The 57,671-nt window shown below is 72.1% G+C and carries 50 protein-coding genes (2 of these 50 cut by a window edge); 28 read left to right on the forward strand and 22 right to left on the reverse strand.

Annotated features, from left to right (window positions below):
• Together ACFYPM_RS12790 and ACFYPM_RS12795 are read left to right on the forward strand one after the other, a co-directional pair.
• A protein-coding gene (locus ACFYPM_RS12790) for a pirin family protein (protein ID WP_387194956.1) crosses the window boundary here: on the forward strand, positions 1–872 show its 3' portion. It extends 115 nt beyond the left edge of the window; the window shows 872 of its 987 coding nt (coding positions 116–987); the start codon falls outside the window, past its left edge; the stop codon is at positions 870–872.
• A gap of 324 nt (positions 873–1,196) precedes the next feature.
• Positions 1,197–2,786: a phospholipase D family protein gene (locus ACFYPM_RS12795; protein ID WP_387194958.1), complete on the forward strand. Its 1,590-nt coding sequence runs from the start codon at positions 1,197–1,199 to the stop codon at positions 2,784–2,786.
• On the opposite strand, the gene ACFYPM_RS12800 is transcribed toward ACFYPM_RS12795, so the two are convergent.
• Positions 2,735–3,490, reverse strand: a complete 756-nt coding sequence (locus ACFYPM_RS12800) for a hypothetical protein (RefSeq protein WP_387194961.1) — start codon at positions 3,488–3,490, stop codon at positions 2,735–2,737. The genes ACFYPM_RS12795 and ACFYPM_RS12800 overlap by 52 nt on opposite strands.
• A 372-nt stretch (positions 3,491–3,862) precedes the next feature.
• Between ACFYPM_RS12800 and ACFYPM_RS12805 the strand changes: the two genes are divergently transcribed.
• Both ACFYPM_RS12805 and hrpB read left to right on the forward strand, forming a co-directional pair.
• Positions 3,863–4,687 (forward strand): SigB/SigF/SigG family RNA polymerase sigma factor, encoded by an 825-nt coding sequence (locus ACFYPM_RS12805; protein WP_387194964.1) that lies wholly within the window; start codon positions 3,863–3,865, stop codon positions 4,685–4,687.
• Positions 4,688–4,769: 82 nt separating this feature from the next.
• A complete protein-coding gene (hrpB, locus tag ACFYPM_RS12810; protein WP_387195445.1) occupies positions 4,770–7,298 on the forward strand; it encodes an ATP-dependent helicase HrpB in 2,529 nt (842 codons plus the stop codon).
• 9 nt (positions 7,299–7,307) lie between these two features.
• On the opposite strand, the gene ACFYPM_RS12815 is transcribed toward hrpB, so the two are convergent.
• Positions 7,308–8,033: a PP2C family protein-serine/threonine phosphatase gene (locus tag ACFYPM_RS12815; protein WP_387194967.1), complete on the reverse strand. Its 726-nt coding sequence runs from the start codon at positions 8,031–8,033 to the stop codon at positions 7,308–7,310.
• A 261-nt stretch (positions 8,034–8,294) separates the two neighbouring features.
• On the opposite strand from ACFYPM_RS12815, the gene ACFYPM_RS12820 reads away from it, so the two are divergent.
• The 5 genes from ACFYPM_RS12820 to ACFYPM_RS12840 all read left to right on the forward strand — a co-directional run bounded on the left by ACFYPM_RS12820 (position 8,295) and on the right by ACFYPM_RS12840 (position 14,425).
• A complete protein-coding gene (locus ACFYPM_RS12820; protein ID WP_387194970.1) occupies positions 8,295–10,904 on the forward strand; it encodes a glycoside hydrolase family 9 protein in 2,610 nt (869 codons plus the stop codon).
• A 75-nt stretch (positions 10,905–10,979) separates the two neighbouring features.
• Positions 10,980–11,249 (forward strand): hypothetical protein, encoded by a 270-nt coding sequence (locus ACFYPM_RS12825; protein WP_387194973.1) that lies wholly within the window; start codon positions 10,980–10,982, stop codon positions 11,247–11,249.
• 131 nt (positions 11,250–11,380) lie between these two features.
• The gene (locus tag ACFYPM_RS12830; protein WP_387194976.1) at positions 11,381–11,539 is read left to right on the forward strand and encodes a hypothetical protein; all 159 of its coding nucleotides are present in this window, start codon (positions 11,381–11,383) and stop codon (positions 11,537–11,539) included.
• Between the two features lie 90 nt (positions 11,540–11,629).
• Positions 11,630–12,880: a DUF222 domain-containing protein gene (locus tag ACFYPM_RS12835; protein WP_387194979.1), complete on the forward strand. Its 1,251-nt coding sequence runs from the start codon at positions 11,630–11,632 to the stop codon at positions 12,878–12,880.
• A 288-nt stretch (positions 12,881–13,168) separates the two neighbouring features.
• Positions 13,169–14,425, forward strand: a complete 1,257-nt coding sequence (locus ACFYPM_RS12840; RefSeq protein ID WP_387194982.1) for an MFS transporter — start codon at positions 13,169–13,171, stop codon at positions 14,423–14,425.
• On the opposite strand, the gene ACFYPM_RS12845 is transcribed toward ACFYPM_RS12840, so the two are convergent.
• From ACFYPM_RS12845 to ACFYPM_RS12865, 5 genes are read right to left on the reverse strand one after another with little or no spacing between them, the layout of a single operon-like run.
• Positions 14,401–14,658 carry a UBP-type zinc finger domain-containing protein gene (locus ACFYPM_RS12845; protein WP_357245553.1) on the reverse strand — a complete coding sequence of 86 codons (258 nt, stop codon included), beginning with the start codon at positions 14,656–14,658 and terminating at the stop codon, positions 14,401–14,403. The genes ACFYPM_RS12840 and ACFYPM_RS12845 overlap by 25 nt on opposite strands.
• Entirely contained in the window at positions 14,655–16,226 is a 1,572-nt protein-coding gene (locus ACFYPM_RS12850; protein WP_387194986.1) for a Na+/H+ antiporter, read from the reverse strand. Before ACFYPM_RS12850 ends, ACFYPM_RS12845 begins: the two co-directional genes overlap by 4 nt.
• A gap of 38 nt (positions 16,227–16,264) precedes the next feature.
• Positions 16,265–17,230: a TIGR03885 family FMN-dependent LLM class oxidoreductase gene (locus ACFYPM_RS12855; protein ID WP_387194989.1), complete on the reverse strand. Its 966-nt coding sequence runs from the start codon at positions 17,228–17,230 to the stop codon at positions 16,265–16,267.
• 52 nt (positions 17,231–17,282) lie between these two features.
• Positions 17,283–18,698 carry an NADP-dependent succinic semialdehyde dehydrogenase gene (locus tag ACFYPM_RS12860; protein WP_387194992.1) on the reverse strand — a complete coding sequence of 472 codons (1,416 nt, stop codon included), beginning with the start codon at positions 18,696–18,698 and terminating at the stop codon, positions 17,283–17,285.
• A gap of 11 nt (positions 18,699–18,709) precedes the next feature.
• Positions 18,710–18,973, reverse strand: a complete 264-nt coding sequence (locus ACFYPM_RS12865; RefSeq protein ID WP_387194995.1) for a DUF6343 family protein — start codon at positions 18,971–18,973, stop codon at positions 18,710–18,712.
• Positions 18,974–19,096: 123 nt separating this feature from the next.
• Here ACFYPM_RS12865 and ACFYPM_RS12870 point away from each other — a divergent pair, with 123 nt between their 5' ends.
• Positions 19,097–19,687, forward strand: coding sequence for an antibiotic biosynthesis monooxygenase (locus tag ACFYPM_RS12870; RefSeq protein WP_387194998.1), 591 nt, complete (start codon positions 19,097–19,099; stop codon positions 19,685–19,687).
• Between the two features lie 120 nt (positions 19,688–19,807).
• Entirely contained in the window at positions 19,808–20,659 is an 852-nt protein-coding gene (locus tag ACFYPM_RS12875) for a GDSL-type esterase/lipase family protein (protein WP_387195001.1), read from the forward strand.
• A 17-nt stretch (positions 20,660–20,676) separates the two neighbouring features.
• Here ACFYPM_RS12875 and ACFYPM_RS12880 read toward each other — a convergent pair whose 3' ends face one another.
• The 3 genes from ACFYPM_RS12880 to ACFYPM_RS12890 form a co-directional block, all read right to left on the reverse strand.
• Positions 20,677–21,429 carry an EcsC family protein gene (locus tag ACFYPM_RS12880; protein ID WP_387195004.1) on the reverse strand — a complete coding sequence of 251 codons (753 nt, stop codon included), beginning with the start codon at positions 21,427–21,429 and terminating at the stop codon, positions 20,677–20,679.
• A 49-nt stretch (positions 21,430–21,478) separates the two neighbouring features.
• On the reverse strand, positions 21,479–21,625 hold the full coding sequence (locus tag ACFYPM_RS12885) for a hypothetical protein (RefSeq protein WP_387195007.1): 147 nt from the start codon (positions 21,623–21,625) through the stop codon (positions 21,479–21,481).
• Positions 21,626–21,731: 106 nt separating this feature from the next.
• Positions 21,732–22,577, reverse strand: a complete 846-nt coding sequence (locus ACFYPM_RS12890) for a peptidase M23 (RefSeq protein WP_387195010.1) — start codon at positions 22,575–22,577, stop codon at positions 21,732–21,734.
• A 420-nt stretch (positions 22,578–22,997) separates the two neighbouring features.
• Between ACFYPM_RS12890 and ACFYPM_RS12895 the strand changes: the two genes are divergently transcribed.
• From ACFYPM_RS12895 to ACFYPM_RS12910, 4 genes are all read left to right on the forward strand, one after another.
• Entirely contained in the window at positions 22,998–23,918 is a 921-nt protein-coding gene (locus ACFYPM_RS12895; RefSeq protein WP_387195013.1) for a proteasome assembly chaperone family protein, read from the forward strand.
• Positions 23,919–23,955: 37 nt separating this feature from the next.
• A complete protein-coding gene (locus ACFYPM_RS12900; RefSeq protein ID WP_387195016.1) occupies positions 23,956–24,753 on the forward strand; it encodes an exodeoxyribonuclease III in 798 nt (265 codons plus the stop codon).
• A 38-nt stretch (positions 24,754–24,791) separates the two neighbouring features.
• Positions 24,792–25,109 (forward strand): antibiotic biosynthesis monooxygenase family protein, encoded by a 318-nt coding sequence (locus ACFYPM_RS12905; RefSeq protein WP_387195019.1) that lies wholly within the window; start codon positions 24,792–24,794, stop codon positions 25,107–25,109.
• 598 nt (positions 25,110–25,707) lie between these two features.
• Positions 25,708–26,583 carry an alpha/beta fold hydrolase gene (locus ACFYPM_RS12910; RefSeq protein ID WP_387195023.1) on the forward strand — a complete coding sequence of 292 codons (876 nt, stop codon included), beginning with the start codon at positions 25,708–25,710 and terminating at the stop codon, positions 26,581–26,583.
• Between the two features lie 16 nt (positions 26,584–26,599).
• On the opposite strand, the gene ACFYPM_RS12915 is transcribed toward ACFYPM_RS12910, so the two are convergent.
• Positions 26,600–27,331, reverse strand: a complete 732-nt coding sequence (locus ACFYPM_RS12915; RefSeq protein ID WP_387195026.1) for a class F sortase — start codon at positions 27,329–27,331, stop codon at positions 26,600–26,602.
• A 5-nt stretch (positions 27,332–27,336) separates the two neighbouring features.
• Entirely contained in the window at positions 27,337–27,996 is a 660-nt protein-coding gene (locus ACFYPM_RS12920) for a hypothetical protein (protein WP_387195448.1), read from the reverse strand.
• 208 nt (positions 27,997–28,204) lie between these two features.
• On the opposite strand from ACFYPM_RS12920, the gene trmB reads away from it, so the two are divergent.
• On the forward strand, positions 28,205–28,834 hold the full coding sequence (trmB, locus tag ACFYPM_RS12925) for a tRNA (guanosine(46)-N7)-methyltransferase TrmB (protein WP_387195451.1): 630 nt from the start codon (positions 28,205–28,207) through the stop codon (positions 28,832–28,834).
• Between the two features lie 103 nt (positions 28,835–28,937).
• On the forward strand, positions 28,938–31,451 hold the full coding sequence (locus ACFYPM_RS12930; protein WP_387195028.1) for a DEAD/DEAH box helicase: 2,514 nt from the start codon (positions 28,938–28,940) through the stop codon (positions 31,449–31,451).
• Here the strand turns inward: ACFYPM_RS12930 and ACFYPM_RS12935 are convergent.
• Complete coding sequence (locus ACFYPM_RS12935; RefSeq protein ID WP_387195031.1) at positions 31,429–32,568, reverse strand: acyltransferase family protein; 1,140 nt, start codon at positions 32,566–32,568, stop codon at positions 31,429–31,431. The genes ACFYPM_RS12930 and ACFYPM_RS12935 overlap by 23 nt on opposite strands.
• Before the next feature lie 168 nt (positions 32,569–32,736).
• On the opposite strand from ACFYPM_RS12935, the gene ACFYPM_RS12940 reads away from it, so the two are divergent.
• Complete coding sequence (locus ACFYPM_RS12940) at positions 32,737–33,381, forward strand: hypothetical protein (protein WP_387195034.1); 645 nt, start codon at positions 32,737–32,739, stop codon at positions 33,379–33,381.
• A 271-nt stretch (positions 33,382–33,652) separates the two neighbouring features.
• The gene (locus ACFYPM_RS12945) at positions 33,653–34,555 is read left to right on the forward strand and encodes an endonuclease domain-containing protein (protein ID WP_387195037.1); all 903 of its coding nucleotides are present in this window, start codon (positions 33,653–33,655) and stop codon (positions 34,553–34,555) included.
• A gap of 121 nt (positions 34,556–34,676) precedes the next feature.
• Here ACFYPM_RS12945 and ACFYPM_RS12950 read toward each other — a convergent pair whose 3' ends face one another.
• Genes ACFYPM_RS12950 through ACFYPM_RS12970 form a run of 5 tightly spaced genes read right to left on the reverse strand, consistent with a single transcriptional unit; the run spans position 34,677 to position 40,696 of the window.
• Positions 34,677–35,624 carry an ABC transporter substrate-binding protein gene (locus ACFYPM_RS12950; RefSeq protein WP_387195040.1) on the reverse strand — a complete coding sequence of 316 codons (948 nt, stop codon included), beginning with the start codon at positions 35,622–35,624 and terminating at the stop codon, positions 34,677–34,679.
• The gene (locus ACFYPM_RS12955) at positions 35,624–36,487 is read right to left on the reverse strand and encodes an ABC transporter ATP-binding protein (protein ID WP_387195043.1); all 864 of its coding nucleotides are present in this window, start codon (positions 36,485–36,487) and stop codon (positions 35,624–35,626) included. The genes ACFYPM_RS12950 and ACFYPM_RS12955 overlap by 1 nt, the downstream gene beginning before the upstream one ends.
• A gap of 19 nt (positions 36,488–36,506) precedes the next feature.
• On the reverse strand, positions 36,507–37,616 hold the full coding sequence (locus ACFYPM_RS12960; protein ID WP_387195046.1) for a FecCD family ABC transporter permease: 1,110 nt from the start codon (positions 37,614–37,616) through the stop codon (positions 36,507–36,509).
• Positions 37,613–38,653: a FecCD family ABC transporter permease gene (locus tag ACFYPM_RS12965; RefSeq protein WP_387195049.1), complete on the reverse strand. Its 1,041-nt coding sequence runs from the start codon at positions 38,651–38,653 to the stop codon at positions 37,613–37,615. The genes ACFYPM_RS12960 and ACFYPM_RS12965 overlap by 4 nt, the downstream gene beginning before the upstream one ends.
• A 60-nt stretch (positions 38,654–38,713) precedes the next feature.
• Positions 38,714–40,696 carry a multicopper oxidase family protein gene (locus ACFYPM_RS12970; RefSeq protein WP_387195052.1) on the reverse strand — a complete coding sequence of 661 codons (1,983 nt, stop codon included), beginning with the start codon at positions 40,694–40,696 and terminating at the stop codon, positions 38,714–38,716.
• Positions 40,697–40,825: 129 nt separating this feature from the next.
• On the opposite strand from ACFYPM_RS12970, the gene ACFYPM_RS12975 reads away from it, so the two are divergent.
• Positions 40,826–41,185, forward strand: coding sequence for a YciI family protein (locus tag ACFYPM_RS12975; protein ID WP_387195054.1), 360 nt, complete (start codon positions 40,826–40,828; stop codon positions 41,183–41,185).
• Positions 41,186–41,213: 28 nt separating this feature from the next.
• Here the strand turns inward: ACFYPM_RS12975 and ACFYPM_RS12980 are convergent, their stop codons facing one another.
• Positions 41,214–41,606: a cytidine deaminase family protein gene (locus tag ACFYPM_RS12980; RefSeq protein WP_387195057.1), complete on the reverse strand. Its 393-nt coding sequence runs from the start codon at positions 41,604–41,606 to the stop codon at positions 41,214–41,216.
• 121 nt (positions 41,607–41,727) lie between these two features.
• Here ACFYPM_RS12980 and hrpA point away from each other — a divergent pair, with 121 nt between their 5' ends.
• Positions 41,728–45,801 carry an ATP-dependent RNA helicase HrpA gene (gene hrpA, locus ACFYPM_RS12985; protein WP_387195059.1) on the forward strand — a complete coding sequence of 1,358 codons (4,074 nt, stop codon included), beginning with the start codon at positions 41,728–41,730 and terminating at the stop codon, positions 45,799–45,801.
• A 15-nt stretch (positions 45,802–45,816) separates the two neighbouring features.
• Here the strand turns inward: hrpA and rfbB are convergent, their stop codons facing one another.
• Complete coding sequence (rfbB, locus tag ACFYPM_RS12990; protein WP_387195062.1) at positions 45,817–46,857, reverse strand: dTDP-glucose 4,6-dehydratase; 1,041 nt, start codon at positions 46,855–46,857, stop codon at positions 45,817–45,819.
• Positions 46,858–47,013: 156 nt separating this feature from the next.
• Positions 47,014–47,943, reverse strand: a complete 930-nt coding sequence (locus ACFYPM_RS12995) for a LysR family transcriptional regulator (RefSeq protein WP_387195065.1) — start codon at positions 47,941–47,943, stop codon at positions 47,014–47,016.
• Between the two features lie 35 nt (positions 47,944–47,978).
• On the opposite strand from ACFYPM_RS12995, the gene ACFYPM_RS13000 reads away from it, so the two are divergent.
• The 7 genes from ACFYPM_RS13000 to ACFYPM_RS13030 all read left to right on the forward strand — a co-directional run bounded on the left by ACFYPM_RS13000 (position 47,979) and on the right by ACFYPM_RS13030 (position 56,332).
• A complete protein-coding gene (locus ACFYPM_RS13000; protein ID WP_387195068.1) occupies positions 47,979–48,710 on the forward strand; it encodes a succinate dehydrogenase cytochrome b subunit in 732 nt (243 codons plus the stop codon).
• A 1-nt stretch (position 48,711) separates the two neighbouring features.
• Positions 48,712–50,649: a fumarate reductase/succinate dehydrogenase flavoprotein subunit gene (locus ACFYPM_RS13005; protein ID WP_387195070.1), complete on the forward strand. Its 1,938-nt coding sequence runs from the start codon at positions 48,712–48,714 to the stop codon at positions 50,647–50,649.
• Positions 50,646–51,410: a succinate dehydrogenase/fumarate reductase iron-sulfur subunit gene (locus ACFYPM_RS13010; protein WP_387195073.1), complete on the forward strand. Its 765-nt coding sequence runs from the start codon at positions 50,646–50,648 to the stop codon at positions 51,408–51,410. The genes ACFYPM_RS13005 and ACFYPM_RS13010 overlap by 4 nt, the downstream gene beginning before the upstream one ends.
• A gap of 726 nt (positions 51,411–52,136) precedes the next feature.
• Complete coding sequence (locus tag ACFYPM_RS13015; protein ID WP_387195076.1) at positions 52,137–53,321, forward strand: zinc-dependent alcohol dehydrogenase; 1,185 nt, start codon at positions 52,137–52,139, stop codon at positions 53,319–53,321.
• 55 nt (positions 53,322–53,376) lie between these two features.
• The gene (locus ACFYPM_RS13020; RefSeq protein ID WP_387195079.1) at positions 53,377–53,928 is read left to right on the forward strand and encodes an SDR family NAD(P)-dependent oxidoreductase; all 552 of its coding nucleotides are present in this window, start codon (positions 53,377–53,379) and stop codon (positions 53,926–53,928) included.
• Positions 53,929–54,088: 160 nt separating this feature from the next.
• Positions 54,089–55,063: a serine hydrolase gene (locus tag ACFYPM_RS13025; RefSeq protein WP_387195082.1), complete on the forward strand. Its 975-nt coding sequence runs from the start codon at positions 54,089–54,091 to the stop codon at positions 55,061–55,063.
• A 123-nt stretch (positions 55,064–55,186) separates the two neighbouring features.
• A complete protein-coding gene (locus ACFYPM_RS13030; RefSeq protein ID WP_387195085.1) occupies positions 55,187–56,332 on the forward strand; it encodes an MBL fold metallo-hydrolase in 1,146 nt (381 codons plus the stop codon).
• A gap of 39 nt (positions 56,333–56,371) precedes the next feature.
• On the opposite strand, the gene ACFYPM_RS13035 is transcribed toward ACFYPM_RS13030, so the two are convergent.
• Positions 56,372–57,671, reverse strand: the 3' portion of a protein-coding gene (locus tag ACFYPM_RS13035; protein ID WP_387195088.1) for a deoxyguanosinetriphosphate triphosphohydrolase family protein. Its footprint extends 212 nt past the window's final position; 1,300 of the gene's 1,512 nt are visible here — the last part of the coding sequence; the start codon falls outside the window, past its right edge; the stop codon is at positions 56,372–56,374.

Consider the following 57,671-nt stretch of genomic DNA (forward strand, 5'->3'; position numbering starts at 1 on the left):
GTGAGGGCTTCCCGGTCCGTCGCGCCTTCGCCGGGGTGTCGACCACCGACCTGGACCCGTTCATCCACCTCGACCAGATGGGCGAGGTCGACTACGCGCCGGGCGAGCCCAAGGGCACCCCGTGGCACCCGCACCGCGGCTTCGAGACCGTCACGTACATCATCGACGGCATCTTCGACCACCAGGACTCCAACGGCGGTGGTGGCACCATCACCGACGGCGACACCCAGTGGATGACGGCGGGCAGCGGCCTGCTGCACATCGAGGCGCCGCCGGAGCACCTGGTGATGAGCGGTGGGCTGTTCCACGGCACCCAGCTCTGGGTCAACCTGCCCCGCTCGGCCAAGATGAACCCGCCCCGCTACCAGGACATCCGGGGCCGGCAGTCGGCGCTGCTCACCACACCCGACGGCGGCGCGCTGATCCGGGTCATCGCCGGTGAGATCGCCGGGCACCGCGGCCCGGGGTCGACGTTCACGCCGATCACCATCACCCACGTCACGGTGCAGCCGGGTGCGCAGGTCGACCTGCCCTGGCAGCCCGACTTCAACGCCCTGGTGTACGTGCTGGGCGGCCGGGGCACGGTCGGCACCGAGCGGCGGCCGGTCCGCACCGGCCAGCTCGCGGTGCACGGCCCGGGTGACGCGCTGCGGTTCGCCGCCGACACCGCGCAGGACAGCAACACCCCGGCGCTGGACCTCTACATCATGGGCGGCAAGCCGATCCGGGAGCCGGTGGCGCAGTACGGCCCGTTCGTGATGAACACCCGCGACGAACTGCTCCAGGCGTTCGACGACTTCAAGGCCGGTCGACTCGGCGTGATCCCCACCGAGCGGCTGCCGCACACCGGCGGGCAGGGCACCCGGCCCTGACCCCGCCTCGGCACTGAGATCGGCGCCGGCGCCCCCGGTTCACCACGGGCGCGCCGGCGCCGCCTCAGGAGACCGCAAAAATCCCGGCGACACCAAGAATCACCATCACCAACACCGCTACCAGCGCACCCCGTTCGCTCTCCACCGCTGGCTCGCGGTACTCGGTCCCGGGGTTCGTTGTGTCGCGGGGCATGGTGTGGCCTCCTCGGCTGTTGTCGCGTCGTTGCGATGGCGTTGGCCAGGTCACCGGTGTGCCGGGCTGGCGTGCGGACCCGCGTCGGGGGTCCTACCGTGAGGACGTAGTCGACCTCCGGGGGGCTGGACGTGCCGTTACAAGACTGGTTCCTCACCGCGCAGGAACGCGCCAACCCGGTCTCTGGGTTACCCGTCTCGACCAGGGGAAACCTCGCTGAGCCGCTGATTCACGGTGCCGCCTACTTCGACCGGCTGGTCGACGAGGTGCAGGCGCTGGGAGCCGGCGACCACCTGTTCTTCACCGACTGGCGCGGTGACCCGGACCAGCGGCTGCGTCCGGACGGTCCGACCGTCGCCCAGCTCTTCGCCCAGGCCGCCCAACGCGGCGTGGTGGTCAAGGGACTGATCTGGCGCTCGCACCTCGACGTGCTCGCCTACAGCGAGGCGGAAAATCGCGACCTCAGCGAGACGATCTCCGCAGCCGGCGGCGAGGTGCTGCTCGACCAGCGGGTCCGCCGCGGCGGCTCGCACCACCAGAAGCTCGTGGTGCTGCGGCACCTGGACGCACCCGAACGCGACGTCGCGTTCGCCGGCGGAATCGACCTGTGCCACAGCCGACGCGACGACGCCGCTCACCACGGTGATCCGCAGCCGGTCCAGATGTCCCCCCGGTACGGCCCCAACCCGCCCTGGCACGACGTCCAGCTCGCGGTGCGTGGCCCGGTGGTCGGCGCGCTGGACACGCTGTTCCGGGAACGCTGGACCGACCCGATGCCACTGGACTCGGAGAACCCGATGGCCTACCTGCGGGACCGGTTGCGCGGCGCGGACCTGCGGCCGGATCCGCTGCCCGAGCAACCCGCCGACCCGCCCGAATGTGGTCCCCACCAGATCCAGGTGCTGCGCACCTACCCCGCCGTCCGCCCGCGTTACTCGTTCGCCCCCGACGGCGAGCGGACCGTGGCCCGGGGTTACACCAAGGCGGTACGCCGCGCCCGCCGGCTCATCTACCTGGAGGACCAGTATCTGTGGTCGGCCGAGGTGGCGGACCTGTTCGCGCACGCGCTGCGGGACAATCCGGAGCTGCACCTCGTCGCGGTGGTGCCCCGGCACCCGGACGTGGACGGCCGGTTGGCGCTGCCGCCGAACATGGTCGGCCGCGAGCAGGCGCTGTCGCTGTGCGAGCGGGCCGCACCGGACCGGGTGCACGTGTTCGACGTGGAGAACCACGCCGGCGACCCGGTCTACGTGCACGCGAAGGTGTGCGTGGTCGACGATGTCTGGGCCAGCGTCGGCAGCGACAACTTCAACCGCCGGTCCTGGACGCACGACAGCGAGTTGTCCTGCGCGGTGCTCGACGACACCCGCGACCAGCGGGCGCCCACCGACCCGGCGGGCCAGGGCGACGGCGCGCGGACCTTCGCCCGGGACCTGCGGCTACGGCTCTGGCGCGAGCACCTCGACCGGGATCCGGAGGGCGCCGACGACGCCGACCTGCTCGACCCGGCGGACGCCGTCGAGGCTGTCACGGCCGCCGCCGACGCGCTGCAACTGTGGTACGACGACGGCCAGGTGGGCGAGCGACCGCCCGGCCGGCTGCGCCCGCACCGCCCCGAGCGGCTGCCGTGGTACACCCGCGCCTGGGCGCTGCCGGTGTACCGGCTGGTCTACGACCCGGATGGCAGGCCGCTGCGGGCGAGGCTGGCCGGCACCTGGTGAGTCGACCGGAGCGGCTCCGCCGCTGCGGCGACGACCGGATGCACGCTCAACCCACCGGGGTAGGCGAACGAGGAGCGCGGCGAGTAGTAGCCGAAGCCGATGGTCAGTGGGTTGGCCGGGCGGAGCGCGTACATCGGATGCCCCGGCTGGAGGAACTCCACCGACTCGATCTCGAACGGGGCGACCGGTTCGGCGACGAACGGGTAGACCGAGCTGAGGAGCTGGCCGTCGCGGCGGGTGAAGTAGCGATGGTGACCGCTGCTGATCGCGTGGCCGGTCTCCCCCACCCGGCACCGTGCCCGGATCAACGTCGTCCCGCCGATGTCCGTCTCGGAAAGCAGGGCCTCGCCGCGCACCTCGATCCGGGTCCGGCCGGTCAACACCGGAGCACCGCGGGCGGCGGCGTAGTCACGGACCCGCCTGCTGGAGGCCACGTAGGTGGTCCACCAGCCGCCCGGGTTGAGCCCACCGGGGGCGTCGACGCCGAGTAGCGAGACGCCAAGATAGGTCAGCGAGTACGCGCCGAAGCCGGAGGTCTGCGTCTCGTCCTCGACGATGTACTGGTTGAGGAACACCTGGTGGTCGGGGCGCGGGCACAGGCCGGGTGGGACCAGTGCGGCGACGGCGTCCGGGTCGGCCGGAATCCAGCTGAAATAGAGCGTGCGGCTGTTCACGACGAGCTGGGGAGCGGCTGGATCGAGCACGGCGCCTCCGAACCGGGTGTGTACACGCGACGCTACGGCCGGTCCCACCGGCGGGACAACGACGGATAGTCGACACTCCTGTCCAGCTGTCGGATTTCATGTTGACCACACGGCCGATGCGGCGGGTCCATCCGGATAGGCCGGCCGGCTGAGCGGCTGAGCAGCGCCACCAATGGGTAAGGGTGACGACAACCCTCCCGCCACGCGCCCTATTTAAACCCTTTTGTGGCGCGACACGCCTTAAGTGCGTCAACCTTTCGGCTAGATTTCGGGGAGACGATCAGGTTAGAGTGAGTCCCGAACGGCCCATTGAGAGTTAAACCAAAGCGTCACACCTTTTTGTCCGCGGACAAGGTGCAGGGAGGACCACCCATGACCGCGCCAACGATCACCGAGCAGCCGAGCACCACGGCGAAGGCCAGCACCAAGCTTGACCCGCGCGCACTCACCGACAGCGCCGCCGACCTGCTCAACGCCATGGCGGCGCTGCCCGCCAACCACCCGTCGCGCGCCGCACTGCGGGACCGCGCCATCGAGGCCTGGCTGCCGCTGGCCAACCACCTGGCCCACCGCTACAGCGGCCGCGGCGAGCCGACCGACGACCTGGCCCAGACCGCCGCGGTCGGCCTGATCAAGGCCATCGACAAGTTCGACCCGTCCCGCGGTGTCGACTTCGCCGGGTACGCGATCCCCACCATCATCGGCGAGCTCAAGCGGCACTTCCGGGACCGCACCTGGGACATCCGGGTGCCCCGCCGGCTCCAGGAGCTGCGGCTGGCCATCTCCGACGCCAACAGCTCGCTCCTGCAGACCCTCGGCCGCTCGCCGACGGTCGCCGACATCGCCGCCCACCTCAAGCTCACCGAGGAAGAGGTCCTGGAGGGCCTGGAGGGCGCCCGCGCGTACAACGCGGTGTCGCTGTCCACCCCGACCGGTGACGGCGAGCGGGCCACCGAGCTGGGTGACATGCTCGGCGGCGAGGACAACGAGTTCGAGATCGCGGAGCTGCGGGTCGCTCTCGGCCCGGCGCTGGCCACCCTCGACGAGCGCGAGCAGAAGATCCTCACGCTCCGCTTCTACGGCAACCTGACCCAGTCGCAGATCGCCGACCAGATCGGTGTCTCGCAGATGCACGTCTCCCGGCTGTTGACCCGGGCGCTGACCAAGCTGCGCGGTCAGCTCGACGGCACGTACTGAGGTAGCGACGACGGTGGGCCGGGTCTGTCGACCCGGCCCACCGTCGTACCCGGAGGCACCCGCGCCGGTGCGAGACTGGGCCGTGCTCTCCGACGTAACCCTGGACCTGCCGGTACGCCCGGTGCTGCCGGCGCTGGTCGCGGCACTCGACGCGGCCGGGGCCGGCGTCCTGGTCGCTCCGCCGGGCACCGGCAAGACCACTCTCGCGCCGCTGGCCGTGGCCGACCGGGTGACCGGGCGGGTGGTGATCGCGCAACCCCGTCGGGTGGCCGCGCGCGCCGCCGCCCGGCGGATGGCCGAGTTGCTCGGTGAGCGGGTAGGCGACCGCGTCGGTTACGCGGTGCGCGGCGAGCGTCGGGTCAGCTCCGCGACGCGGGTGGAGGTGGTCACCACCGGCCTGCTGGTCCGCCGGCTGCACCACGACCCGGAGCTGTCCGGCACGGGCGCGGTGCTGCTCGACGAGTGCCACGAGCGGCAACTCGACGCCGACCTGGCGCTGGCCTTCACGGTGGAGGCGCGGGCCGCGCTGCGGCCGGATCTGTGGCTGCTGGCGATGTCCGCGACCCCGGACACCGACCGCTTCGCCGCGCTGCTCGGCGGGTCCGCCCCGGCCCCGGTGGTACGGGCCGACTCGGCACTGCACCCGGTTGAGCGGATCTGGGCCCCGCCGGCGCGCCCGATCGTCACCGCCGGTGCCGGGCCGGTGGATCGGGCCCTGCTCGACCACGTGGCCGCGACCGTCCGGCGGGCGCTGCGCGAACGCGCCGGTGACGTGCTGGTCTTCCTGCCCGGCGCCGGCGAGATCGCGGCGGTCAGCGGCCGGCTGGCCGACCTGCGGGACACCGTCGCGCTGTTGCCGCTGCACGGCCGGCAGCGGGGCGCCGAGCAGGACGCGGCCCTGCGTCCCGCCGACCGACGCCGGGTCGTGCTGGCCACCGCGCTGGCCGAGACCAGCCTGACCGTGCCGGGCGTGCGGGTGGTGGTGGACGCCGGCTTGTCCCGAGTGCCCCGCATCGACCTGGCCCGAGGGCTGGGCGCGCTGGTCACCGTGCCGGTCTCCCGAGCCGCCGCCACCCAGCGGGCCGGCCGGGCCGGCCGGGAGGCCCCGGGGTACGTCTACCGCTGCTGGTCCGCGGCGACCCACGAACGGTTGCCCGCCCGCGCCGAGCCGGAAATCGCCACCGCCGACCTGACCGGTTTCGCACTGGAGCTGGCGGCCTGGGGCCGGCCGGACGGCGTCGGGCTCGCGCTGCCCGACGCGCCACCGGCCGCCGCGCTGACGGTGGCCCGAGACACTTTGCTCACCCTGGGCGCGGTCGACGTCGACGGTCGGATCACCGCGCGGGGGCGGGCGATCGCCGCCGCCGGCGCGCACCCACGGCTGGCCCGGGCGCTGCTCGACGGCGCCGGTCGGGTCGGCGCGGACCGGGCGGCGGAGGTGGTCGCCCTGCTCGCCGAGGAGAGCGCGGCCGGCCCCGGCGACGACCTGGTCGCCGGTTGGCGTCGGCTGCGCGCCGGCGTCGACGCGGGGGCGACCGCCCGCTGGCGCGCCGAGGTACGCCGGTTGCGCGCCGCGTTACCCACCGGCTCCCCGGCCGAGGGCCGCGCCGCCCGCGGCTCGGGTGGGCTGAGCGACGATCTCGCCGCCGGGCTCCTCGTCGGTCTGGCGTACCCGGAGCGGTTGGCCCGGGTGCGGCGGCCGGGCGGATCGTCGTACCTGATGACCGGCGGGACCGCCGCGGAGCTGACGGCCGGGTCGGGGCTGGCCGGGTCCGACTGGCTGGCGGTGGCCGTCGCGGACCGTACCCCCGGCGCTCCGTCGGCCCGGATCCGCCGGGCCTCGCCGGTGGACGAGGCGACGGCCCGGGAGGCGGCCGGTCCGCTGCTCCGGACCACTCGCGAGGTGGGCTGGTCCGACGGCGACGTGGTGGCCCGGGAGGTGACCCGACTGGGCGCGATCGAGCTGCTCCAGCGGCGGCTGGACCGGCCGGAGCGGGCGGAGGTGGCGGCGGCCGTGCTGACCGGTCTTCGCCAGGAAGGGCTGGGGTTACTGACCTGGACCCCGGCGGCGCGGGCACTGCGGGAGCGCCTCGGGTTCCTCCGGCACCACCTGGGCGACCCGTGGCCGGAGGTCAGCGACCAGGCGTTGCTCGACGCCGCCGGGACCTGGCTGGGTCCCGAGTTGGCCGGGGCTCGGCGTCGGGCCGACCTGGCCCGGGTGGAAGTGTCGTCGGCGCTGCGCCGGCTACTGCCCTGGGCGCAGGCCGCCCGCCTGGACGAGCTGGCCCCGGAGCGGATCGAGGTGCCGAGTGGGTCCAGGGTGCGGGTGGACTACACCGATCCGGCCGCGCCGGTGCTCGCCGTGAAGCTTCAGGAGACGTTTGGCTGGTCGGCGGCCCCCCGCATCGGTGCCGGGCGGACACCGGTCCTGCTGCACCTGCTCTCCCCCGCCGGCCGGCCGGTGGCGGTCACCGCCGACCTCGAGTCGTTCTGGCGTACCGGCTACCCGCAGGTGCGCGCCGAGCTGCGCGGGCGCTATCCCCGGCACCCGTGGCCAGAGGATCCTCGGACGGCGACCCCCACCCGGCGCGCCGCGCCACGCCGACGCTGAGCGCCGGCGCTACTCCTGCGAGACGTCGGCCACCACGACACTCACGTTGTCCGGTGCGCCGGCGTGCAGTGCCAGATCGATCAGCTTGCCCGTGCAGGCGGTCCGATCGGGATAGTCCCTGAGCACCTCGGTGAGGGTGTCCGGGCGGACGACGTTGGAGAGGCCGTCGCTGCACAGCAGCCAGCGGTCGCCGACCCGGGGCACCATCGTCGAGTACGACGGGTTGACCTCCTCACCCTGGAGCGCCTGGGTGACGACGGCGCGGCGCGGATGGCTGCTGGCCTGGTCCGCGGTGATCACGCCCTGGTCCACCAACATCTGGACGAACGTGTCGTCCCGGGTGACCTGCTTGAGCACGCCCTCGCGGAACAGGTAGGCCCGGGAGTCGCCGACGTGCGCGAGGGCCAGGCAACTGCCGGTCCGGGCGAACAGCAGGGCGGTGAGTGTGGTGCCCATGCCCTGGCGCTCGGGATCCTCGGCGACCGCCTGGCGGATCCGGGAGGTGGCCAGCGCGATTCCACCTTCGAGCGCGGCCACCAGGGCATCCTCGGGGGTTTCCAGGTCCAGCGGGGCCAGCGCGTCGATGGTGAGGGCGCTGGCCAGGTCGCCGGCGGCCATTCCGCCCATGCCGTCGGCGACGGCGACGAGCCAGTTTCCGGCATGCAGGGCGTCCTGGTTTCCGCTGCGGATCAGCCCACGGTCGCTCGTCCCCACGGAACGCAGCTTCAGGGTCATGGGAGGCAGCCTGCCAGGCGAAGGGCGCAGTTGTCTCTAGGAGATCAGGACGACGGCGCGTGGCGCGGCCAATCTCACGTCCACACGTCGGTGTCCCGGGTCGCGGCGGGCGCGGCGGTCGCCCTCGTCGCGCACCAGAACCCATCCAGTCAGATCAATTGACACGGGGTGCCGCCGCTGGAAACATCGAGCCGTTACCTGGGAGCGCTCCCAGGTTTTCGGTCACCACCACCGTCCCCCACCCGTCCGGAAGGACTCCCCGTGACGAGATCCCGACGCCGCCTCCTGTTGGCCGCGGCGACCACCCTGGCCCTCACCGGCGCGGGCGCCGGCGCGGCCCACGCCGCGCCACCACCGGATGCCCCCGAGCAGATCGACAACGGCGACTTCAGCGAGGGGGTGAGCCCCTGGTTCTCGTTCGGCACCGGCGCACTCGCGGTTACCGACGGGCAACTCTGCACCACCGTGGCGGGCGGGCTGGCCAACCCCTGGGACGCCGGCATCGGCCAGGACGGGGTGCCGCTGATCGCGGGCGCCGAATACACCCTCGGCTTCGCCGTCTCCGCCACCCCCGGCGCCGCCGTCAAGGCCGTGCTGCAACTGGGCAGTGCCCCGTACACGACGTACGCGGCCGTCGACGCCACCGCGACCGGCACCCTCCAGCGGGTCGAGCAGACCTTCACCGTCCCGGACGACAATTCCAACGCCCAACTGATCTTCCAGGTCGGCGGCTCCGCCCAGACGCAGACCATCTGCCTCGACGACGTCTCGCTGCGCGGCGGCGAACCGCCCGAGCCGTACGTGCCGGACACCGGGCCGCGGGTGCGCGTCAACCAGGTCGGCTACCTGCCCGGCGGGCCGAAGAACGCCACAGTCGTCACCGAGTCCACCAGCGCGCTGCCGTGGCAACTACGCAGCGCTGCCGGTGCCGTCGTGGCCAGTGGCACCACCACCGCACGCGGTGTCGACGCCGCCTCCGGCCAGAACGTGCAGACCGTCGACTTCTCCAGCTACCGCACCCCCGGTAGCGGACTGACCCTCACCGTCGACGGCGAGACCAGTCACCCGTTCGACATCTCCGGCGCCGTCTACGACCAACTGCGCTCCGACTCGCTGCAGTTCTTCTACGCCCAGCGCAGCGGCATCGCGATCGACGGCGACCTGATCGGCGACGAGTACGCCCGCCCCGCCGGACACCTTGACGTGGCACCCAACAAGGGCGACACCAACGTGCCCTGCCAGCCGGGCGTCTGCGACTACTCGCTGGACGTGCGCGGCGGCTGGTACGACGCCGGCGACCACGGCAAGTACGTGGTCAACGGCGGCATCGCCACCTACCAACTGTTGAACACCTTCGAGCGCACCAAGACCGCGGCGACCGCCGACGGCGGCGCCGAGCTCGCCGACAGCACGCTGCGGGTGCCCGAACGCGACAACGGCGTGCCGGACATCCTCGACGAGGCCCGCTGGGAGCTGGAGTTCCTGCTGAGCATGCAGGTACCGGCCGGCAAGCCGCTGGCCGGGATGGTCCACCACAAGATCCACGACCAGAACTGGACCGGGCTGCCGCTCGCCCCGCAGGACGACCCACAACCGCGTGAGCTGCACCCGCCGTCGACCGCGGCCACCCTCAACCTGGCCGCCACCGCCGCCCAGTGCGCGCGACTGTTCGCCCCCTACGACGCGGCGTTCGCCGCCCGCTGTGGCACCGCCGCGGCCACGGCCTACGCCGCGGCCAAGGCCCACCCCGCGGTGTACGCCAGCCCGACCGACGGCACCGGCGGCGGCGCGTACGACGACAGCCTCGTCACCGACGAGTTCTACTGGGCGGCGGCCGAGCTGTACCTCAGCACGGGCGCGCAGAACTACCTGACCGACCTGACCGCGTCGCCGCACCACACCGGAAACGTGTTCGAGCCGCGCGGCTTCGGCTGGCAGAGCGTGGCCGCGCTGGGCCGCCTCGACCTGGCCACCGTGCCGAACGGGCTGCCCACCGCCGACCTCACCCGGGTCCGCGCCTCGGTCACCACCGCGGCCGACGCGTACCTCGCCGAGCTGCGCCGGCAGGCGTACGGGCTGCCGATGCCCGGCGACGCCGACAGCTACTTCTGGGGCGGCAACAGCAACGTCATCAACAACGCCGTCGTGCTGGCCACCGCGTTCGACCTGACCCGGAACCCCGCCTACCGCGACGGGGCCGTGCAGGCGATGGACTACATCTTCGGCCGCAACGCCCTGAACATCTCCTACGTCACCGGGTGGGGCGAGCACGCCGCGCAGAACCAGCACAGTCGGATCTTCGGCCACCAGCTCGACCCGAACCTGCCCCGACCGCCGGCCGGCTCCATCGCCGGTGGCCCGAACGCGGCCCTGCAGGATCCGTTCGTGGCCAAACTGCTCGCCGGCTGCAAGCCGATGTTCTGCTACGTCGACGACATCAACTCGTACTCGACGAACGAGGTCGCGATCAACTGGAACTCGGCGCTGACCTGGATCGCCTCGTTCCTGGCCGACCAGGGTGACGCCGGCGCGGTGCCGGCCAGCACCTGCTCGGTGAGCTACAGCAACTACGGCACCTGGCAGGGCGGCACCGGGTTCACCGCGCAGCTGACCATCCGCAACACCGGTGCCACGGCCGTCAACGGCTGGAACGTGCGCTTCGCGTTCACCGGCGGCCAGCGGGTGCGCGAGGCGTGGTTGGCGAAGGTCACCCAGGCGGGTGCGACGGTGACCGCGAAGAACGAGTCACACAACGCCAAGATCAATCCCGGCGGCACCGTGACGTTCGGCTTCAACGCGACGACCTCCGGCGGCGCCAACCCGAACCCGGGCCTGGTCACCCTCAACGGGAAGTCCTGCTCGCTGTCCTGAGCACGCCCGGCTGGTGGCCGCCCTCCCCCGGGCGGCCACCAGCTCGGCTGGATCCGCATCCCTACCATCGCGAGCATGGATGGACGAGGGTGGATCCTGGTCGGGGTGGCCGCCCTGCTGCTCGCCGCACTCCTGGTGGCGGCGCTGCTGGTCGTCGCGCGACGCCGGCGTCGCGCCCCGGCCGGGGCCGACGAGACGATGCGCCGGGCGCGCCAGGCGATCGCGGCGAGCGGGCACCGTCAGCGCCGCCAACGCCGGGGCACCATGCGCGGCAAGGGCTACGGCGGAAACGACAACCAGGCCTACAACAGTGGCGTCGCCAGCGACTCCGGCGGCGGGCCCTGACGCCCGCTTGCATCGTCGACGCGACGGGCGGCGGCCCGGACCCCGACCCGGGGTCCGGGCCGTCTCAGCGTGCGCCCGGGTCTGCGTCTCGCGCCCGGTGCTTACCTGTCTTCGGAGGTGGAGCTGTGCCCATGGACGACGGACCCGTGACGCCAGCGCTCCTGATCTGGACCGCACAACGGGTGATCAACCAGCATCGCAAGCCGCCGAGCCGCTGCGCGCAGTGCCAGGACGACGGGTGCGAGATGTTGACGTGGGCGCACAACGCACTCACGGCGCACCGCGAATGATCGAGCGGGAGCCAGCCCGCTCGGCAGGTGCGAAGACCTCCTCGCGCACGGATCGCCGAAATTGTCGTACACCTGTTCTATTCTCGGTGGGTGTTCGAGGAGTTGGCACAGGCAGAGGCGGCGATCGCCGCCTGCGCCGACGCGCCGGCCTGGGCTCTCACCGAGCCTGACCTCGTCTCGGCTCTCGACGCCGCGCACCGGCTTGAGAGCCGTCTGGCGGCCGTGCAACTGACCCTGGTGCGTGAGCTGGACGGCCGGGGCACGGCGGTGGCGCAGGGCGGGTCCTCGACGGCGGTCTGGCTGCGCGATCGGCTACGGCTCACGGTCCCCGCCGCCCGCCGGCTGGTCGACCTCGCCGGCGCGCTCGACACCGGCGCACCGGGGGTGCGGGCAGCTCTGGCCAGTGGGGCCATCAGCGTGGAGCAGGCCCGGGTCATCGCCGCGACGCTCGGCACCGTGCACGCCACCGCGGGCGCCGAGGCCGCCGACAAGGCGGTCGACGTGCTGGTCGAGTGGGCCGGGCAGTTCGAGCCGACCCTGCTGCGCAGGCTCGGCACCCGGATCCTCGACCACGTCGCCCCGGACGTCGCCGACGCCGCCGCCGAGGCCGCGCTACGGGCATTGGAGTCACGCGCCGCCCGCGACCGGCACGTCACCATCAGCGAGCAGCCCGACGGCCGGCTACGCCTCACCGGCACCCTCAGCCCCGAAGCCGCAGCCGCGTGCCGCGCCGTCATCGACCCACTGACCACGCCCAGCGGCCCCGACGACACCCGCACCCCGGGCCAGCGCCGCCACGACGCCCTCGCCGACGTGTGCCGACTGGCCCTGCGCACCGGCGAGCTACCCGAAAACGGCGGCGACCCCGTCCAGGTCGTCGTCACCACCAGCTACGACGGGTTGACCCAGCAGTTGGGCAGCGGCGCTCTCGACATCGGCCAGCGGATCAGCGCCGAGACGGTGCGCGGGCTCGCCTGCGACGCCGCCATCCTGCCCGCCGTCCTCAACGGCACCGGTCAGGTCCTCGACGTCGGCCGGCAACGCCGCCTCCTCACCGGCCCACTCCGCCGCGCCCTCGTCCTGCGCGACCGGGGCTGCGCGTTCCCGGGCTGTGACCGCCCGCCCCGCTGGTGCGACGGTCACCACATCCGACACTGGGCCGACGGCGGTCCGACCAGCCTCGACAATGCCGTCCTGCTCTGCGGCCACCACCACCGACATCTCCACCACGGCGACTGGGTCGTGCGGCTCGGCGGCGACGGGCACCCCGAGTTCCTCCCACCCGCCTGGCTCGACCCCGACCAGCTCCCCCGCCGCAACCACTACCACCCACGAACGTGATCTTCTTGCGCCGCCAGCCGGCGGATTTCCGACCACCACGGGTGCCGGGGCGGAACGCAGCCCGGACTTGATCACGTACAGCTCACGCTTGGCCGCGGTCATCCCCCGCGCGTCGAGCACGTACCCCCGTGATCCACACCCACCCGCCGTAGGGGTTGTCCTCGCCGACGGCCACCACCCGCACCAACAGCGCCCGGTCCCTCGCGAACTGCACCGAGCAGTCAGCTGTGACGAACGCCGCCGCGCTCGGGGCATCGGTGCGCGTACGTCGGCCCTACGGTCGAGTGGGTGGGCACCTGGGCGACGGTTCGCGGCAACTGGCGGTCTCTGTCGCCGCTGCCGCCGCCGGGTCGGCTGCGTACGCTGTCGCTGGCCACGCTCGCCAACACCGTCGGGACCGGGCTGTGGGTGACCGGTTCGGCGCTCTACCTCACTCGCGTCGTCGGGCTGAGCCCGACGCGGGTCGGGCTGGGGCTCACGCTCGCCGGCCTGGTGGGGCTCACCGCCAGCGTGCCGCTCGGCGGGCTGGCCGATCGGCGTGATCCGCGGAACCTGCGGGCGGTCCTCCAGCTCGCGCAGGCCGCCGTCGCCGTGGCGTACCTGCTGGTGGGCTCTTTTCCGGTCTTCCTGTTGGTGGCCACACTGGACGCGCTGCTGATCTCCGGCAATCTGGCGGTCCGCGCGGCGCTTGTCGCCGCGGTCGGCGGGCCGGAGGGGCGGGTGCACGCCTTCGCCACGCTGCGCGCGGTGGCCAACCTGGGTGTGGCGCTCGGCGCGGCGCTGGCCGGGTTCGCGTTGGCGGTCGACACCGCGTGGGCGTACCGGACGCTCGTGGTCGGCAACGTCGCGACCTATCTGGTCTCGGCGCTCCTGATCATGCGATTACCGTCGTTTCCGCCGGCTCGGCGACCACTGCGGCCGAAACCCGGTCGGGCGTTGCGCGACGGTTGGTTCCTCACGGTCGCGGGGGCCTCGGCGGTGCTCTCCCTGCACGGGGTGGTGCTGACGCTCGTGCTGCCCCTGTGGCTGGTGACCCGCACCGACGCCCCGCTGGTGACGATCTCCGCCCTGCTGCTGGTCAACACGCTGCTCACCGTGCTGTTCGCGGTACGCCTGAGCGGCGGCGCCCGGCACGCGCTGCCGGCTGCGGCGACGATGCGCCGGGCCGGGCTGGTGCTCGCGGCCGGGATGCTGCTCTGGGCAGCGACCGGATTCGTCTCCGGCGCGTTGGCGATCGGCCTGCTGCTGGGCGCGACGGTGATCTACACGCTCGGCGACCTGTGGCACGCCGGGGCCGGGGCGGCGCTGGCCTACGACCTCGCCGCCCCGGACGCCGTCGGCGCCTACCAGGGGGTCGACACCCTGCTCGCCGGGCTGGCCCGCGCGGCGGGGCCGGCGGTGCTGACCTGGCTGATCCTCGGCGGTGGTCCGCTCGGCTGGCTGGCCCTGGCCGGGCTCCTCGCCGGCACCGGCCTGGCCGTGCCACCGCTGACCCGGTGGGCTCTGACAAACCGCAGCGATCAGCCGATCTCCTCGTCGACGTAGCACCAGCGCCAGGTCTCGCCCGGCTGCACCGACCGGATCACCGGGTGGGCGGAGGACTCGAAGTGCTTCGTCGCGTGCTGGTACGGCGACGAGTCGCAGCAGCCGACGTGCCCGCAGCTCAGGCAGGCCCGCAGGTGCACCCAGTCGGCGTTGCCGATGGCGACGCAGTCGGGGCACTCCTCGGTGGTGCGCGGCTCCACCGCGTCCGCCTCGGCCAGATGCTGGCAGCTCACTTCTCGACCTCCCGCAGCAACGACTCTTCCAGGTCCAGGTCACGATAGGCCCGCACCAGCACCTCCTCGGGGATCCGGCCGGAGTCCCGGGCAGCCCGGAAGACATCCCGCTCGGCGTCGATCATCTTCTGTCGTAGCCGACCGTACGCCTGCGACGGCGTTTCCCGCTCGGCGCCTCCGAGCCGCTCCCAGGCCAGGTTGTTGCGATCCTCCAGCGCGCGGCGCAACCGGTCGACCACCGCGTCGGGGGCGCTGTCGGCCAGCTCGTCGAGGCGATCCTGAGCGGCGCGGCTGGCCTGTTGCTGCACCCCGGCAGCCGACAAGGCGTCCTGGACCGGGTCGTCCTGGGGCAGCTTCAACCGGCGGGCGACCAGCGGTAGGGTGGCGCCCTGGCCGACCAGGGTGACCACGATCACCGCGAAGGCCAGCCAGATGAACAGTGCCCGGGGGTACGGCTCGTCGCCGGCCAGGGTCAGCGGCAGGGCCAACGCGGCGGCCAGCGTCACCACGCCGCGCATGCCGGCCCAGCCGATGACGATCGGGAACCGGGGTGACGGGGCCGAGTCCCGGCGCCGGACCCTCGGAACCAGCCGGGCCAGGTAGGTGGCCGGGAAGAGCCAGACGAAACGGGTCAGGACGACCGTGGCGAGCACCGCGACGGTGATCAGCGCGAGCGACCCGGCCGGCTCGTCGAGGTCGCGCAGCACCTCCCGCAGTTGCAGGCCGACCAGGAGGAAGACCAGCCCTTCCAGCAGGAACTGGACCAGCCGCCAGAACGCGGCGGTCTGCAACCGGGAGGCCGCCGAGAGCAGTTGGGACAGCTTGTGGCCGAGCGCCAGCCCGGTGACCACCACGGCGACCACGCCGGAGGAGTGCACCGCCTCGGCGGCGAAGACCACCGCGAACGGAATGATCAACGACAGGGCGTTGTCCAGCAGGGGGTCGGTGATCCGCCGGTGCAGGAAGCCGAAGACCACCGCGCCGAGCGCGCCGATCAGGATGCCGCCGCCGGTGGCCCGCAGCACCTCGATGGTGACGTCGGCGGCGCCGACCGCCGAGCCGGCGGTGGCCATGGTGGCGACCCGCAGCAGCACCAGCGCGGTGGCGTCGTTGACCAGGCTCTCCCCCTCCAGGATGGTGACCACCCGGCGGGGCAGCCCGACCCGGCGCGCGACTGCGGTGGCGGCCACCGCGTCTGGCGGGGCGACCACCGCGCCGAGCGCCAGGCAGATCGCGAACGGCACCTGCGGCAGCAGCAGGTGCAGCACGAACCCGACCACGAACGCGGTGAACAACACCAGGCCGACCGCGAGCAACAGGATCGACCGGATGTTGTTCTTGAACGCCGGCACCGAGGTCTCCAGCGCCGCGACGTACAGCAGCGGCGGCAGGATGCCGACGAGCACCAGCTCCGGGTCGAGTTCGACGTGCGGGACGCCGGGCACGAAGGAGAGCGCCAGGCCGAGCACGACCAGCACGATCGGCGCGAGCAGGCCGAGCCGGCGGGCCAGCGCGGCGCCGAAGGTGGCGATCGCCAGGAAGACGACGACCGGAAACAGGCTTTCCATGGGGTACGAGCCTAGGGGTCCGCGGATCCGTCCCTCGATCAGCCGGTCGGCCGCAGTTTCGGCAGCACCTCCGCGCCGAACGCGTCGATGAAGCCGCGCTGCTCCTGCCCCACGTGGTGCAGAGCGATCTGGTCGAAGCCGAGCTGCGCGTACTCCTCCAGCCAGCCGACGTGCCGGCCCAGGTCGGCCGAGATGTTCACCATCTCGGCGACCCGCTGCTTCGGCACGTCGGCGGAGACCACGTCGAAGTGCTCGACGGTCTCCAGGTCCCAGCAGACCGGCGGGGCGAAGACGTTGCTGCGCCACTGGTCGTACGCGAGCGCCTCGGCCTGCTCCTGCTCCGGCGCCCAGGAGACGTGCACCTGCAGGTGCAGCGGGCCGCGCCCGCCGGCGCCCCGGTAGGCGTCGATCATCTCGCGCAGGTGCGCCACGGGGGCGTTCACGGTGATCAGACCGTCCGCCCACTCGGCGCACCAGCGGGCGGTGGCCACACTGACGGCGGCGCCGACGAGCGCGGGCGGCTCCTCGGGGCGGGTCCACAGCCGCGCCCGGTCCACCCGGACCAGGCCGTCGTGGCTGACCTCCTCGCCGGCCAGCAGCGCCCGGATCACGTCCACGCACTCCCGCAGGCGCGCGGCGCGGACGTCCTTGCGCGGCCACTCCTCGCCGGTGATGTGCTCGTTGCTGGCCTCACCGGTGCCCAGGGCGGCCCAGAACCGGCCCGGGTACATCGCGCCGAGGGTGCCGATCGCCTGCGCGATGATCGCCGGGTGGTACCGCTGGCCGGGCGCGTTCACGACCCCGAACGGCAGGCCGGTGGCCTGCAACGCCGAGCCGAGCCAGGACCAGGCGAAGCCGGACTCGCCCTGCCGGGCGCTCCACGGGGAGAAGTGGTCGGAGCACATGGCGGCGTCGAAGCCGGCCCGCTCGGCGTGTTTCACCGCCTCCAACAGGGCGCGCGGACCGATCTGCTCATGCGAGGCGTGGAATCCGAACAGCGTCATGGGCGCACTTCCTACCCACGCCCGCCCCCGCTGATGCGTGCCGCGCCGCGAACTACTCGGCGTGCGCGCCGGCTCCGGCCGAGGCGGCACCCTCGCCCACCCACACCGTCTTGGTGTTGCAGAACTCCCGCATGCCCAGCGCCGACAGCTCGCGCCCGTAGCCGGAGTTCTTCACCCCGCCGAACGGCAACTCCGGATAGGAGGTGGTCATGCCGTTGATGAAGACGTTGCCGGCGTCCAGGTCGGTGGCGAAACGCTCCTGCTCGGCCGGGTCCCGGGTCCAGGCGTTCGAGCCGAGCCCGAAGTTGGTGCCGTTGGCAACCTCGATCGCCTCGGAGTACGAGGACACCCGGAACAGGCCGGCGACCGGGCCGAAGACCTCCTCGGACCACATCCGCATCGTCGGGGTGAGGTCGGTGACCACGGTCGGCGGGTAGAACCAGCCGTCGCCGGTCGGCGGTTCGCCACCGCAGAGCACGGTCGCCCCGTTGTCCACGGCGTCGCGGACCTGGGCGTGCACCTCGTCGCGGCCACGCTCGCTGGCCAGCGGCCCCACGTCGGTGTCCGGGTCCATCGGGTCGCCGACCCGCAGCGCGGCCATGTTCGCGGCGAACTTCTCGGCGAACGCGTCGAAGACGTCGGTGTGCACGATGAACCGCTTCGCGGCGATGCAGGACTGGCCGTTGTTCTGACAGCGGGCGGTGGTGGCCACCTCGGCGGCCCGGTCCACGTCGGCGGAGGGCATCACCACGAACGGGTCACTGCCGCCGAGTTCCAGGACTGTCTTCTTCAACTCCCGTCCGGCGATCTGGGCGATGGAGCGGCCGGCCGGCTCACTGCCGGTGAGCGTCGCGGCCCGGACCCGAGGGTCGGCCAGGATCGTCTCGACCGCGTCCGAGCCGACCAGCACGGTGGTGAACGCCCCCTCGGGGAAGCCGGCCCGACGAAACACGTCCTCCAGCAGCAGCGCGGTCTGGGGCACGTTCGAGGCGTGCTTGAGCAGGCCGGTGTTACCGGCCATCAGCGCCGGCGCGGCGAAGCGCATCACCTGCCAGAGCGGGAAGTTCCACGGCATCACCGCGAGCACCACACCGATCGGCTGGTAGCGGATGAACGCCCGGGTCGCCTTCACGGCGTCGGCGTCGGCCGGCTCGTCGGCGAGGAACCCCGGGGCCCTGTCGGCGTAGAAGCGGGCGGCCGTGGCGCACTTGGTGACCTCGGCCTGCGCCGAGGCGTACGTCTTGCCCATCTCCGTGGTCATGATCCGGGCGATCTCGTCGCGCTCGGCGTCGAGCAGGTCGGCGGCGACGGTCATCCACCTGGCGCGCTGGTCGACGGTCGTCGTCCGGAGCTGCTGGTACGCGAGGTCGGTGCGCTCGATGGCACCGTCGAGTTGCTCGGCGGACATTGCCTCGTAGGTCTTGAGCACCTGGCCGGTGGCGGGGTTGGTGGTGGCGATGTGGGGCATTCGTCCTCCTGTCACTCGAACAACGAGTGTCGTACGCCCGGCTCCTCGCGGTGCCGGGCGGCGCGGCGGCGCTGGATCACGACCAGGTCGACCACGGCGACCACGGCGAAGATCGCGCAGAGTACGCCGAGCCAGGCGATGCCGGCCCAGAACGCCAGCACCGCGAAGAGCACCATGACCACCAGCCCGAAGCCGGCGAGGGTGAGCCGGAGGTTCAGCGCGCTGTACGCGTGCCCGACCGTGCCACGGGCACGCCGGGGCTGCGATCTCGTCATGCCCAGGGAGCTACCCCCGATCGGACGGGTTAACCGGCACCGAGCACCCGCGCACTACGGGTGTTCCGGTGTGCTCCGGCACATCCGAGCGCGCCACGGCCTCGGTACCCGCACGATGGGCGCATGTCAATGACCCTCGCCGTACCGGTGACCGTCGCCATCGCCCGCCGTGTCGACCCGGCCCGCTCCAGCGAGATGGTGGCCTGGATGCGGGCCGGCACCGCGCTGGCCGAGGCGTTCCCCGGTTTCCTCGGTGCCGGTTGGGTGCAGAGCGGCCCGGGGTCGCCGGAGTGGCACATGCTCTACCGCTTCGCCGACGCCGAGACCCTGCGCCGGTGGGAGGAGTCGCCGCAGCGGCACTGGTGGCTCAGCTCGGCCCAGGGGATCGTCGAGCACACCCGGGTCGAGCGGCGTACCGGCATCGAGGGCTGGTTCGACCCGCCGCTGGAGCACTCGGTGGAGCCGGTGGCGCCGGTGGGGCCGGCGTCGCCGCCGAGGTGGAAGCAGGCCGTGACGATCTGGTTGGCGTTCTTCCCGCTGAGCCTGAGCGCCACCCTGCTGACCAGCCACTTCCTCGCCGCCGTGCCGTTGGCGGCGCGGGTGCTGCTGATGACGCTCTGCCTGACCCCGCTGATGACCTATCTGGTGCTGCCCCGGATCACCCGGGCGCTGCACGGGTGGCTGCACGGCCAGCCGGCACCTCGGCGGGATTAAAGCACCTCGCCGCCCGGCCGTCGACACTCTGCCGCATACCCGACAGCAACTTCCCGGTGAACCACCTCCTACGCATAGAGTTACCGCGCTGTCGCTCTGCGCTGCGGAACGGGGGACGTCATGCCTCGACGGTGGGTCGCCGCGCTGGCCTGTCTCGTCGCGCTCGTCGCGTTGGCCTGCGAGGGCGGCACGTCCGCGACACCCCGCCCCACCAAGAGCGCACCGCCGTCGAGCGGGCCGGGCGGCATCGCCGCCCTCGGTGACTCGATCAGCACCGGCTTCGCCTCCTGCCTGGTGCTCACCTCCTGCGAACGCAACTCCTGGTCCACCGGCGACGGGCTGCGGGTGGAGAGTCACTACCGGCGGCTGCTCGACCAGAATTCGGCGATCCGCGACCGGACGTACAACCACGCCCGGGCCGGGGCTCGCGCGGACGCGCTCGAAGGTCAGGCCCGGGCGGCGGTACGCGACCGCCCCGACTACGTCACGGTGCTCATCGGCGCCAACGACATCTGCCGGGGCGGGGTGGACGCGATGACACCGGTGGCGCGGTTCCGGGCCGACGTGGACCGGGGGCTGCAGGTGTTGCGGACCGGCCGGCCCAAGGCCCGGGTGCTGGTGGTGAGCATCCCCGACCTGTACCGGCTCTGGGAGGTCGGGCACGAGGATCCGCGAGCCGTCCGCGCGTGGCGGCGGGGCGTCTGCCCGGCCCTGCTGGCCGAGGCCACCTCGACGGCGCCCGCCGACCAGGAGCGCCGGGTGGCCGTCCGGGATCGGATCGACGCGTACAACGCCGAACTGGTCGCGGCCTGCCGGGCGTACGGCTCACGCTGCCGCCACGACGGCGGCGCGGCGCACAAGGTCCGGTTCACCCTGGACCTGCTCAACCCGCTGGACTGGTTCCACCCCAACGCCAGCGGCCAGGAGCGGCTCGCCGAGGTGACGTGGCGACCCTCCGGGATGGCCAGTTGACCCTCCCGGAGGGGCGGTCACGGTTGGCGGGGTCCCGGCAGCGCCCTGCCCCGGGGGCTGTAGAGCGCCCGGGATCGCTGCGCGAGGTCCTTCGTGGCCGACGAGTTGGCCCAGGTGCCGAGCACGATGGCCGCGCCCGGAACGATCTTGGCGACGATCCGCTTGGCGGCTCGGACGCCGGCCATCTGGGCCAGCCGGACGCCGAGTTGCAGCATCACCCGACCGAGTGGACGCTGGCCGCCCAGGCCGAAGAGCGCGTCGGCACGTTCCCGGCCGGCGGCCACGCCGAGCGCCAGTCGGGCGCTCTCGGCGACCTTGTGCACGCGCTGCAGCACCAGCAGGTCGGTGGCCCGGTCGCTGTGCAGCGGATCGACGTCGTACGCGGCGGCGATGTGCAACACCATCCGCGCCTGGGTCCAGGCCAGGACACCCACGTCGATCACGGCACCGGGTAGTCCGGCCACGCCGGAGACCGCGCCGGACAGCCGGGCCAGGTTGACGAACTTGCGGGCCGCCTGATCGGCCAGGGCGTCGGACGACACCCCGGGCTGCTCGGCACGGGCCCGGTCGGCCCACTGCTCGGCTTCCGGCCCGAGCCGGCGCACCGCCTCCAGGGCGAGGTGCTCCGGGGCGTACTGGGGGTCGTCGCGCATCCGGTCCCAGAGACGGGCCGGCGGACCCTCGGGGGCGTCCGCCGGCCCGGCGGGCAGATCGACGGACGGTTGGGGAGTAGGGGCGGGCTGGCCGCCGGCGGGCGGAGTGTCGGTCACCGGGTCTCCCCTGGAATGGGAATGGCGGACAGGGCGGCCGATGGAGTGGTCAGCGGCGGCGGTTGGAGAACCGGGCGGCCAGACCCTTGAGCTTCTGCTGGTTAGCGGGCTTGGCCATCTCCTGACGACCCCGCTCGACCAGCTGCTGCCCCTTCGGCGATCTCAAGAACGTGGTGATCCGCTGCATCAGTGACATGGCGTCCTCCTGTCGATGGTCCCGCTGTCATGTGTACCCCGAACCCGCAACACATGTACCCGGGATGCGACAGCCTCAACCCTGACCGTCCACAGTGGCCGGAAGACTACCGTCCCGCCGGCGAGATGGCGTCGACGACCCGGGTGGCCCGCCATTCGTGCTGCTGGTAGTACTCGGGGTACGCGGAGACCTGCACCGCCTGCGCCGCGTCGGTGAGTCGCATCCGCTCCCAGCCGGGCACCTGCTCCAGCGCGGAGAGAAACTGCCGGGTGGCGAACTCGGGGTCCATCAGCCGGCCCACCGGGCCCCAGCCGCTGCTGGAACGCTGCTGGAAAAGTCCGACCGAGTCGTGGTCCCAGCCGACGCCCTGGTGCGGGTAGTCCTGCGACTCGGGTAGCACACCGCTCGCCACGTTGTAGAGGTTGCTCTCCTGCATGGCGGTGGCGACCGCGATCACCAGACCCCGGCGGGGCACCCCCATCTTGCGGCCGGCGCGCACGATCGCCTCGGCGTTGTTCATCTGGTCCTCGTCCAGCCCGGCCACGGGCGCCGGTTTGGTCGGGCGGGCCGGAGCGGCCTTGCGGGCGGGTGCCGCGGTGTCCGGGTCGCCGGGGGTCGCCGAGGCGGACGGCGCCGGGACAGCGGCGCGGTCGAGACCACGCGAGGCGACGCCCTGCTCGGCCCGCTGGGCCAGCTCCGCGCTGGCGGGCCGGTCGGTTCGGGTCGCCGTGCCGGGCTTCTCGTCGCAGACCTGGGCCACGACGGTCAGGCCGAGGCAGCAGACCACACCGGTGGCCAGCGCCAGCTGGGTCCGGCGTCGACCGGTCAGGTCCCGGACGTACGCCCGGAGTCGACTCGCAGCGGTTGTCCGTTCGGCTGAGGTGCCATCCTCCGTATCGGCAGTAGGGCTGCTCGGGGCGTACGGGTCGTCGAGGGTGCCGTCGTCACGCATCAACCGAGGCTAGGCACGGCGGAACTCCGATCACGCACGGTGATCACGTGGTGATCGCCACAGATCGGGGCCGCACTGGTGGACGCCCCGGTCGGGTCGACCCGCCCGGGGAACGTTCCTCGCGTACCGGATGAACCCGGCGGCGCACGCAGGCCGGCACGGCCGACGTCAGGCCCGGACATCGGACCGTTGGGGCTGACATGATCGACAAACTGGGCCGATGGGTCGAACCACCCATCGGCCGATCGGCTGACCACCGCCACCTGACGGCGTAATCAGGCGAATAGTCCGGTCACGCCCATCCCCCGGGCGACGGATCGCCCGGCGCAGGAATGCGCCAGGATGGCGGGTACGTTGCCCGAACGGGTGCCCTCCGTCGCGTCGGCACCCCGCAGGCACATTTCAGGGAGGTCCGCACCGGTGCTCGACCCACACGAGCTCTACCAGCTCACCGACAATTTGCCCGATCTCGGGCAACCGGTCCTGATCCAGGCCCTCACCGGGTTCGTGGACGCCGGCAACGCCAGCCGGCTGGCGCGCGAGCAACTGCTCACCTCGCTGGAGGGTCGACCGATCGCGACCTTCGACGTCGACCAGCTCTTCGACTACCGGTCGCGACGACCGGTGATGACCTTCGTCGAGGACCACTGGGAGAGCGTCGACGCGCCCAAGCTGGAGCTGCACCTGCTGCAGGACGACGACGAAACCCCGTTCCTGCTGCTCACCGGTCCGGAGCCGGACCTGCAGTGGGAACGGTTCGTGGCCGCCGTGGCCGGGCTGGCCGCCCGCCTGGGTGTCCGGCTCACCGTGGGGCTCAACTCGATCCCGATGGCGGTGCCGCACACCCGTCCGACCGGCGTGACGGCGCACGCCACCCGCCCCGAGCTGATCGCCGGATACGAGCCCTGGCTGCAACGCGTCCAGGTGCCCGGCAGCGTCGGCCACCTGCTGGAATTCCGCCTCGGCGAGCAGGGCCGCGACGCGTTGGGCTTCGCCGCCCACGTGCCGCACTACGTGGCGCAGACCGAATACCCGGCCGCCGCCGAGGTGCTGCTCACCTCCGTGTCACGCAGTACCGGGCTGCTGCTGCCCGGTGACGGGCTCCGCTCGGCCGCCGAGGTGGTCCGGGTGGAGATCGACCGCCAGGTCGCCCAGACCGAGGACGCCGCCGCCCTGGTGCAGGCCCTGGAGGAGCAGTACGACGCGTTCGCCCGTGGTCGGGGCGAGAAGAGCCTGCTCGCCCCGGACGCCGGGCCGCTGCCCACGGCCGACGAACTCGGCGCGGAACTGGAGCGGTTCCTGGCCGAACAGACCCGTCCCGGCGACACCCCGGGCAGCTGACCCGGCGTACCCGGGACGGATGCGGCAGGCTAAGGGCATGCGCCTGGCGACCTGGAATGTCAACTCGGTGAAGGCCCGCCTCCCCCGGCTGCTGGAGTGGCTGGCCGACACCGGGCCGGACGTCGTCTGCCTGCAGGAGACCAAGTGCCCGGACGGCGCCTTCCCGGTGACCGAGGTGGGCGCGTTGGGCTACACCGTGGCCAGCCACAGCGACGGCCGGTGGAACGGCGTCGCCATCCTGTCCCGGGTCGGGCTGGACGACGTCCGGGTCGGGTTCGCCGGCGAGCCCGGCTTTCCCGACCCGGAGGCCCGCGCCATCTCCGCCACCTGCGACGGAGTGCGGGTCTGGTCGGTGTACGTGCCCAACGGCCGGACGCCTGAGGACCCGCACTACGCGTACAAGCTGGCCTGGTTCGCCGCGCTGCGCGACGCGGTGGAGGCCGAGCTGTCCGGCGGGCTCCCACTCGCCGTCTGCGGCGACTTCAACGTCGCCCCGACCGACGCCGACGTCTGGGACCCGGCGGTCTTCACCCACTCCACCCACGTCACCCCGGCCGAGCGCGCGGCCCTCGCGGCACTGCGCGACCTGGGCCTCGTCGACGTGGTGCCGACCCCGATGAAGGGGCCGCACCCCTTCACCTACTGGGACTACCGGGCCGGGATGTTCCACCAGAACAAGGGCATGAGAATCGACCTGGTGTACGCGTCCGCGCCCTTCGCCCGCGCGGTCGGTTCGGCCTACGTGGACCGGGAGGCCCGCAAGGGCAAGGGCCCCTCCGACCACGCCCCGATCGTCGTCGACGCGGAGCTGGTGCCCGCGGTGGAGGGATTCTGAGTGGCTGTCGTGGGTTTCTGAGTGGCTAGGGTGGGCAGATGGCAGTCGTGAAGATCAACGCAATCGACGTCCCGCCCGGCGCCGGCGCGGAGTTGGAGAAGCGGTTCGCCGCCCGGGCCGGCACGGTGGAGAACTCCCCCGGCTTCCTCGGCTTCGAGCTGCTCCGCCCGGTGGCCGGCGAGACCCGCTACTTCGTCTACACGAAGTGGGAGAGCGAGGAGGCGTACCAGGCGTGGGCCGCCGGACCCTCGCGCGCCGCCCACGCCGCCGCGCCCGGGGAGAAGCCCCGACCACCGGTCGCCAGCGGAGCCAGCCTGCTGGAGTTCGAGGTGGCGCTGCACGTTCCCCACCCCTAGCACCTCCCCGCTGGCAGACGCGGACGGATTCCCCGCCTCGACACGTCGTTGGGCAGCAGTTTCACCGAAAGTGCGCGGATCTTGGCCAAACCACGACGGGTCGGGGCGGTTCGGGCGCGTTGGGGCGCGTCGAGGCGGGCGTGGAGGGGTACCCGGCGCCTTGATCGTGCTCGATCCTGGATCTAGTTCCGTCCCTGCGGCAAGCGGCCACCACATCCTTGTTCGAGCACGACCTTGACCGTGCCCGGCGCGGCACTCTAGGCACCCGCTCACCCGCCACGGCTGATCAAGGACCCGAGTCCAGCGCGCGTCGAGTATCCGCTGCACCATGAACAACTCGGTCGCCCTGGAGATCGACTCATCGATCGGCACCACACGGCGACACGGCACGGCGCGGTGGTGGGGCACAGCGGTGGGGCGCGCCGAGGGCAGGGGCCTCGTGTGCCGGGAGTGCCGTACCACCGCCGAATCACACCGGCCGGCTGTCTCCGTTGATAGCGTCGAGAGGGCCCGTGAGGTAGCCGGCCACCAGTCGCCCTACCTGCCATTCCAGGCCGTTCACTCAGGGTGCATGCCAAGGTGCGGGGAAATTTTGGCCATGTTCGACGGCTTCGAAGAGTTCGACATCGACACGCCCGGAGCGACGATCCACGGACGCCGTGGTGGAAGCGGCCCGCCCGTTCTGCTGCTGCACGGCATCCCGGAGACACACCTCATGTGGCACCAGGTCGCGCCACGGCTCGCCGAGAACTACACAGTCGTCGCCACCGACCTGCGGGGCTGGGGCGACAGCGGCAAACCGCCGAGCACCGCGGACCACGAGCCGTACAGCATGCGCGCCATCGCTCGCGACCAGATCGAGGTGATGCGGAGTCTGGGTCACGAGCAGTTCCACCTCGTCGGACACGATCGTGGGGCGCGCTGCGCGTACCGTCTCGCGCTGGACGCGCCGGACGCGGTCACCCGGCTGGCCGTCATGGACGTGGTTCCCATCGGCGACGTCTACGACCGCGCCGACAAGACGTTCAGCCTCTCCTACTGGGTTTGGTCCTTCCTGGCGGCACCGGCGCCGGTGCCCGAGCAGTTCATCAAGGCGGCGCCCGCGGTGCTCGTCGACTTCATGCTCGACACCTGGCCCAAGGTGAAGGACGCCTTCCCGCCCGAGGTGCGGAGGGCGTACGTCAAGCAGTTCAGCGACCCCGCCACGGCGCACGCGGTCTGCGAGGAGTTCCGCGCCGCCGCGACGCTGGACTACCAGCAGGACGAGGCGGACCGTGGGAAACGGAAGATTGCCTGTCCGGTGCTGTTCCTCTGGAGCCAGGAGGGCCAGGTCGCGAAGCTCTACGACGACCCCCTCGCGATCTGGCGGCAGTGGGCCGACGACGTACGCGGCGAACCGGTCGGGGTCGGGCACTTCATCCCGGAGGAAGCCCCCGACGAGACCACCCGCCAGCTCCTCGCCTTCCTCAGCTGACGCCGGGCCGGGCGGGTCAGGGCTTGCGGGAGGACTGGAGGGTGGCGAAGGCGATCACGTTGTCGGCGTAGCCGGTGCGACCGCCGATGAACTGGCCGCCGCAGGTGATCAGCCGCAGACCGGCGGGGCCGGCGTCACCGTAGATGCGGTCGGCGGGCAGCCGGTCCTTCGGGAAGTGCTCGACGGTGTCGACCTTGAAGACCACCGTCGACCGGTCCGCCCGGGCCACCTCGACGAGGTCGCCGGGCTTGAGCTTGCCCAGGTCGTAGAAGACCGACGGCCCGCTCTTGGTGTCCACGTGCCCGACGATCACCGCCGGACCGGGTTCACCGGGCGTGGGACCGCGGTCGTACCAGCCGGTCTCGTTGTGCCGCTCCAGCGGCGGTACGGCGATCGAGCCGTCCCGCGCCTGCCCGACGGGCGCCACGGGCGCGGTCACCTTGATCGCCGGGACGCTGAGGCGTACCGGGCGGCTGGCCGAGAGTCCGACCGACTCGCTGCGTGCCGGCCGGTCGCCACCGGCCGGGGCCAGGTCGAACGGGCCGACCGAGCGGCCCAGCCCCGCACCGGTGGCGAAGACCCCGACCAGGACCAGCACCACGGCCAGCGGCACTGACCAGGGGCTGCGTCCGGGCGGACGACTGCGTCGCGGCGTCACCGCGGTCGCCGGACGGGCAGCCACCGACGGGCGACCCGAGGCCGGCGGGCGCTCGTCGTCCGGCGGTGGCGTGGGGCGGAAGATCTCCATGGCGGTCAGTGCAGTCCGATGCCACGGGCGGCACGTGGTCGGCGCAGCGCCAGCACGGCGAGGATCAGGCCGGTGACCGTCAACGCCGCGCCGACGGGCAGCAGCAGTTTGCCGGTCACGCCACCGGCCCCGCCACCGAAGCCGGTGGCGGGGCCGCGACTCGGGTGGGCCGGGACCTTCTTCACCACCTGGAGCATGGTCGAGGCGGTCTCGCCGTCGCGGCATTCCAGCTTGACCCGGTAGTTGCCGGGGCGGGTGCGCTCCCGCACCATCGGCGCGGCGGTGAGCACCCCACCCTGCGGCTGGACGCCGACCGCGCCGAAGGCGTCGGAGACGACGGTGGCGCCCACCGAGTTGTCCTGGCAACTGGCCCGGATCCCGACCAGGTAGCCGGGCTGCACCGTGCTGGGGCTCACCTCGACGAAGATGTCGATCGGCGTCGGCTGGGGCGCGCCACCCGGTGGGCCTTCGGGCTGCGGCGCGGGAGCGGCCAGCACCGAGGCCGCCGGCGCGGGAGCGGCCAGCACCGAGGCCGCCGGCGCGGGAGCGGCGAGCACCGAGGCGACAGGCGCGGGAGCCGCGAACGCGGGAGGGGAGGCGAGCAGGGGGCCGGCGAGAACGGTCAGCACCGACAGGGTGACGCCGCCGCGGGTCACTGTCACGATGCCCCCTCTCGACGCCGGGCGGCCGGGTCGGGCAGCGGAGCACCCGACCTGCCGTACCAGTTGGATCCTCTCATTTCCGGTCGCACATCACATCCGATTCGCTGGCGAGGTCGCGTACGCTCGTTGGGCTGTGACCGCCACCGAGCACGACCCCGCCGTCCCGCCCGTGAGCCGGACGATCCGAACGTTCCACCCCCGCCGGGGTCGGATGAGCGACCGGCAGACCGATGCGCTGAGCCGGCTCTGGCCCGCGTACGGCCTGGATGTTCCGGACGGACCGGTCGCGCCCGTCAACCTGGCCGACCTGTTCGGTCGTCGGGCGCCGGTGGTGCTGGAGATCGGTTCGGGCATGGGTGACAGCACCGCCGCGATGGCTGCCGCCGACCCGGATCGAGATTATCTGGCGGTCGAGGTGCACACGCCGGGAATCGCCAACCTGCTCGACCTGGTGGAGCGCGGCGGCCTGCGCAACGTGCGGGTGGCGCAGGGCGACGCGTTGTCCCTGGTCAACGGCCTGACCGAGGGCGCGTTGGACGCGGTGCACATCTTCTTCCCGGACCCGTGGCCGAAGTCCCGCCACCACAAGCGGCGGATCATCCAGCCGGCGCACGTGGCGCTGCTGCGGTCCCGGCTGCGGCCCGGCGGCACGCTGCACTGCGCGACCGACTGGGCCGAGTACGCCGAGGCGATGCGGGAGACCCTCGACGCGGACCCGGAGCTGGTGGACGCGTACGGCGGCTTCGCGCCGCGTCCGGCGCACCGGCCGGTGACGAAGTTCGAGCGGCGGGCGATCACGGCCGGCCGACCGGTGGCCGACCTGCTCTACCGCCGACGGTGACGCGCTCGCCCGTCCTGCCGACCCGCACCCACCGGCCCGGACGGGGGTCCGGTGGACGCCGGGTTGGCGTAGCGGGGCATGATCCAGGCACCATGGAGGGGATATGACGCTCACCGCCGCGCTGCCGACAAGCGCCGACCCCGACACCCTGTTCGACGCGTTCGCCGGCTGGGCGAAGGAGCGCGGCCTCGACCTCTACCCCCATCAGGAGGAGGCGGTCATCGAGATCGTCTCCGGCGCCAACCTGATCATGAACACGCCCACCGGCTCGGGTAAGAGCCTGGTGGCCATCGCCGCGCACTTCGCAGCCCTCGCCGACAGCCGGACGACCTTCTACACCGCGCCGATCAAGGCCCTGGTGTCGGAGAAGTTCTTCGCGCTCTGCGAGGTCTTCGGCGCCGAGAACGTCGGCATGCTCACCGGCGACGCCAGCGTCAACGCCGACGCCCCGATCATCTGCTGCACGGCGGAGATCCTGGCCAACCTGGCGCTGCGCGAGGGCACGAAGGCCGACGTCGGCCAGGTGATCATGGACGAGTTCCACTTCTACGCCGAGCCCGACCGGGGCTGGGCCTGGCAGGTGCCGATCATCGAGCTGCCGCAGGCCCAGTTCATCCTGATGTCCGCCACCCTGGGGGACACCACCCGGTTCGTCGACGACCTGACCCGGCGTACCGGGCGGGCGACCGCCGTCGTACGCACGGCGGAGCGGCCGGTCCCGCTGATCTTCTCGTACGCCATGACGCCGCTGCACGAGACACTTGAGGAGCTGCTGGAGACCAAGCAGGCCCCGGTGTACGTGGTGCACTTCACCCAGGTCGCCGCACTGGAACGCGCCCAGGCGCTGATGAGCGTCAACGTCTGCTCCCGGGCCGAGAAGGACATGATCGCCGAGGCGATCGGTGCCTTCCGGTTCACCTCCGGCTTCGGCAAGACGCTCTCCCGGCTGGTCCGGCACGGCATCGGCGTACACCACGCCGGCATGCTGCCCAAGTACCGCCGCCTGGTGGAGACCCTCGCCCAGGCCGGCCTGCTCAAGGTCATCTGCGGCACCGACACCCTCGGCGTCGGCATCAACGTGCCGATCCGGACGGTGCTGTTCACCGGCCTGTCCAAGTACGACGGGGTCCGCACCCGGCTGCTCAAGAACCGGGAGTTCCACCAGATCGCCGGACGGGCCGGTCGTGCCGGCTACGACACCATCGGCCGGGTCGTGGTGCAGGCCCCCGAGCACGTCATCGACAACTCCAAGGCCCTCGCCAAGGCCGGCGACGACCCGAAGAAGCGGCGCAAGGTGGTCCGCAAGAAGCCGCCGGAGGGCTCGATCGGTTGGGGCCAGCCCACCTTCGACCGACTCGTCGACGCCGAGCCGGAGCCGCTGACCTCCAGCTTCCAGGTCAGTCACTCGATGCTGCTCAACGTCATCGGCCGGCCCGGGGACGCGTTCACCGCGATGCGGCACCTGCTCACCGACAACCACGAGGAGCCCACCGCCCAGCGCCGGCACATCCGCCGGGCGATCGCCATCTACCGGGCGTTGCGCGCCGGTGGGGTCGTGGAGGAGCTGCCCGAGCCGGACGAGACCGGCCGGCGGATCCGGCTCACCGTCGACCTCCAGCTCGACTTCGCGCTCAACCAGCCGCTCTCCCCCCTCGCGCTGGCCACCATCGAGCTGCTCGACGCCGAGTCCCCGTCGTACGCGCTCGACGTGCTGAGCGTGATTGAGTCGATCCTCGACGACCCCCGGCAGATCCTGTCCGCGCAGCAGTTCAAGGCGCGCGGCGAGGCGGTCGCCGCGATGAAGGCCGAGGGCATCGAGTACGAGGCCCGCCTGGAACTGCTCGACGACGTGACCCACCCGAAGCCCCTGGCGGAGCTGCTGGAGGCCGCGTACGAGATGTACCGGCAGGGCCACCCGTGGGTCGCCGACCACCAGCTCTCCCCCAAGGCCGTCGTCCGCGACATGTTCGAGCGGGCGATGACCTTCACCGAGTACGTGCAGTTCTACGGACTGACCCGCTCGGAGGGCCTGGTCCTGCGCTACCTGGCCGACGCGTACAAGACGCTGCGCCAGACCGTGCCCGAGGACGCCAAGACCGAGGAACTGATCGACCTCATCGAGTGGTTGGGTGAGCTGGTCCGCCAGGTCGACTCCAGCCTGATCGACGAGTGGGAGCGGCTGCGCAACCCGTCGGACGTGGCCGAGGTGGCCCTGGCGCACGCCTCCCTGACCGACCGGCCGCCCGCGGTGACCCGCAACGCGCGGGCGTTCCGGGTGCTGGTGCGCAACGCGCTGTTCCGCCGGGTGGAGCTGGCCGCGCTGCGTCGCTGGGACCTGCTCGCCGAGTTGGACGGCGGCGACGGTTGGGACTACGACGCGTGGGCCGACGCGCTCGCGCCGTACTTCGAGGAGTACGACTCGATCGGCGTCGGTCCCGACGCGCGTGGGCCGGCACTGCTCATGATCGAGCAGGGGCGGGAGCGGTGGACCGTCCGGCAGAGCTTTGACGACCCCAACGGCGACCACGACTGGGGCATCAGCGCCGAGATCGACCTGGTGGCCTCCGACGAGGTCGGCGCCGCGGTCGTCCGGATCACGGACGTCGGCCAGCTCTGACGTTTCCGCCCTCGACGGCCCGTCGGGGGCGGACCAGCCCGGGGCGCAGGAGCGCCGGCGTACGCCGGGCGGCCACGTCCTCGATCCAGCCGAACAGCAGCACCGCTCCGGCGGTCAGTAGGCACACCCCGGTCAGCCGCAGCGTGACGGAGGCGGCCGAGTTGTACGGAAGCAGCGGGGCGAGCAGCAGGAACATCCCGAGACTGGCCGGGATGTGCCAGAGGTAGATGGTGACCGCGCGCGCGTTGACCACCTGGAGGATCCTCCGCAGGGTCGACGGGCCGACGAGTCGGGGCCGGATCCTCAGCAGCACGGCGACGAGGGCCATCGACCACAGCGTGGTGCCGCCCGCGATGTGGTTGAGGTCGGCGGCCCGGCCCGTCACGATGGCGGTCACGACCCACGTCCCGCCGGCTCCGGCCAGGACGGCGACGAGGCAGCCGTACCAGCGCCAGGGCACGCGGTGCAGCAGTCGATCGTGGTGGGCGAAGCCCAGCAGCCAGCACGACAGGTAGGCGGCGACGAAGTAGCCGGCATCTACTGCGGCGAGGTGCATCCCTACCGGCATCGCGGTGGCCACCGCGATGCTGGGCCAGGGCCAACGGCGGAACGCCCACAGCAGGGCCGGCGAGAGCAGCACCAGCCACAGGTAGGTGACGATGTACCAGAGCCCGATCTGAAAGGCCCACGCCCAGGACGGTCCGACCACCGGCGGCACCCGCAGGGGCAGGACCCACCAGAGCAGTTCGCCCCAGCCGGACAGGCCGGACGGCAGCGGCCGCCACCCGCCGGACAGCACGATCAGGGTGATCGCGCCGAACGCCCAGAACGGCAGCAGCAGCCGGCGCAGTCGCCGCACCACCGCCCTCGGGCCGTACCGATCCAGTGACGCCGCCATCAACGAGCCGGCGATGCCGAACATCAGCCCCATGGCCGGCACCAGCAGGCTCAGCCAGATCCAGCCGGTGACGTGGTAGATCACGACCCGGAGCAGTGCCAGCGTCCGCAGCAGGTCCAGGTAGCGGTTCCGGTCCGGTGCAGAGCCGCCGGGTCGGACGAACCGCGTCGCCGCACCGCGCCGGGGGTTGAGCACCGTGGGTGCCCAGGTATTGGCCACAGAGCACAATAACGTTCCATACCGGTCATACGCTTTTAATCAGTGACAAAAATCCGGCGCGGATCCGGCACTTTCGAGGGCACGAGGGGCCACACTTTCGCTGGGCAATGTCAGACCCGTCGATTAGAATGTATGTACTAATAAAGATCCTGACCTGGGAGGACGCCCGTGACCGCGCCCACCTCCATGCCCCTCACCCCCTACGCCACACTGCTCGGATTCACCCGCTACGTCGACCGCACCGGCCCCACCAAGGCGACCTTCGTGGGCGGGCTGCGCAAGCAGCGCGCCAACCGGTCCGGCTTCAACCCGCACGGTCAGTTCGTCAAGGCGCTCAAGGCCGACATCGCCTTCCACACCGGCGGCACCCACCTGACCGGGGTGGTCGACGTGGTCAAGCCACGCTGGCGCCCGCTCTACCAGGCGCTCGTCCCCGGGGCCATGGCCTGGCTGCACTCCCTCGGCGAGCCGGCCGCCATGGATCTCGCCCAGACCCGCGACGCCCTGGCCATGCTGGGCGACCTGCCCGTCAAGATCAACCCCCACTTCGGGGTACGCCACGCCGACGGTCGCGCCGAAGCGGTCCGCCTGCACTTCGACGAGAGCCCACCGAGCGAGGAGTCGGTGCTCGCCACCCTGCACCTGATGGCCCGTCACATGGACGCGGTGCTCCCGCACGGCGAGCCGGTCCTGGTCGACGTCCGCCGTGGTCAGGCCCACCGCATGCCCGGCAACGCCAAGCCCGACCAGATCGAACATTGGCTGTCCGGCGAAGCCGCCGCCTTCCGCGCGATCTGGTCCACCGCCGCCTAACCCGACGCCGCCTAACCCGACGCCGCCGACGCCGCCGACGCCGCCGCCGCCGTCGCCGTCGCCGTCGCCGTCGCCGTCGCCGTCGCCGTCGCCGTCGCCGGGCATGATCGTGCTCGATCCTTGATGTAGTGGCCTCCGCCGTCCGGGAGGCCACTACACCCATGTTCGAGCACGATCATGGGGATAACCCTGCGGCGCCGACGGCGGCGCGGTGACGGTGGTTATCCACAGGGGCAGCGCGCCGGCAGGGGTTTCGGTCAGCCTGAGACCCATGCCGAAAGCTCCTCGTCGGCCGCCGCAGTTGCGAGGTCGGGTCTTCCGTGGCTCGACCGCCGTCTCGCGGGGCCTGCTGACCCGCAACGACCTCCGCAGCTCGGCGTGGCGGCCGCTCTTTCGCGACGTCTACGCCGACGCCCAGGTCACCGTCACCCACACCATCAGATGCGCCGCCGTCGGACGGTTGTTGGTCCCGCCCGGTGCGGCCGTCGCGGGGCGTGCGGCCGCCGGCCTGTACGGCTGCACGAAGCCGGACGCCGCCGAGCCGGTCGACGTCCTCGTTCCCGCCGCCACCCGGATCGGCCCGACCGCCGGCATCCGGGTGCACCACGAAGAGACCGACCCCGCCGACATCGTGGACCGGGCCGGGGTCAGCGTGACCAGCCCGGCGCGTACCTGCTGGGACCTGGCCCGTTGGCTCGACGTGATCGAGGCGGTGGTCGTCATCGACGCCATGCTGGCCAGCAGGCTGACGACCGTGCCAGCCCTGCGCGAGTACGCGCTGGGTCGGGCCGGTCGGCGCGGCTGGCGGCCGCTGCTACGCGCTGTCGAGCTGGCCGACGCGGGCGCGGAGTCCCCCCAGGAGTCCCGCACACGGGTGCGGCTCGTGCTCGCCGGCCTGCCGAGACCGGAGACGCAGTGGGTCGTTGCCGAGCAGGGCCGGTTCGTGGCCCGGCTCGACCTCGCCTGGCCGCGGTTCAAGGTAGCGGTGGAGTACGACGGGCTCTGGCACGACGACCCCGAACAGTTCCATCGGGACCGCAAACGCCTCAACCGCCTGCTCGGTGGCGACTGGATCGTGCTGCACGTGACCGCCAAGCGCCTCCGGGACGACTTCGACGGGTTCCTGGCCGAGGTCCGAACGGCGCTACGGGCCCGCTCCCGCTTCCCCCGGTGACCGTGATCGCGCTCGAACATGAAAGTAGTGGCCTCGCCGTCGAGGGAGACCACTACTTCATGGATCGAGCACGATCATGAGCGGGAGGGCGTGCCGAGCGCCCGTCGCCGGGGCGGGCTCGTCAGGCGGCGGGGAGGTACCTGGCCAGGTCGTCGAGGATCTTGTTGGCGGCGCCGACGCCGATGCCGGTCATCCAGACCTCGTCGGAGACGGCGTACGCCTTGCCGGCCTTGACGGCGCTGAGGCCCTTCCAGAGGGTCCCGCCCGCGACCTTGGCCTGCTCGGCGGCGGCCTTGTCGCCGTACGCGGTCACGAAGATGACGTCACCGTCGACCTCGTTGACCCGCTCGGGGCTGACCAGGTCGAAGCGCTTGTCCTCCTTGTTGGCGAGCAACTGCCGCTCAGGGCGTCCGAGCCCGGCGTCGCCGAGGACGATGCCGGAGAAGGAGTCCGGGCCGTACACCCGGATGTTGCCGGGCAGGAACCGCACGATCGACACCTTGCGGGCGGCGGCGTCGCCGAGGGTGGCGCCGAAGTCCTTGGCCCGCTTCTCGTACGCGCCGAGCAGGTCCTTGGCCTGCTGCTCACGCCCGAGCGCCCGGCCGTCGAGGAGGAAGTTGTCCTTCCAGGTGATGCCCACCTTGTCGGTGAACACGGTCGGCGCGATGGCGGACAGTTCGTCGTAGAACTTCTCCTGGCGGAACTTGCTGCCGAGGATGAGGTCGGGCTTGAGTGCGTTGATCGCCTCCAGGTCGGGCTCGGCGAGCACCCCGACCGTCTTGATGCTGGCGAGCCTGTCCGCGCCGAAGTAGGTCGGCCAGCTCTTGGCCTCACCGGCCGTGGCGGCGCCGACGGGCGTGACGCCCAGCGAGAGCGCTGTGTCGATCTTGTCGGTGTCGAGCACGACGACACGCTTGGGCTCGGCCGGGACCTTGGTGGTGCCCATGGCGTGGGTGATCTCCCGGGTGTCCCCGGTGGTGGAGCCGGCGACCGGGTCGCTCGCACCGCAGGCGGTGAGACCGACGCCGAGGGTGACGGTCGCGGCGAGAGCGACGACGAGACGACGCATCAGAGTCCTTTCGAGGGGTACGAGTCGGCTAGCGGGTTGGCCGCATCGCCGGTAACGGGTCGGGTCACCGGTACGGGGGCGGAGTTGCCGCCGGTGTAGGCGGGCACCACCAGCGGCGCGCCGGTGACCGGGCAGGGCACGACCACGCAGGCCAGCCCGAAGACGTCGCGGACCAGGTCGGCGGTGAGGATCTCCCGGGGCCCTCCGGCGGCCACCACGGCACCGTCGCGCATCGCGACCAGGTGGTCGGCGTAGCGGGCGGCCTGGTTCAGGTCGTGCAGCACGGCGACCACGGTGCGGCCCCGCTCGACCCGTAGCCGGTGCAGGAGATCCAGCACCTCCACCTGGTGGGCCAGGTCGAGGAAGGTGGTCGGCTCGTCCAGCAGCAGGGCGTCGGTGTCCTGGGCCAGCGTCATGGCGATCCACACCCGCTGCCGCTGCCCGCCGGAGAGGCTGTCCACCGGCCGGTGGGCCAGGTCGGTCACGTCGGCCAGGGTCATCGCCTGGTCGACGGCCGCGCCGTCCTCCGGCGACCACTGCCGCCACCAACGCTGGTAGGGCTGCCGGCCGCGCCCGACCAGGTCAGCCACGGTGACGCCCTCGGGCACCAGCGGGCTCTGCGGCAGGACGCCGAGGCGGCGGGCCACCTCCCGGGTAGGCAGCTCGCGGATCGCGGTGCCGTCCAGCAGGACCGTGCCCCGGCGCGGGCTGAGCAGCCGGGCCATGGTGCGCAACAGGGTGGACTTACCGCACGCGTTCGGGCCGACGATCACGGTGAACGCGTCGGCGGGCAGATCCAGGTCGAGGCCGTCGAGCACGGTCCGCTCGTCGTAGCCGGCGACCAGGTCGCGGGTGGAGAGCATCACACGACTCCTTGAGGCGTCACGACGACCGCCGCCGTCCGCGCAGCAGCAGGAAGATCAGGTACGGGCCGCCGATCGCGGCGGTCAGCACACCGGCGGGCAGTTGGGTGGGTGCGAGCAGGCGTCGGCCGGCCAGGTCGGCCAGCACCAGCAGCAGCGCGCCGAGCAGCGCGGCGCAGACCAGCGGTGGCCGTTCGGCGCGGACCAGTCGACGGGCCACCTGGGGCGCGACCAGCGCGACGAAGTCGACCGCGCCGACCTGGGCGGTGACCATCGCGGCGACGAGGACGCCGGCGCCGGCCAGGCCGATCCGGCGGGCCACCGGACGCAGCCCGACGCCGCGGGCGGTGTCGTCGTCCAGGGCGGTGCTGTTCAGCGCCCAACCGGCCCAGGCCAGCACCGGCAGCAGCACCAGCAGGGTGCCGGCGATCCAGGCGGCCTCGGTCCAGCCCTTGCCGGCCAGGGTGCCGATCAGCCAGATCTGCGCGCGCAGCCCGTCGATCGGGTCGGCGGTGAGCATGACCACCTCGGTCAGTGCCCGGAAGGCGAACGCCACCGCCACGCCGGCGAGGACGAACCGCTGCGCGGCCAGCCCGTGCCGGGCGCCCAGGGCGAACAGCAGCACCGCCGCGAGCAGCCCGCCCACCAGCGCGGTGGGTGCCACCAGCACCGCCGCCATGCCGCTGGTCAGGGCCACCGTCGCGGCAAGACCGGCGCCCTGGGTGATGCCGATGACGTCCGGGCTGGCGAGCGGGTTGCGGGCCACGCTCTGGATCAGGGTGCCGGCGATGCCGAAGGCCGCGCCGGCCGTCGCCGCCAGCACGACCCGCGGCAACCGAAGATCAAAGACCACGAGGTCGTACGGGGTTCCGGAGCCGGCGAGGGCGCGCAACACGTCGGCCGGGGCGACGTACGGGGTGCCCAGGGAGAGGCTGAGCACGACGGTCAGCAGGAGCAGCACGGTCAGCACGGCGGCAACCAGCAGCGCGCGACGGCGGATCACCAGGCTGACCGGGCCGAGCCGCAGCAGCGACCGGCCGACCAGCCGGGCATCGCCGTTGGTGGGTGACGTGGTGGGTGACACGCCGGCCGGGGCGGGCGAGCCCGCGGGGCGCTGGGTGGTGGTCACGCGGTCACCACCCGGGCGCGGCGGACCAGGACGGCCAGCAGCGGCGCCCCGATCAGCGCGGTGACGATCCCGGCCGGTATCTCGCCGGGTGGGGCGACGAGCCGGCCGACGACGTCGGCGCCGAGCAGCAGCGCCGGGCCGAGCAGGGCGGAGACGGCGAGGGTCCAGCGGTGGTCCGCGCCGACCAGGGCGCGGGCCAGGTGCGGCACGGCCAGCCCGACGAAGGCGACCGGTCCGGCTGCCGCCACCGCCGCGCCGGTCAGCAGCACGGCGGCGAGGCCACCGCCGAGGCGGACCAGGCCGATGCGGTGGCCGAGGCCGCGGGCCACGTCGTCGCCGAGGGCCAGCGCGTCCAGGCCCCGGGCCACCAGGGCGGCGAGCACCAGCCCGGCGAGGACGAAGGGCAGCACCTGCGCGGCGACCGAGAGGTCGCGGCCGGCCAGCCCGCCGACCACCCAGAACCGGTACTCCTCGAAGGTGCGGGCGTCGATGCTGAGCAGCGCGTACACCCCGGAGGCCAGGCTGGCGTCGAGGGCCGCGCCGACAAGCGCGAGGGTGACCGGGCTGGCGCCCTCGCGGGCGTGGGTGGCGATGGCGAAGACCAGCAGCCCGGCGATCAGTGCCCCGGCGATGCCGAACCAGACGTACCCGGCGAGCGTGCTGACGCCGAAGACGGAGATGGCGAGCACCACACCGAACGACGCGCCCGCGCTGATGCCGAGGATGCGCGGCTCGGCGAGCGGGTTGCGGGTGAGCGCCTGGAACAACACGCCGGCCACCGCGAGGGCGAGACCGACGGCGAGGCCGAGCGCGGTACGCGGCATCCGCAACTCGCGCACGATGGTGCTGGCCTCGCCGCCGTCCGGTGCCACGAGGGCGTGCCAGACCTGGTCGACGCCGAGGTCCCGACTGCCGAGCGCGAAGCTGGCCAGCACGGCGAGCAACAACACCAGGGCGGCCCCGACGGTGACAGCCACCCGGCGCCCGGTGCGGGTGCTGGCCGGACTCCGGGTCGGCCGGCTGGCGAGGGCGGTCACGAATCTCCTGCACGATCGGGCTTAGGTTCGCCTAACCTTAGCCGAGCTGCGGAAAGGGACCTAACCGGCGTCGGTCGATGCCGTTCCGGGCGCCTCGGGCCCGCCCTCCGGCGATGCTGGCCCGCCCGACGAGCCACCGTCCCCGGCCGCCGCGCCACCGCGCGGCAGCACGGTCAGCGGCCGCATCATCTCGTTGTCCTCGTGCTCCAGCAGGTGGCAGTGCCAGGCGTAGCGACCGGGCAGGTCGAAGCGCGCCCTGATCCGGGTGACCTCCCACGGGTACGCGAGCACCGTGTCCATCCGGCCGCGCTCCCCCGGGTCCGGCCGTACCTGGCCCGAGTGTCCGCGCCCGAGCAGCTCGAACTGAACCTGGTGCAGGTGGACCGGGTGCACGTGCCGGGTGAAGTTGCGCACCTCCCACTCTTCGGTGTCGCCGAGGGTGGGTTGCTCGGTCACCGGGTCGCTCCAGCGCAGCGGCAGGCCCCGACCACGCTCGTCAAGGACGCCGAGCAACATGATCATTTTGCCGCCGGACATCCGCTCGTTGAGCGACAGCCGGCGTACCCGCTGGGCCGTTCCGAGCCGCGGCGGCGACGGCAGCCGCAGCTGCTCCGGTGGCACGCTCGGGTCGACGCCGGCCGCGTCGGCGACCACGAAGCGCAGCACCTGCCCGGTGGTGTGCGGGTCGGCCGGCGGGAAGTCCACTCCGGGCCGACCGCCGTCGTACATCCCGTCGGGTCCCTCGTTGACGAGGTACAGCTCGGTGCCGGCCGGCACGTCGGTGAAGTCGACGATCGCGTCGACCCGCTGGGCCGGGCCGAGTGCCACGCGCTCGTGCGGCACCGGCTCGGGCAGGAAGCCGCCGTCGCCGCCGATCTGCCAGACCGGGAGCACTGGACGGGCCGGCCGCGCGGTGGCGTTGGCGGCCACGCTGAGCAGCAGGAACCGGCTGTTACAGGCGTTGAGCAGCCGGAAGCGGTAACGCCGGCGCCGCACCGTGAGCGTGGGCCAGGTACGACCGTTGACCACCATGGTGGAGGCGGAGAACCCGGGCACCCAGGTCGGCGGCCCGTCGCCGTCGCCGGAGTACCGCCGCGGGTAGCGCAGCTCGCCGTCGGCGGTGAAACTGCGGTCCTGGATCATCAGCGGGATGTCGTGGTGGGAGGCGTTCGGCGGATCGTCCCGGGTCGGCGCCGGGCCGGGCAGCACCCCGTCCGGCAGGTCGTCCCCACCGCCACCGAGCAGGTAGAACCCGGCCGGCCCGGCATAGACGTTCGTCCGGGTGAGCCCAAGCGTGTGGTCGTGGTACCAGAGGGTGCAGGGCCGCTGGTCGTTGGCGTACTCGAAGGTGGCCGAACCCGGCGCCCAGCGCAGGCCGGAGTGTTCGGCGAAGCGGGACCGGAACTCGCGGTACGCGCTGCCGGACACGGCGAAGTCGGGCGGCAGGTTGCGAGCCACCGGCAGGTACCACGCCTCGGAGTGCCCGTCGCTCTCCTGGGCGCTGTGCGCGCCGTGCAGATGCACCACCTGGGGCACCGGCCCGCGATACCCCTGCGGGCTGCCGTCCCACTGCCCATGGCGGTCCCGGTGCTCGGTGCCACCAGCCGGGTTGGCCCAGTGCAGGGTGGGGTCCACCGGCAGCAGGTGCGGCAGGTAGTCGCCCCGGTCGTCGACGAGCTGGTTCGACCAGGTCACCCGGACCGGTCGACCCACCCGCGCCACGATGGTGGGCGCCGGGTAGCCGAAGCTGCCGGGGTGGGCGGTGGAGCCGTAACCCCACACGGTGGTGCGCGGCCACGACGGCGGCAGGATCTGCTGGCGGAACTGTCGCACCGCGATCTCGTACGTGTCGCGCTCCGGGTCGGTCGCCACCGCCGGCATGGCCGGAGGGATCCGCAGTGGCGTGACGTACTTCGGGATGTCACGGGCGTCCAGCGGCGCCAGCGCGGTGGCCGCCCGGCCGGACGTCGTCCAACCCGCCGGACCCAGCAGCGCGGCGCCGCCGGCGGCACCAGCCGCGAACAGCCGTCGTCTGGTGACCATGGCGCACCTCCAGTTGCTGCCGACCGGACAGAAGAAGAATGGGTTTCGCGGAGTGCCACCGGAGGGGCAGAAGGCGGATCAGACCCATAAGAGGGACAAACCGCACCGGTCGCGTCCTAGGGTGTGGGCATGCGATTCGACCAGCACACGGTCGTCCTGCTGGTCCGACCGGCGGACCCGCCGGAGTTGCCGCAGGACGCGATCGACCGGTTGCGGGACGCGCACCTGGCCCACCAGGCGGGGCTCGTCGAGCAGGGGCTCGTGCTCGCGACCGGGCCGTTCCTGCACCCCGACGACGACCAGTTACGGGGCTTCGTCGTGCTCTCCATCGCCCCGGACGAGGCGCGCACTCTCTACGCCAACGATCCGGCCGTTCGCGCCGGACGCCTGGTCGCTCAGGTGGCGAGCTGGCTGGTCCCCGAGGGCAACGTGCGGTTCGAGGGCGTGCCGATGCCGCGCTCGATGCTGGAGGCGGCCTCCGGCGACTGACGCCGTGCCGGTCAGGACGCCGCGTTCGTCAGCCGGCAGTGCCGCTTTCGGCCTCCGCCGGCAGCTCCCCGAGCGGGATCGCCCGCAGATCGTCCACCGGGCCGACGATCACCCGCAGCGCCGGAAAGTACTCGCGCAGCACCTGCCGGCAGTCGCCGCACGGCTCGCTGACGTCGCGACCCCGGTCGGCGACCGTGACGATTGTCTCCAGGTCGGTGACGCCCTGCGTGGCGGCCGTGCCGATCACCACGAGTTCGGCGCAGCACCCGCCGGTGGCGTGCTGGACGTTCACGCCGGTGAAGACCCGCCCGTCGGCGGTCCGGGCGGCCGACGCGACGGTGTGGTGCTGGCTGCGGCAGCGCAGCTTGGCGACCGCGGTGGCGGCCTGCACCAAGGCACGGTCGGTGTCCCGCAGCTCCATCTCAGCCCCCAGCGCTCGACGTCGAGCGCCCACTCTAGGTGCCGCCCCCGGACGTCGACGGACCGGCCGCGCGGTAACCCAGGGGCGGTACGCCGTCGGGCTGCCTATCCTTGGGCACGACATGCAGAATCCAATCGCCTCCGTCGCGACCGACCCGGTTCGCGAGCTGCACCGCCGCCTACTCCCTCTGATGTTCCGCGACCAGCGCCGGCTCCAGCGGCGGCTGGACGGTGCCCGCAAGCTGCGCGACCCGCAGCGCCGGGAGGCGGCACTCGCCGAGATCACCGCCGACCTGGTCCGGGCCGAACAGCGGCTCGCCACCCGCCGAGCGGCGATGCCGGTGATCACGTACCCGGCGGGGTTGCCGGTCAGTGAGCGCAAGGACGACCTCGCCGCCGCCATCCGCGACCACCAGGTGGTGATCGTCGCGGGTGAGACCGGCTCCGGCAAGACCACCCAGCTGCCCAAGATCTGCCTGGAGTTGGGGCGCGGGGTGCACGGCCTGATCGGGCACACCCAGCCCCGGCGGTTGGCGGCCCGGACGGTGGCCGACCGGATCGCCGAGGAGCTGGGCACCGAGCTGGGTGACGTGGTCGGCTACAAGGTGCGCTTCAGCGACCAGGTCAGCGAGCGCAGCCTGGTCAAGCTGATGACCGACGGCATCCTGCTGGCCGAGTTGCAGACCGACCGGATGCTGCGCCAGTACGACACTTTGATCATCGACGAGGCGCACGAGCGCAGCCTCAACATCGACTTCATCCTCGGGTACCTGCGGGAGCTGCTACCCCGCCGACCCGACCTCAAGGTGATCATCACCTCGGCGACCATCGAGACCGACCGGTTCGCCCGACACTTCGCCGGGCCACCTACGGCCGACGAACCGGAGGGCGTGCCCGCACCGGTGGTCGAGGTCTCCGGGCGCACCTACCCGGTGGAGGTGCGCTACCGGCCGCTGCTCGAACTCGCCGAGGGCGAGGAGGACGGCGACGGCGACGAGGAGAACGTCCGCGACCAGATCCAGGCCATCGGCGACGCCGTCGAGGAGCTGGCCGGCGAGGGTCCCGGCGACATCCTGGTCTTCCTCAGCGGTGAGCGCGAGATCCGGGACACCGCGGACGCGCTCGCCAAACTGGTGCAGACCAAGCGCTCCCTGCTCGGCACCGAGATCCTGCCGCTGTACGCGCGGCTCTCCAGCGCCGAGCAGCACCGCGTCTTCGCCGCGCACACCTCGCGTCGGGTGGTACTCGCCACGAACGTCGCGGAGACCTCGCTGACCGTGCCCGGCATCAAGTACGTGGTGGACCCGGGCACCGCCCGAATCTCCCGCTACTCCAGCCGGCTCAAGGTGCAGCGGCTGCCGATCGAGCCGGTGTCCCAGGCGTCGGCCAACCAGCGCAAGGGTCGCTGTGGGCGTACCTCGGACGGCATCTGCATCCGCCTCTACGACGAGCAGGACTTCGGATCCCGGCCCGAGTTCACCGACCCGGAGATCCTGCGCACCAACCTGGCGTCGGTCATCCTCCAGATGACCGCGATCGGGCTCGGCGACCTGGCCGCGTTCCCGTTCATCGACCCGCCGGACAAGCGCAACATCACCGACGGCGTCAACCTGCTGCACGAGCTGGGCGCGTTGGACCCGACCGAGGCCGACCCGGCGAAGCGGCTCACCGCGCTGGGCCGTCGGCTGGCCCAGTTGCCCGTCGACCCGCGGCTGGCCCGGATGGTGGTCGAGGGCGAACGCAACGGCTGCGCCACCGAGGTGCTGGTGATCGCCGCCGCGCTCTCCATCCAGGACCCGCGCGAGCGGCCGGCGGAGAAGCAGGCCCAGGCCGACCAGGCGCACGCCCGGTTCGCCGACTCCGAGTCGGACTTCGTCGCCTACCTCAACCTGTGGCGCTACCTGCGCGAGCAGCAGCGGGAGCTGTCCGCCAGCGCGTTCCGCCGGATGTGCAAGGCGGAATACCTCAACTACCTGCGGATCCGCGAGTGGCAGGACATCGTCGGCCAGTTGCGTCAGGTGCTGCGTACCCCGCCGCAGGAGGGTGATCGGCGCGGCGGGCGACCGGCGCGCGACACCGCCGACGACGCGGACGCCGGCCGGGGTGCGAGCCGGCGCGGCGGCGCGGACCTGCCGGAGGAGATCGACACCCCGAAGGTGCACCAGTCGCTGCTGCCCGGCCTGCTGTCACACGTCGGGCTGAAGGACGCCCAGAAACACGAGTACCTGGGGGCGCGGGGCGCGAAGTTCGGGATCTTCCCCGGGTCGGCGCTGTTCAAGAAGCCGCCGCGGTGGGTGATGGCCGCCGAGTTGGTGGAGACCTCCCGACTGTGGGGCCGCATCGCCGGCCGGGTCGAGCCGGAGTGGGTCGAGCCGCTGGCGCAGCACCTGGTCAAGCGCAGCTACAGCGAGCCGCACTGGGAGAAGAAGCAGGCCGCGGTGATGGCCTACGAGAAGGTCACCCTGTACGGCGTCCCGCTCGTCACCTCCCGCAAGGTCAACTTCGGGCGGATCGACCCGGTGCTGAGCCGCGAGCTGTTCATCCGGCACGCCCTCGTCGAGGGCGACTGGCAGACCCACCACCAGTTCTGGGCGGACAACAAGCGGCTGCTCGCCGAGATCGAGGAGTTGGAGAGCCGGGCGCGACGCCGGGACATCCTGGTCGACGACGAGACCATCTTCGGCTTCTACGACCAGCGGATCCCCGCCGACGTGTCCTCCGGCCGGCACTTCGACAGCTGGTGGAAGAAGACCCGCCGGGAGCAGCCCGACCTGCTCACCTTCACCCGTGACGTACTGGTCAACGACGGCCGGCCGGGGGTGGACGAGGACGACTACCCGGACGAGTGGCAGGCCGACGGGGTGCGCCTGCCGCTGACGTACCGGTTCGAGCCGGGCACGCCGGACGACGGCGTCACCGTGGACATCCCGCTGCCCCTGCTCAACCAGGTGCCGGCGGAGAGCTTCGACTGGCAGGTGCCGGGGCTGCGCGAGGAGACGGTGATCGCGCTGATCCGATCGCTGCCCAAGGCGATCCGCCGCAACTTCGTACCGGTGCCGGACTACGCCCGCGCCGCCCTGGCGGCGATCACCCCCGGCGAGACGTCAATGCTGGACGCGCTCACCCGTGAGCTGCGCCGGATGACCGGGGTCACCGTGCCCCGCGACGCCTGGGAGCCGGACAAGCTTCCCGCCCACCTCCGGGTGACCTTCCGGGTGCTCGGCGACGACGACAAGCCGGTCGCCGAGGGCAAGGATCTGCCGGCCCTGCAACGTCAACTCCGTCAGGAGGTACGCCAGGTGGTGGCGGCCGCCGCGCCGGAGATCGCCCGTACCGGGCTGCGGGAGTGGAGCCTCGGCGCCCTGCCGAGGACCATCGAGCAGGTGCGCGCCGGATACGCGGTGACCGCCTACCCGGCGCTCGTCGACGAGGGCGCCACGGTCGGGGTGAAGGTGTTCGACTCCCCCGCCGAGGCGGAGGCGGCGCACTGGGCCGGTACCCGACGGCTGCTGCGGCTGACCGTGCCCTCCCCGGCCCGGTTTCTTCAGGGGCGGTTGAACAACGAGGCGAAGCTGGCGCTCAGTCGCAACCCGCACGGCGGCGTGCAGCAACTGATCGAGGACGCGGCCGGCGCGGCGATCGACCGGCTGATCGGCGACGCCGGCGGACCGGCCTGGGACGCCGAGGGGTTCGCGGCGCTGCGCGAGAAGGTCCGGGCCGACCTGGTCGACACCGTGGTCGAGGTGATGGACCGGGTCCGCCGGGTGCTCGCCGCCGCGTACGCCGTGGAACAGCGGCTCGGCGCCACCCGCAACCTCGCCGTGGTGGCCGCGCTCGCCGACATCCGCAAGCAGCTCGCCGGTCTGGTGCACGCCGGGTTCATCACCGAGGCCGGGTACGCCCGGCTGCCCGACCTGCTGCGCTACCTCACCGCCATCGAGCGTCGACTGGACCGCCTCGGCGGCAACCCGCAGCGCGACCGCCAGCAGCAGGACCGCGTCGCGGTGGTGCAGAAGGAGTACGACGACCTGCTCGCCGCGCTACCGCCGGCGCGCCGACAGGCGACCGCCGTGCGGCAGATCCGCTGGATGATCGAGGAGTTGCGGGTGAACGTCTTCGCCCAGGCGCTGGGTACCCCGTACCCCGTCTCGGAACAGCGGATCTACCGCGCGATGGACGACGCCGAGGGCCGCTGACACCGGCCGCTGCGCTCAGCGCGCCTGGATGGAGAGCCCGCGGGCGCCCGCGGCGGTCCGCACGGTGCTGGTCAGCGCCGTGCCACGCGGCGGCGCGGCGGTGGCCGACCACCAGGCCCGGTTCTCCCGGTACCAGTGGAAGACCTCACTCAGCCCGTCCTCGAACCGGATCTGCGGCTCGAAGCCGAGTTCGTCGGTGATCTTGCGGTAGTCCAGCGAGTAACGCTGGTCCTGCACCTTGCGGTCGGGCACGTGCCGAACCCGTTCCCAGCCGGCGCCGCCCAGCCGCAGGATCCGCTCGGCGAGGGCACGGTTGGTGAGTTCGAGGTCACCACCGATGTTGTAGACCTCGCCGGCCCGGCCCTTGGCCAGCACCAGCGCGATGGCCCGGCAGTGGTCGTCCACGTGCAGCCACTCGCGCGCCGCGCTGCCGTCACCGTGCAGGGTGATGTCCTGACCGGTGAGCAGGCTGGTGACGAAACGCGGGATGACCTTCTCCACGTGCTGGTACGGGCCGTAGTTGTTGGCGCAGCGGGTGATCGACACGTCCACGTCGTAGGTGCGCCAGTAGGACCGGACCACGCAGTCGCTCGCGGCCTTCGACGCCGCGTACGGGGAGTTGGGCTGCAGCACGCAACTCTCGTTCCAGGAACCGGCGCTGATCGAGCCGTACACCTCGTCGGTGGAGACGTGCACGACCCGGCCGACGCCGCCGCGTGCGCACGCGGCAAGCAGGTGGTGCGAACCCATCACGTTGGTCTCGAAGAACGGCGCCGGGTCGTCGATGGATCGGTCGACGTGGGATTCGGCGGCGAAGTGCACCACGGCGTCATGCCCCGGCACCACCTCGGCGAGCAACTGGCGGTCGCAGATGTCCCCGCGGACGAACGTCAGGCGGGGGTGCGCGGCCGGCAGGTTGGCCCGGTCACTGGCGTAGGTCAGCTTGTCGAGGACGGTCACGTCGCAGTGCTCGAACCCGGTGTAGCGCCCGCCGAGCAGACTCCGCGCGAAGTGCGATCCGATGAAGCCAGCACCGCCGGTAACCAGGATCCTCATGGATGGCCTCCCTGCCGGCGAGAATGGCCGTCGGCGCGCTGAGACGAATGGGGCTTTTGCCCGCAAGGAACCACCTTAGGGGACCAGTGTCGGCACCAACGCTGATATCTACGCCTTAAGCATTATTTAACCCATCGGGTCGATTACCGGACCCGATCAGAGCGGATCCACGCCCGGCGGCAGGTCGTCACCGTCGATCGCCGACTGGATGTAGTCGAGCAGGATCCGCCGGAGCTCCCGACCGGCGTGGGTCGGCACGACGTCGCGACGCCGGGCGACCGCGATCGTCCGGCGCACACCGGGCGGAGCCAGCGGAGTGGCCCGCACGGCCGGGCGACGCGCCAGCACGATGCCCGGCACCAACGCGATGCCGAGTCCCGCCTCCACGAAGCTCAGCACCGCGTCCATCTCCCCGCCGTCCACCGCGAAGGTCGGTTCGAAGCCCGCGTCGCGGCACGCCTGGATGGTGGCGTCGCGCAGGTCGTACCCCTCCCGGAACATCACCATCGGCTGGTCGCGCAGGTCGGTGATGTGCAGGTCGCCGGTCACCGAGGCGGTCGGCACCTCCCCCACCGAGGCCACCACCAGGCTCTCCCGCAGGATCGGGTCGACGCGCAGGCCCGGGTCGGCGCCCTGGGCCGGCATGATGATCAGCGCCAGGTCGAGGTCGCCACGCAGCAGGTCGCGGACGAGGTCCTGGGAGCCACTCTCCTCGACGCGCAGGTCGATGGTGGGGTGGGCGTCGCGGAACCGGCGCAGCACCGGTGGGGCGAGTGAGGTGGCCAGGCTCGGGGTGGCCCCGAGCCGGACGCGACCCCGGCGCAGCCCGACCAGCTCCTGCACCTCCCGGGTGGCGGTCACCACGTCGGCGAGGATCCGGGTGGCCAGTGGCAGCAGCACCTCGCCCGCCGCCGTGAGCGCGATGTTTCCCCTTACCCGCTCGAACAACGGCGCCCCGAGGTCGGCCTCCAGAGCGTGAATTTGCTTACTGAGAGAAGGCTGAGTAATGCCCACGAGGTCGGCGGCTTGGGTGAAATGTCGTACTCTGGCCACCGCAACGAAGTACCGGAGCTGATGGAGCTGCATCTACATAGCCTACGGCTATCAACACTGCGAGTTTGATGCATTGGACGACTGATGGAAGTGCTCCTAGCGTCAGTCCTGTGGTAATCACGAAAACTCGGTCGCCCATCCGCTCGAACGTCGGCCTCAAGGCCGTCATGGCGGTGACGGGCATCCTGCTGGCGCTGTTCCTCATCGCGCACATGTTCGGAAACCTGAAGGTGTTCACGGGGGAGACCTCGTTCGACCACTACGCGCACTGGCTGCGCGACATCGGCAAGCCACTGCTGCCCGGCGTCTGGTTCCTGTGGATCCTGCGCACCGTGCTGGTGGTGGCGGTCGTCGCCCACATCGTGGCCGCCACCGTGCTGGCCCGACGCGCACGCGCCGCCCGCCCGGTCAAATACGCCCACCGCAAGAAGGTCAATGGCAGCTACGCCGCCCGCACCATGCGCTGGGGTGGCGTGATCATCCTGCTCTTCGTGATCTACCACCTGCTGGACCTGACCACCGGCACGCTGAACCCGGTCGGCGACGCCAGCAAGCCGTACGGCAACGTCGTCGCCGACTTCGCGCCCGAGCGCTGGTACGTCACGCTCTTCTACACCCTCGCCATCCTCGCGGTCGGCTTCCACCTGCGCCACGGCGCGTTCAGCGCGTTCCGCAGCCTCGGCCAGCAGACACCGCGCGGCGAGCGCCGGGCGCGCACCGCCGCGCTGGTCTTCGCCGTGCTGCTCTGCGCCGGATACCTGGTGGTCCCGTTCGCCGTACTCACCGGATTGGTGTCCTGACATGGAACTCTTCACCGAGGGCGACCCGATCGCCGACACCAGGGCTCCCGGCGGCCCGGTCGAGAAGCGTTGGGAGACCCGGCGCTTCGAGGCCAAGCTGGTCAACCCCGCCAACCGCCGCAAGATGACCGTGATCGTGGTCGGCACCGGCCTGGCCGGCGGCTCCGCCGCCGCGACCCTGGCCGAGCAGGGCTACCACGTCAGGTCCTACTGCTACCAGGACAGCCCGCGCCGGGCGCACTCCATCGCGGCGCAGGGCGGGATCAACGCGGCGAAGAACTACCGCAACGACGGCGACTCCGTGCACCGGCTGTTCTACGACACCGTCAAGGGCGGCGACTTCCGCTCCCGGGAGTCGAACGTGCACCGGCTCGCCGAGGTGTCGGTCAACATCATCGACCAGTGCGTCGCCCAGGGGGTGCCGTTCGCCCGCGAGTACGGCGGTCTGCTCGACACCCGCTCCTTCGGTGGCGCCCAGGTGCAGCGCACCTTCTACGCCCGGGGCCAGACGGGCCAGCAGCTCCTGCTCGGCGCGTACCAGGCCCTGGAGCGGCAGATCGGCCTCGGCAACGTCGAGATGAACGCCCGGCACGAGATGCTGGAACTGGTCCTCGTCGACGGCAAGGCCCGCGGCATCGTGGTCCGGGACCTGGTCACCGGCGAGATCAGCACCGAGATGGCCGACGCCGTGGTGCTCGCCTCCGGCGGGTACGGCAACGTCTTCTACCTCTCCACGAACGCCAAGGGCTGCAACGTCACCGCCACCTGGCGCGCGCACCGCAAGGGCGCTTACTTCGCCAACCCCTGCTACACGCAGATCCACCCGACCTGCATCCCGGTCTCCGGCGACCACCAGTCGAAGCTGACCCTGATGAGCGAGTCGCTGCGCAACGACGGCCGGGTCTGGGTGCCGAAGACCAAGGGTGACGACCGCAACCCTCGGGAGATTCCCGAGGACGAGCGGGACTACTACCTGGAGCGGATCTACCCCTCCTTCGGCAACCTGGTCCCCCGCGACATCGCCTCCCGCGCCGCCAAGAACGTCTGCGACGAGGGCCGGGGGGTCGGCCCGACGAAGCTCGGCGTCTACCTCGACTTCGCCGACGCCATCGGCCGGCTGGGCCGCAAGGCCATCGAGGCCAAGTACGGCAACCTCTTCGAGATGTACGAGCGGATCACCGGTGAGGACCCGTACGAGGTGCCGATGCGCATCTACCCCGCCGTGCACTACACGATGGGCGGCCTGTGGGTCGACTACGACCTCCAGTCGAACATCCCCGGCCTGTTCGTGATCGGCGAGGCGAACTTCTCCGACCACGGCGCGAACCGACTCGGCGCCTCGGCGCTGATGCAGGGCCTCGCCGACGGCTACTTCGTGCTGCCCACCACGATCGCCAACTACCTGGCGTCGGGCGGGTTGGAGAAGGTCGACGCCAGCCACCCGGCGGCCGTCGAGGCGCGTACCGAGGTCGAGAACCGCGTCCAGCGGCTGCTCGCGGTCAACGGCGACCGGACCGTGGACTCGTTCCACCGGGAGCTGGGCCAGATCATGTGGGAACACTGCGGCATGGAGCGCGGCGAGGCCGGTCTGCGCAAGGCGATCGACGAGATCCGTGCCCTGCGCGAGCAGTTCTGGCAGCGCGTCAAGGTGTCCGGCACCGGCGAGGAACTCAACCAGTCGCTGGAGAAGGCCGGCCGCGTCGCCGACTTCTTCGAGCTGGCCGAGCTGATGTGCATCGACGCCCTGCACCGCGAGGAGTCCTGCGGCGGCCACTTCCGGGCCGAGCACCAGACCCCCGACGGTGAGGCGCAGCGCGACGACGAGAAGTTCGCGTACGTGGCGGCCTGGGAGTTCACCGCCACCGGTGAGCCCTCCGTGCTGCACAAGGAAGACCTGAAGTTCGAATACGTCCACCCCACGCAGCGGAGCTACAAGTGAACCTGACCCTGCGCATCTGGCGCCAGAAGGGCCCTGAGGACAAGGGTCGGATGGTGACCTACCCGGTCGACGACGTGTCCCCGGACATGTCGTTCCTGGAGATGCTCGACGTGCTCAACGAGCGGCTCATCCTCGCCGGCGAGGACCCGGTCGCCTTCGACCACGACTGCCGCGAGGGCATCTGCGGCATGTGCGGCCTGATGATCAACGGTGACGCGCACGGGCCGCAGCGCGGCACGACCGCCTGCCAGCTGCACATGCGACAGTTCACCGACGGCGAGACGATCGACATCGAGCCGTGGCGGGCCAGCGCCTTCCCGGTCATCAAGGACCTGGTGGTCAACCGGGGCGCGTTCGACAAGATCATCGCCGCCGGCGGTTACATCACCGCCCCGACCGGCAGCGCGCCCGAGGCGCACTCCACCCCGGTCGCCAAGGCCAACGCGGACGCCGCCTTCGAGTCGGCGGCCTGCATCGGCTGCGGGGCGTGCGTGGCGGCCTGCCCGAACGGCTCCGGCATGCTCTTCACCGCCGCCAAGCTCACCCAACTCTCCCTGCTGCCGCAGGGCCAGCCGGAGCGCCACACCCGGGTCATCGGCATGGTCGACGCGCACGACGAGGCCGGCTTCGGCGGCTGCACCAACGCCGGCGAGTGCACCCCGGCCTGCCCGAAGGGCATCCCGCTGAACACCATCGGCCGCCTCAACCGCGACTACCTCGCGGCCACCGCCAAGGGCGCCGGCAACACCCCCGGCTCCTGAGGCCACCGCACGACGCCGGACCGCCGTACCCCTGCGCTGTTTTCGGAGGTACGGCGGTCCGGCGTTTGTCTCTGGCTCGGCGTGCGGTCCTTGGGCTCGGCGTGCGGTTTCTGGTCGCGGTGGGGCTGGGGCGACGACTGCGTGATCCACTCGAATGTCATGAAGTCGGGCTGTCACAGCGCCTCCGACACCGCGACTTCAAGGAACACGAGTCGATCAACTCGATCTCGGCCCACGAAAGTCACGCAGTGGCCCGAGATAAGGGGCAAGTCGGACACATCGATCCGTGCTGCCCGGAACCTGCAGACCGCTCGTAGCACGCAAGCAACGGTCACCTCACGGGTCGGAGTTCACGGCTCGGAGTCACGGGTTGGGGCACGTTGCGCACGAGCGGCCGGCCTGGACGGGCCGGGGTTCTCGGGGCGACGCACGGAGCGGACAGACAGCGGCCACCCACGGGGCTGGGGGCGACCGTTCCCGGCGGAGGGATCAAGCCTGACCGCCCGGAGCCGGGGACAGTCGCCCCCAGCCCTCGACCGCATCCACCCACTCCACCGGCAGCCTCCCAGGCGCCCAGCCAGAAGAACGGTTGACCTCAACCCCGACCGCACTCACTCACCGACAGGCAGAGCCGAGAACAACCCGGACATCGGAGAGCACAGCAGGTTCAAGTGCCCGAGCCCGGGTAGCAGTCTTCGGAGACGGCGGTGAGAAGGGATGAGGGACATGAAGGCACTGACCTGGCAGGGCAAGCGGGACGTACGGGTCGAGGAGGTGCCGGACCCTCGGATCGAGGAGCCCACCGACGCGATCGTGAAGATCACTTCGACCGCGATCTGCGGCTCCGACCTGCACCTGTACGAGGTGCTCGGGCCGTACCTGAAGCCCGGTGACGTCCTGGGCCACGAACCGATGGGCATCGTCCAGGAGGTCGGGTCGGAGGTGACCGGGCTGAAGCCGGGCGACCGGGTGGTGGTGCCTTTCAACATCTCCTGCGGGAGTTGCTGGATGTGCCAACGCCAGCTCTACGCCCAGTGCGAGACCACCCAGGTGACCAGCGAGGGCAAGGGCGCCTCGCTGTTCGGCTACACCTCGCTCTACGGTTCGGTGCCCGGTGGGCAGGCCGAGTACCTGCGCGTCCCGCAGGCCCACTTCGGCCCGATCGTCGTCCCGCCGACCGGCGCCGACGAGCGCTACCTCTACCTGTCCGACATCCTGCCCACCGCGTGGCAGGCGGTGAAGTACGCGGACACCCCGCCCGGTGGCACCCTGGCCGTCTTCGGCTTGGGTCCGGTCGGGCAGTTCTGCGCCCGGATCGGCCGCCACCTCGGCGCCGGCCGGGTGATCGGGCTGGACCTGGTGCCCGAGCGGCTGGAGCTGGCCCGCCGGCACGGCATCGAGGTGCTCGACGTCCGTGAACTGTCCGACGTGCCGGGCGCGCTCATCGACCTGGTCGACGGGCGCGGCCCGGACGCGGTGATCGACGCCGTCGGCATGGAGGCACACGGCTCGCCGGGCGGCAAGCTGGCCCACGCCGCCGTCGGGCTGCTGCCGGACAAGCTGGCCCAGGTGATGACCGACAAGGCCGCCATGGACCGGCTGTCCGTCCTGCACGCCGCGCTCAAGGCGGTCCGCCGCGGCGGCACCGTGTCGATCTCCGGGGTCTACGGCGGTGAGGTGGATCCGATGCCGCTGATGGAGATGTTCGACCGGGGCATCCAACTGCGGATGGGCCAGTGCCACGTGCGCCGGTGGACCGACGAGATCCTGCCGCTGCTCGCCGGTGACGACGACCCGCTGGGCGTGCAGGACCTGCGTACCCACCGGGTGCCGCTGGCCCGCGCGCCGCAGGCGTACGAGATGTTCCAGAAGAAGGAGGACGGCTGCATCAAGGTCGTGCTCGAACCATGAGTGCGAGGAGTGAGCCGGGGTTGCGAGCCCCGCAGTCACGATTACAGCAGGTGCCGTGAGTCGGGTGGTGGTGGTCGTCGGCGCGAGCAGCGGGATCGGCCGGGCGACAGCCCGGGCGTTCGCCGAGCGCGGCGACCGCCTCGTCCTCGCCGCCCGGGCCACCACCACCCTGGCCGAGGTACGCGCGGAGTGCGCCGACGTCGACGTGCTGACCGTGCCGACCGACGTCACCGAGCCGGGCGCGTTGGAGGCGCTCGCGGACGCGGCCATCGATCGGTTCGGCCGAATCGACGTCTGGGTGCACCGGGTGGCCCGCGCCATCGTGGACTGTGCGGACCGGCCGCGCCGCGAGGTCTCGGTGGGCCGACTCAACGGGGTGCTGCGAGCCGGGTTCACCGTGCTGCCGGGCGTCTACGACATCCTGGTGGAGCCGCTGATGCGACTGGCCGGCCTGAGTGGACGGCCGGTGGCCGCGACCGACGGTAGCGTCTTCGTCGCGAACCCGGCCGGTGAGTCGGTGCGCGGTGGTCACCTGCCCGACCTGCGGCAACTCGTGTCCGGGCCGGTGAGTGCGGTCGGTGCCGCGCTGCGCCGACGCCTCGGCTGATCTGTCCGGGACTGTCCGGGACTGTTCGAGACTGCTTGGAGTCGTCGTGCGTCGATCAACTCGCCTAGGGTGGTGGCCCAGCAAGCGCTCTGGCGCTCCACTATGGGGGAGACGATCGACCATGCGACTCAATCGCAGAACGGCACTCGGCTTGGGAACGATGGCTACCGCCGGGACGGTGTTGGGCGCCGCGTCGCCCGCGAGCGCCGCGACTCCGGCGAGCACCAACGAGGCCACACCGACCACGCCCGCCCGGGCCGCCCGGCGGATCGCCTCCGCGTTCACCAGGCACAGCGCCGAGGTCGGTGGCAACTGGCAGGCGTACATCAGCGTCGCCGACCCGGCCGGCGCGCCGGTGGTCGCGGTGACGGCCGACGCGGACCGGCGGATCGAGGCGTACAGCGTCAACAAGATCGCGGTTGCCACCGCGGTGCTCGACAAGGTCGACCGGGGGCTGCTTACCCTGGACCAGCAGGTCGAGGTGACCGCGGCGATCGTCGTGCCCGGCGGTGACGGCATCTTCAGCCTGGACGGCGCGTACCCCAGCAAGGTGACCATCGGGCACGTGCTGGCCAACCTGCTGACCGTCTCGGACGACACCGCGGTGCGACTGTGCGGGCTGGTCGCCCCGGCCGCCGAGATCAATTCCATCCTGGTCGCCAAGGGCTTCCCGAACACCCAGGTCGAGCCGGTGGCCAACCCGAACCGATTCTTCCTCGGCACCAGCACCCCCCGGGAGACGCACGACCTGCTGCGCGCCCTGGTCGGCGGCACGCTGCTCTCCCCCGCCTCGACGACGTACCTGCTGGGCATCCTGCGTTCGCCGGTGGCGTTCACCGACGGCATCCGGCGCACGATGTCCTCCGACGATCGGGCGCGGATCGCCACCAAGGCCGGCTGGTACGGCGACGCCCGGCACGAGGCCGGCGTGATCTTCGACCGCTCCGGCGCGGCGGTGCTCACGTACGCGCTCTTCGCCGACGGGCAGGCCGACCCGGACAACTTCGGCGCCACCCACCCGGCGGTGCAGGCCCGCGCCGCCATGGGTCCCAAGTTCCTGGCCGCGGTCGACCGGATCGCGGGCGTCGGCAAGACGTTCCGGATCACCGCCCGCCGTCCCAGCAACGGCGGCTAGGGCAACCATCGCGCAGGTCCGGGTCGGTCGCCGCTGCTGGCGGCCGGCCCGGCGTGGCGACCGCCGCGGCATGCTTCGGCGCGGGTGACTACCGTGTAGGGCGGACACGGCGGAGGGACGGCAATGGCACGAGCGCGGAGCACGGACGTCGAACGGTCGCTCGGTCGGCGAATGCGGGGCGCGGCGGGACTGGCCGCGCTGGCCGGCCTGGCCTGGGTCGCCCGGGATGTGCCGGCGGCCCTCGGTGGCCGGCTCGGCGGAGCCCGGGCCGAACGGGCGGCCCGCTCGCCCCAGTTCCGCGAGGGCACCTTCCACAACCGGGCCGGCACCCGCACGATGGTCACCGAGCCGGGGCGCAACCTGCTCCGCGAGCTGATCTTCGGCAAGCAGAAGCGGCGTCCCACCGCGCCGGTGCCGCTGCTGCGCCCCACCGGCGCGCCGGGGGCCGCCGACACAGCCGACGAGCTCAACATCGTCTGGTACGGCCACGCCTCGACGCTCATCGAGATCGAGGGCCGGCGGGTGCTGCTCGACCCCATCTGGAGCGACCGCTGCTCACCGTCGGGCCTGGTCGGTCCGCGCCGGCTGCACGAGCCGCCGGTGGGCATCGACGAGCTGCCCCCGCTGGACGCCATCCTCATCTCGCACGACCACTACGACCACCTCGACATGGCCACCGTGCGAGCGCTGCTGGCGGGGCAGTCCGCGCCGTTCCTGGTGCCGCTGGGCGTGGGCGCGCACCTGGACCGCTGGGGCGTACCGGCCGAGCGGATCATCGAACTGGACTGGTCCGAGTCGCACCAGGTCGCCGGGCTGGAGATCACCGCCACCGCCGCCCAGCACTTCTCCGGTCGGGGGTTGCGCCGCGACGGCACGCTCTGGAGCTCCTGGGTGGTGGCCGGGGCGCGCCGCACGGTCTTCTACACCGGCGACTCCGGCTACTTCGAGGGGTACGCGGAGATCGGCGCCGAGCACGGCCCGTTCGACGTGACGCTGATGCAGATCGGCGCGTACGACAGCGCCTGGCCGACGATCCACATGTTCCCCGAGGAGGCCGTCGCCGCCCACCTCGACCTGCGCGGTGGCCTGCTCGTCCCGGTGCACTGGGCGACGTTCAACCTGGCCCTGCACGACTGGTCCGAGCCGGTCAACCGGCTGTGGGCCGAGGCTAAGGCCCGCGACGTGCGGCTCGCCGTGCCTCGCCCGGGTGAGCGGGTCGTGGTCGACGATCCGCCCGCCGTCGACGGGTGGTGGCAGGCCGTCGCCTGAACCGGGCCACGACAGGCATCGCCTGAGCGGGCAGGCCACTCAGAGCACGAACGCGTCGGTCCAGAGCGCACCCGAACGGCCGGAGAGCGCGTCCAGCATGGCCACCGCCTGACCGTCGGTGAGCTGCGCGACGAAATCCACGATGGCCCGGCCCCGGGCCCGACCGATCCGGTCCGGGGTACGCGGATGCAGCTCCGCCTCGGCCAACTCGACCAGGTCGTGCAGCCGGCGGGGCAACCGGGACTCCTCCTCCGGGTCGAGCAGCCACTCCCAGAGCGCCTCGACCAGGGTGCCCAGCAGCCGGGCCTGGCCGCGCTGGTGCAGGGCGAGATCCGGGCGGGCCAGCACGAACCGGTGGTGGACGAACTTGAGCACCTGCACCTCGTGCCACTGCGCGCAGCCCAGCAGCACGTACCCGGAGCGCACCGACGGCTGGTCGGTCACCGTGATCGCCTCGACGAAGCGGGTGGACCAACGGGCGGAGAACCGCGCCACGTACTGCTCGGCCTCGATCGAGCCGTCGAACGGCATCGCCAGCAGCCCGTCGACCAGTTCCTCGCGGACGTGCTCGACGGCGGCGGCGAAGGCGTCGTCGTCGGCGATCCAGGCGTCCTTGCGGTGCAACTGCCGACGGAGCCGCTCGATCGCCGCACCGGGTCGTCGCGCCGCGAGGGCCAGCGCCGAGTCGGTGATCGCCCGCAGCTGCCCGCTCTCGCGCTGCCAGGCCATCAGCTCCGCGGAGACCGACCCCTGCTGGAGCACGCCGACCCGGTAGAAGTCCTCCACGTCGTGGATGGCGTACGCGATGTCGTCGGCGGTGTCCATCACCGACGCCTCCACGGTCTGCTGCCAGTCCGGGATCCGGCCGGCGAACGGCTCCCGCGCCTGCCGCAGGTCGTCCAGCTCGGTGCGGTACGCGCCGAACTTCGACGAGCCGCTCTCCGGGTCGTCCGGCGGCGGGGTGGCGCCACGTGGCGGCGGGTCCATCGTGCGGGGGTGCGGGTCGGGGTGGTCCAGGCGGGTCCACGGGTACTTCAACATCGCGGCGCGGACCGCGGCGGTCAGGTCCAACCCGGTGGTGGCGGCGCCCCGGATCTCGGTGCTGGTGACGATCCGGTACGACTGGGCGTTGCCCTCGAACCCGTCAGTGAGGCCGAGGCGCTGACGGGCCAGCCGGTCCAGCACCCGCTCCCCCAGGTGGCCGAACGGCGGGTGGCCGAGGTCGTGGGCGAGCGCGGCGGCCTCCACCACGTCGGGAGAGCAGCCACCAAGCTTGTCGAGCAGGTCACGCGTCTGCTGTTCGCCCGTCAGCCGCTCGGCGATCGACCGCCCCACCTGG

Source organism: Micromonospora sp. NPDC005203 (assembly GCF_042872705.1).
Lineage (GTDB): Bacteria > Actinomycetota > Actinomycetes > Mycobacteriales > Micromonosporaceae > Micromonospora.

Bases quoted from the DNA above. Each gene is read 5' to 3' on its own strand.
- ACFYPM_RS12900 (WP_387195016.1), top strand. From the start codon at position 23,956: ATGCGCCTGGCGACCTGGAATGTCAACTCGGTGAAGGCCCGCCTCCCC.
- ACFYPM_RS12955 (WP_387195043.1), bottom strand. From the start codon at position 36,487: ATGCTCTCCACCCGCGACCTGGTCGCCGGCTACGACGAGCGGACCGTG.
- ACFYPM_RS12915 (WP_387195026.1), bottom strand. From the start codon at position 27,331: ATGGAGATCTTCCGCCCCACGCCACCGCCGGACGACGAGCGCCCGCCG.
- ACFYPM_RS12910 (WP_387195023.1), top strand. From the start codon at position 25,708: ATGTTCGACGGCTTCGAAGAGTTCGACATCGACACGCCCGGAGCGACG.
- ACFYPM_RS12815 (WP_387194967.1), bottom strand. From the start codon at position 8,033: ATGACCCTGAAGCTGCGTTCCGTGGGGACGAGCGACCGTGGGCTGATC.
- ACFYPM_RS12950 (WP_387195040.1), bottom strand. From the start codon at position 35,624: ATGCGTCGTCTCGTCGTCGCTCTCGCCGCGACCGTCACCCTCGGCGTC.
- ACFYPM_RS12825 (WP_387194973.1), top strand. From the start codon at position 10,980: ATGGATGGACGAGGGTGGATCCTGGTCGGGGTGGCCGCCCTGCTGCTC.
- ACFYPM_RS13000 (WP_387195068.1), top strand. From the start codon at position 47,979: ATGCATTGGACGACTGATGGAAGTGCTCCTAGCGTCAGTCCTGTGGTA.
- ACFYPM_RS12930 (WP_387195028.1), top strand. From the start codon at position 28,938: ATGACGCTCACCGCCGCGCTGCCGACAAGCGCCGACCCCGACACCCTG.
- ACFYPM_RS13030 (WP_387195085.1), top strand. From the start codon at position 55,187: ATGGCACGAGCGCGGAGCACGGACGTCGAACGGTCGCTCGGTCGGCGA.
- ACFYPM_RS12865 (WP_387194995.1), bottom strand. From the start codon at position 18,973: ATGACGAGATCGCAGCCCCGGCGTGCCCGTGGCACGGTCGGGCACGCG.
- ACFYPM_RS12905 (WP_387195019.1), top strand. From the start codon at position 24,792: ATGGCAGTCGTGAAGATCAACGCAATCGACGTCCCGCCCGGCGCCGGC.
- hrpA (WP_387195059.1), top strand. From the start codon at position 41,728: ATGCAGAATCCAATCGCCTCCGTCGCGACCGACCCGGTTCGCGAGCTG.
- ACFYPM_RS13005 (WP_387195070.1), top strand. From the start codon at position 48,712: ATGGAACTCTTCACCGAGGGCGACCCGATCGCCGACACCAGGGCTCCC.
- ACFYPM_RS12980 (WP_387195057.1), bottom strand. From the start codon at position 41,606: ATGGAGCTGCGGGACACCGACCGTGCCTTGGTGCAGGCCGCCACCGCG.
- ACFYPM_RS12855 (WP_387194989.1), bottom strand. From the start codon at position 17,230: ATGACGCTGTTCGGATTCCACGCCTCGCATGAGCAGATCGGTCCGCGC.
- ACFYPM_RS12995 (WP_387195065.1), bottom strand. From the start codon at position 47,943: ATGCAGCTCCATCAGCTCCGGTACTTCGTTGCGGTGGCCAGAGTACGA.
- ACFYPM_RS12975 (WP_387195054.1), top strand. From the start codon at position 40,826: ATGCGATTCGACCAGCACACGGTCGTCCTGCTGGTCCGACCGGCGGAC.
- ACFYPM_RS12860 (WP_387194992.1), bottom strand. From the start codon at position 18,698: ATGCCCCACATCGCCACCACCAACCCCGCCACCGGCCAGGTGCTCAAG.
- ACFYPM_RS12945 (WP_387195037.1), top strand. From the start codon at position 33,653: ATGCCGAAAGCTCCTCGTCGGCCGCCGCAGTTGCGAGGTCGGGTCTTC.
- ACFYPM_RS13025 (WP_387195082.1), top strand. From the start codon at position 54,089: ATGGCTACCGCCGGGACGGTGTTGGGCGCCGCGTCGCCCGCGAGCGCC.
- ACFYPM_RS12970 (WP_387195052.1), bottom strand. From the start codon at position 40,696: ATGGTCACCAGACGACGGCTGTTCGCGGCTGGTGCCGCCGGCGGCGCC.
- trmB (WP_387195451.1), top strand. From the start codon at position 28,205: ATGAGCGACCGGCAGACCGATGCGCTGAGCCGGCTCTGGCCCGCGTAC.
- ACFYPM_RS12885 (WP_387195007.1), bottom strand. From the start codon at position 21,625: ATGTCACTGATGCAGCGGATCACCACGTTCTTGAGATCGCCGAAGGGG.
- ACFYPM_RS12805 (WP_387194964.1), top strand. From the start codon at position 3,863: ATGACCGCGCCAACGATCACCGAGCAGCCGAGCACCACGGCGAAGGCC.
- ACFYPM_RS12850 (WP_387194986.1), bottom strand. From the start codon at position 16,226: ATGGAAAGCCTGTTTCCGGTCGTCGTCTTCCTGGCGATCGCCACCTTC.
- ACFYPM_RS13015 (WP_387195076.1), top strand. From the start codon at position 52,137: ATGAAGGCACTGACCTGGCAGGGCAAGCGGGACGTACGGGTCGAGGAG.
- ACFYPM_RS12890 (WP_387195010.1), bottom strand. From the start codon at position 22,577: ATGCGTGACGACGGCACCCTCGACGACCCGTACGCCCCGAGCAGCCCT.
- ACFYPM_RS12870 (WP_387194998.1), top strand. From the start codon at position 19,097: ATGTCAATGACCCTCGCCGTACCGGTGACCGTCGCCATCGCCCGCCGT.
- ACFYPM_RS12875 (WP_387195001.1), top strand. From the start codon at position 19,808: ATGCCTCGACGGTGGGTCGCCGCGCTGGCCTGTCTCGTCGCGCTCGTC.
- ACFYPM_RS12830 (WP_387194976.1), top strand. From the start codon at position 11,381: ATGGACGACGGACCCGTGACGCCAGCGCTCCTGATCTGGACCGCACAA.
- rfbB (WP_387195062.1), bottom strand. From the start codon at position 46,857: ATGAGGATCCTGGTTACCGGCGGTGCTGGCTTCATCGGATCGCACTTC.